Here is a 54,352-nt window from a genome sequence, read left to right on the forward strand (position 1 = left end):
GATCTTCGCGACGGCGAGGGGCTCGACCGTGCCGTCCACCTTCACCAGGATGCCGCGGTCGGCGCCCATGGCCAGGGCGGTGCGGATCGTTTCCTGTGCCTGCTGCGGGCCGATCGAGACCGCGATGATCTCGGTCGCCTTGCCCTTTTCCTTCAGCCGGATCGCCTCCTCGACCGCGATCTCGTCGAACGGGTTCATCGACATTTTCACGTTGGCGAGCTCGACGCCCGAACCGTCCGCTTTCACGCGAACCTTCACGTTGTAGTCGATGACCCGCTTGACGGGCACGAGAACCTTCATCGAGAGGCGTCCCTTGGTTGCCGATGGTGCTGCGCGATGGCTCGCCCGAGCGGGCGTCGCGGCCTCAAAGCATGGAGGCGGCGGACGGTAAAGTCGGGTCGTGACGATTGCAACGCGATTGGGGCCACCTCAGCGGTTCTGCCCTGGAACCCAGAGCACGTCGCGCGCGCCGCGGTCGTTATGGAAGCGCGCCGCCACGAACAGGAGATCGGAGAGGCGGTTGAGGTAGCGGATCACCTCGGGAGCGACCTTCTCCTCGGGCTTCTCGGCCAGGGCGACGGCGAGACGCTCGGCCCGGCGGCAGACCGTGCGGGCGAGATGGAGATGCGCCGAAACGGGCGTTCCTCCGGGGAGGACGAAGGAGCGGAGCGGCGCGAGGTCCGCATTCATCGCGTCGATCTCGCCTTCGAGCCGATCGACCTGCGAATCGAGGATGCGCAGGTCCTCGCGCTTGCGTGGCTCGTCGCGGGGCGGCGTCGCGAGATCTGCGCCGAGATCGAAGAGGTCGTTCTGGATGCGGGCGAGCAGGGCGTCGGCGTCCGGGTCCGACGACGTGTGGAGGCGGACGAGGCCGAGCGTCGCGTTCAGCTCGTCCACGGTGCCGTAGCATTCGATGCGCAGGTCGCTCTTGCGGCGGCGTTCGCCGCCCACGAGCTGCGTGCCGCCGCCGTCTCCGGCCTTCGTGTAGATGCGGTTGAGGGCGACCATGCTCAGCTCTGGGTCTTCAGCCAGATCGCGATCATGATGATCACGATCGCGACGAATTGCAGCAGCACGCGCATCCGCATCAATTGCTGCGACCGCGCGGGGGATCCGCCCCGCATCATGTTGATCAGGCCGAGCAGGAGGACGACCGCCACGACCAGGACCGCGGCTATCACGATGGCATTCGACATGAGGCGGTCTTAGAGCATTTTCGGCGAGGTGTAGCGGGGTCGCGACGAATAATGCGACCGGCATGGGAGGGTTCGCGTTGGGCAGGGCCTGCGACACAGGCAGGCAAGCGCCATCGCCCGCGCCGTCCGGTGGGTGATCCGATCCGTGATTCAAAGAGCCGAGGGGACCCGAAACGCCGGGGACTCGATCAGATTGTTGTTTGGAGAGCCGTCCGGCGTCTCGGGTTCGGCGATTTCAGTCCGGGCCGGCCACTCGTCACGGGATCGGAGACGATCCTGCGGTTTGGCCTCCACTCCCCTTGCGGAGAGGATTCGACCAGGGACCGCAGGGCATCTCCGCCCGATCTAGCCGCACTAGCGGCGCCCGGACCGTAGTATCCGGAGGGCGGCATTCGACCCGGCCTCCCGAGCGCGGGGCCGCGAACCCCGCCCGCAGGCGCCGATCCCGTCCCGCGAACCTGACGCCTCATGAGCGCGCCCCTCGTGGACGAGACGGACGGCATATAGGCTTATGTTCCTAGGTCTGTCAAGAATTATCTGCGCCAACCCGCCGTCCCGCGCGTCCCCTCTCCCCTTGCGGGAGAGGGCGGACTCGGGCGGCAGCCCGAGCCGGGTGAGGGGTGGACCTATCCGCAGATGGCACCACGCATCCCGTCATTGCGAGCGCAGCGAAGCAACCCAGCCCATCCGTCGCGCGCCGGCCCTGGATTGCGTCGTCGGCTCCGCCTCCTCGCAAAGACGGCCGGGAGGTTTCCCTCTCCCGGATGGGAGAAGGTCGAGCGGCCGAAGGCCGCCGGGGTGAGGGAAGGCCGGCGCAGCAAAGGCTTTGCGGGCTCCGCACCCGGCGCCCTGCCCTCACCCTGTCCCTCTCCTAGACGGGAGAGGGAACGCTGGGGCGACCGTCCCCGCGCTCGATAAGGTCTACGACGCGGCAACGCTCCGGAGCACGCACGCCGCCGACGCCGCCTTCCCTCTCCCGAGGGGAGAGGGCGGACTCGGGCGTCAGCCCGAGCCTGGTGAGGGAGGCACCCCTCCCCCGGCACCACGCATCAGGTCATTGCGAGCGCAGCGAAGCAACCCAGCGCCTCCGCAGGGCAGACGGCCCCTGCTTGCTTCCTCGGCCTCGCCTCCTCGCCATCACCGGGCAGGCGGGCTGCGACCCTTCCGCCTCAGAACGGCTCGGCCGTGAAGAGCCGGCTCGGGCGGACGAATTCGTCCTGCGCGGCGACGGTGAGGATCTCCCACGATCCCGCCTCGCTGGTCCGCCGCAGCAGGCCCCAGACCGAGGCGGCAGCCCGTTCGAGGGCGAGGCGGCAGGATCCGGTCTCGAGGATATGCACCAGGAAGAGGGCTGCGATGGCATCGCCCGCGCCGTTCACCGAGAGATCGAGGCGCGGCGTGCGCACCCGCCACGATCCCTCGTCGTCGGCGGCGGCGAGATCGACCGCGTCGGCGGGGACCTCTTCCGTGACGAGCGAGGTGACGAGCACGATCCGCGGTCCCGTCCTGCGCAAGGCGGCGATGGCGGCCTTCGCGTCGGCCGTGGTCGCGATGGTGCGCTCCGTCAGGAGGGACAGCTCGAACTGGTTCGGCGTCACGATGTCGGCGGCCGGCACGGCGTGGTCCCGGATGAAGTCCGGCACGCCCGGCCGGACGAAGACGCCCCGGCCGACATCGCCGATCACCGGGTCGCAGCACCACAGCGCCCGCGGATTGGCCGCCCGCACCCGCGCGGCGGCCGACAGGATCGCCTGGCCGATATCGGCCGAGCCCATATAGCCGGAGAGCACGCCGTCGCAGCGCGCCAGGACCCCGCGCGCCGCGATGCCGTCCATGAGTTCCTCGATCGCCTGGCCGTCGAAGACGCGCCCCGTCCAGTCGCCGTAGCCCGTATGGTTCGAGAACTGCACGGTGTGGATCGGCCAGACCTCGTGGCCGAGGCGCTGCATCGGGAAGGTGGCCGATGCGTTCCCGACATGACCGTAGGCGACGTGGCTCTGGATGGAGAGGATGTTCACGCGAGGCTCCGGAACGGAGGCTGGAGGGAGGGCGGGAGGAGGCGGGCGTGTCCCGCTAAGGCGTGGTGAGGGGCGTCTCGGCGTTCCACAACCCCGCGATGACCGTCTTGTAGTCCGAGATGTCGAGGCGACCGGGGACGGTGGCGGACAGCTCGTAATCGCCGAGTTCGCGCCGCACGGCCGTCGTCGAGAGGGGCGCTTCCGGCTGGTCGGGCCAGCGGGCGCGGGCCGGTAGGGTTTCGAGCTCCGACGCGGAGATCGCGCCGGGATTGGGTTCCGGGATCGGCTCGACCGCGGGCCGCAGCACGACCGTGCCCCAGGGCTCAGGGCTCGCCCCGGCGTCCTCGGTCCGGCCGTCGGAATCCGGCATGTGGACGTTCCCGTCCGGGCGTGGGCTCCGCCGCGCGGCGAGGCGGTCGGCATGGGCGCGGGCGGCCGGAACGGCTGCGGCGAGCTGCTCGACGACGACGGAGGCCAGCGCCGCGGGATCGGTCGGAGCGTTGCGTCCGACGCGAAGCTGATGGTGTCCGTAGAGACGGTAGGGCACGCGGCAATCGTCGAGGACGACCGTGATGAGGGGGCGTTCGAGGGCGCCCTTCCAATAGCGCCATTCGGCCTTCACCTCCGGCGACAGGACGGATTCGCGCGACAGCATCACCATCATCGCGTCGCTCGCGACCATGGCGTCCTCGAGCTGGTCGTCCCAGTCGAGCCCGGGCACGAGCTGGTCGTCCCAGCGCACCTCGACCCGGCCGCTCTCCTCCAGCGCCTGCACGAGGCGGCCGACGAAGGGCTTGTCGGTCCGCGCATAGCTGACGAAGACCCGGCGCGCGCCCGGCGTCAGGCCCGAGAGGGCGGCCCGGAGCTCCTCGATCGCGTCCCGGTTCGTGGGGAAGCGCGAGCGCGGATCGACGCTCAGCATCCTGCCGACGACGTCGTCGACCGTCGGCGGCAGGTCGCTATTGGCGAAATGGCAGGGCAGGAAGGTCTTGTGGTGCAGGAGGTTGATCGCCGTGCAGCTCGTCCGCGGATCGCTGTCCGGTCCGATGGGCGGGAAGGGGAGCTGCCCGGTCAGCAACTGATACACCGTCACGCCGAGCGCGAACTGGTCGAAGCTGCGGCGGACGGCGGGGGTCCGCAGGTCCGGATCGACGTCGCCGAGGAACAGTTCGGGCGCGATATACGGATGGCTGCCGACGATTCCGGTCCAGTCGCCGGCATCGTCGATCTCCGTCGCGACGCCGAAATCGCAGATCGAGGCGTCGTCCTGGCCGAGCAGGATGTTGGCGGGCTTGATGTCGCGATGGACGACCCCGCTCGCGACGCAATGGTCGAGCGCATCGGCGACATGGGTGAAGACGGTGAGGAAGCGCGAGCGGCGCAGGGCCGGATCGCGGCGCAGCTCGTCGACGAGGTTCGAGCGGTAGCGCGGCATGACGAAGGCGACATGCGCGCCGACCTCGAAGAAATCGTAGAGCGTGACGATGCCGGGATGGCTCATCCGGGCGAGGAAACGCGCCTCGCGGATCAGCGAGGAGCGCAGCGCGACCGACAGGTCGCCCGCATCGGTCCGCGCGACCTTGATCGCGACGTCGCGCCCGAGCAGCATGTCGTGGGCGGGGAAGATCGTCGCCTGCCCGCCGAGCCTCGCCTCGCCGTCGCGCCGGTAGCGGCCTGCGATGATCTGGTCAGCCATTCTCTCTCTTCAACGCATTCCGCAGGGCGGGTCCATAGGATCCTGTCCGGTTTCGTCGCCCGATCCCGCGCGATGGTTCACGCGGGATTCCAGGCGGGATTCCCGGCGGGCGCGAATCCGGCTATCGTTCGGCCCGGCGCCGCCCGCGCCTCCCCCCTCCATCGGGAAAGCTCGCGCAGGGTCCGCCATCGTCGAACCAACCGTTCGAGCGCGCGCATGAGGAGGGGTTGCAGCATCCGCTCGCATCGGGAGGTTTGAGATGAGGGCGTCCGATTCCATTCGGCATCTGAAACGCAAGGCGCGGCTGCTGTCGCGGCGGGACGGCATTGCGCTCCACGCGGCGCTCGACGCCGTCGCCGCCGGCGAGGGTTTCGCGCGCTGGAGCCTGCTGGCCGCGAAGGCCCCCTCGGCCGCCGCCGAGATCTATGCGAGGCTCCGGCCGGGCGACCTGCTCCTGATCGGTGCGCGGCCGGGCCAGGGCAAGACGCTGATGGCGCTCCGGCTCGCCGTCGAGGCCATGGCCCGCGGCCGGCGGAGCGTCGTCTTCACGCTCGAGGACACGGAGAGGGACATCGCCGGCCGCTTCGCGGCGCTCGGAATCGAGCCCGGTCGGTTCGGCGGCCTGTTCGCGTCCGATTGCTCCGATGCGATCTGCGCCGATCATATCGTCGGGGCGCTCGACACGGCCGCCCCGGGCACCTTCGCCGTGGTCGATTACCTGCAGCTCCTGGATCAGCGACGGGACAAGGCCGATCTCGGCACGCAGATCCGGACGCTGAAGGCCTTCGCCCGGCGCAGAGAGGTGGTGATGGCCGTCACCGCGCAGATCGACCGCCGCTACGACCCGCTTCGGAAAAGGCTTCCGGATATCGAGGACGTGCGGCTGCCCAATCCGCTGGACCTCGCGCTGTTCGACAAGGCCTGTTTCCTCGGCGGCGGCGGGTTGCGGTGTCGTGAGCTGAACTGACGCAGGCGACCGGCGGGATGGCGGACGGGGCTTGACCCCGCTCCGCCGATCATGGACCGGCGTGGCTCCCGATCGTGCCGGCGCCGCCGGCCAGCCCTGGCAGATCCATGACGCTCGACCAATTCGCGCAGCCCGTGCTCGATTTCGTGCGCGCCAATCAGGCCTGGGCGCCCGCCATCGTCGGGTTGCTGGCTTTCGGGGAATCGCTCGCCATCGTCTCGATCCTGATCCCCGCCACCGTCCTCATGGTCGGGATCGGCGCGCTGATCGGCGGGGCCGGGCTCGAATTCTGGCCGATCCTGATCGGCGCCGTGATCGGTGCCTTCCTCGGCGATTGGGTCAGCTACGAGGTGGCGCGCTATTTCGGGCCGTCGATCCAGCATTCCTGGCCGCTGAACAAGCGGCCGGACCTGATGGCGAAAACCGAGGCGTTCATGGCGAAATACGGCGCCTGGGGCGTCTTCTTCGGCCGCTTCTCGGGTCCCCTGCGGGCGCTGGTTCCGCTCTTCGCGGGCATCTTCGAGATGCCGCGCGGGCTGTTCCAGTTCGCCAATCTCACCTCGGCGATCGTCTGGGCGGCGGGTCTGCTCGGGCCGGGCGCCGGCCTGTTCACCTGGATGAAGATGCACTGACGCGGCGGGGACGCGTCAGGATTCGTCCTCGCGCCGGGCGAGCGGGTCGCGGCCTTCGAGCCTGTCGCGATAGATCGTCGCCTGGACGAGCATCAGCAGCGTCACCGGCGTCGTGACCGTGACGAACAGCCCGATCAGCAGCTCGTGGACGAAGGGGCGCGTCCGGGTCAGCGAGAAGAAGGCGATCGAGGCGAGGAGGATGCTCGCGGTGCCGAGCGTCGAGCCGAGGGTCGGCGCGTGGACCCGCTCGTAGAAGCTGCGGAAGCGCACGAGGCCGATCGATCCGATCAGGGCGAGCCCCGACCCCAGCACGACGAGGATCGCGACGAGGATCTCGGCCCAGGCGGGAAGCGTCTGGAGGCCGTTCATTCGATCACCTCCCCCCGCATCAGGAACTTCGCCATGGCGACGGTGGCCACGAAGCCGAGGAGGCTGATGGCGAGCGCGGTCTCGAAATAGAGCGTCGAGCCCGAGCCGATGCCGAAGACGAGCAGCAGCAGCATCGCGTTGACGTAGAGGGCGTCCATCGCCAGCACGCGGTCCTGCGCCCGCGGCCCCTTGAGGATGCGGAAGGCCGCGCAGGCCATGGCGAGCGCGATGAGGATCTGACCGATCAGCAGCGCCCAGCCGAGGACGGATCCGTTCATTCGAAGATCTCCATCAGCAGCCCCTCGTATCGCCCCTTGATGATGGCGGCCCAGTCCTCGTCCTCCCCGATGTTGAGGACGTGGATGACGACCGTGCCGTCGCCCGGATCGTAGCTGACCCAGGCGGTTCCCGGCGCGGCGGTGATCACGCAGGCGAGGGTCGCGAGCCCCAGGGGAGCGCGCAGTTTCAGCGGGATCGGCACGAAGCCGGGGCGGCGCCCCTCGGGCCGCAGGATGAGCCGCGCGACGTTGATGTTCGAGCGCACGATGTCGACGATGACGAGCCCGGCCAGCCGGAGAACGGCGCCTGGGCGGCGCATGCGCGGCGGCGGGACGTCGAGCCGCCGCAGGAGAAGCGGTCCGACGAAGCCGAACAGGGCCCCGAGCAGGAGCTGCCCGGGGGAGACGCTCTGGTTCAGCAGCAGCCAGATCGCGATCAGGGTCGCCGAGGCCAGCGGGGAGGGAAGCCAGCGGGTCATCGGGAGCCTCCCTCGCGAGGCGGAGCGGGGGGCGGGACGGGCTCGGCAAGGACCGCGCCCGAATAGGCCTTCGACCCGCGCAGATCCGCCGCCGTCGCCTGCATGAAGCGCATCGCCGGCTCCGCCTTGACCGTCAGCACCACGCAGAGGAACAGCAGCGCCGCGATGGGCGCGAGCTCGACGATCCGCACATGCGGCACCTCGCGCTCGATCGGTCCCCAGAAGGAGCGCATCCCGCCGCGCACCACGGCGAACAGGGTGACGAACCCCGACAGAAGCAGCACCACGAGGAGGAGCCAGGCATCCGGCGACACCCCGGCCTCGCCGCGGCCGATCGCGGCCGCGAGGATGGCGAATTTCGCAACGAATCCGGAGAGCGGCGGCAGGCCGGCGAGCAGTACGCCGCACAGGACGAAGGCGACGCCGAGCACGGCGAGGATGGCGGGAACCGCGATGCCGCTATCGCCGTCCTCGCCCGGCTCCTCCTCGCCTTCGAGGCCATAGGCTTCGAGCGTGACCGCGAGGACGTCGTCGACGCGTGTCCGGCCGCGTTCGACGAGCTCGATGAGGAGGAAGAAGGCCGAGATCGCGAGCGTCGAACTCACGAGGTAGAAGAGGGCCGGCCCGACGAGGGCCGGATCGCCCGCGCCGATGACGGCGAGCAGCGTGCCCGACGAGATCACGACCGCATAGCCGGCGAGCTTGCCGAGTTCCTGGGAGGCGAGGAGGCCGAGCATGGCGAAGACGATGGTCGCGGCGCCGCCGGCCGTCAGCCAGCCTGCGCCGAACATCACCGAGCCCTCGGTTTCGGGGCCGGTCAGGATCGAGCCGAGACGCAGGACGGCATAGATGCCGACCTTCGTCATGATGGCGAACAGGGCGGCGACCGGGGCGCCCGCCGCGGCATAGGTGCCGGGCAGCCAGAAGCCGAGCGGCCACATCGCGGCCTTCACGAGGAACACCACCCCGAGAATGCTGGCGCCCGCCTCGAGCAGGGCCCGGTCGCGCGGGCCCAGTTCGGCGACCCGCACGGCGAGATCGGCCATGTTGAGCGTGCCGGCGCTGCCGTAGATCAGGCTCGCGCCGATCAGGAAGATCAGCGAGGCGACGAGGTTGATGGCGATGTAGTGCAGGCCCGCCCTGACCCGCGCATAGCCCGATCCGTAGAGGGCGAGGCCGTAGGAGGCCGCCAGCAGCACCTCGAAGAAGACGAAGAGATTGAAGACGTCCCCCGTCAGGAAGGCGCCGTTCAGTCCCATCAGCAGGAACTGGAAGAACGGATGGAAATAGGGTCCGACGCCATGCCAGCGCGCCAGCGAGAACACGAGCGCGGCGCAGGCCAGGGTCGCCGTCAGGACGAGCATGAGGCTCGAAAGCCTGTCCGAGACGAGGACGATGCCGAACTGCGCCGGCCAGTCGCCCAGCCGGTAGGTCCTGATCGCGGTGCCGGGTTCGCCGCTCGCCGCCGTCGCGGCGAGGGTGATCGCGATGGCGAGCAGCGCGAAGGTCGAGATCAGGTTGATGGCCGCGAGCGCGTTCCGGCTGCGGCCGTCGAGCATGAGCATCAGCCCTGCCGCGACGGTCGGCAGGACGATGGGCGCGATGACGAGGTGGTCGGCGAAGGTCATGAGCCGCCTTCCCGGCCGTCGACATGGTCGGTGCGGGTGAGCCCGCGCGCCGCGAGGATCACGACGAGGAACAGCGCCGTCATCGCGAAGCCGATCACGATCGCGGTGAGGACGAGGGCCTGCGGCGTCGGGTCGGCATAGGCCGAGACGTCGGGCGTGTCCGGGTTCAGGACCGGCGGCGCGCCGACGCGCAGACGGCCCATGCCGAAGATGAACAGGTTCACCGCGTAGGAGACGAGGGAGAGGCCGATAATGACCTGGAAGGTCCGCGGGCGGAGCAGGAGCCAGATCCCTGACCCCGCCAGCACGCCGATGGCGAGGGCGACGACGAGTTCCATCAGCGGCTCCCCTCGGTGGGCGGAGCCGCGGCGGCGTCCGAGGATACGCGCTGCACGCGGAGGGCTTGGTGGGCGAGGGCGATCAGGATGAGCACCGTGGCCCCGACCACGACCGAGAACACGCCGAGATCGAAGAACAGGGCGCTCGCCATCGGCACCTTCCCGAGGATCGGAATATCGGCATAGGCGAAGGCGGAGGTGAGGAAGGGCCGCCCGAAGAACCAGGCGCCCGCGCCGGTGGCCGCGGCCGCGAGGAGGCCGAAGCCCATCCAGCGCGCCGGCAGCACCCGCAGGCGCGCCTCGGCCCAGCGCGTGCCGCCCGCCATGTATTGCAGGATGAAGGCGATCGCGAGGGTGAGGCCCGCGACGAAACCTCCGCCCGGAAGGTCGTGCCCGCGCATGAACAGGAAGGCGGCCGTCATCGCGATGACGGGGAACAGAAGCCGCATGATCAGGCCCGGGACGATCATGTAATGGGCGGAGAGCGGGTCCTTGCCGCCCGTGTAGCGATCGGCGTCGAAGCGGTTCTGGAAGCTCTTCTGCGCGGGCAGTTCGATGCTGTCGCGGGCCGGGCGGAAGCGGCGCAGCAGCGAAAAGACCGTGATCGAGGCGATCGCGAGCACGGCGATCTCGCCGAAGGTGTCGAAGCCGCGGAAATCGACGAGGATCACGTTGACGACGTTGCGGCCGCCGCCTTCGGTATAGGCGCGCTCCAGGAAGTTGCTGGCGATGCTGTTCCCGATCGGCCAGGTCAGCACCGTGTAGGAGAGCGCGGCGAGCCCCGCTCCGCCGGCCACGGCGATGAGAAGGTCGCGGACGCGGCGGAGCCGCGCCTTCGGCGTCATGTCGGGATCGAGCCCCTCGATGCGCTTCGGCAGCCAGCGCAGGCCGAGCAGGATCAGCACCGTCGTCACGATCTCGACGAGGAGCTGGGTGAGGGCGAGGTCCGGCGCAGACAGCCAGGCGAAGGTGATGCAGGTCGCGAGCCCGGCCCCGCCGGTGAGGATCAGCGAGACCAGGCGATGATACTTCGCCTGGTAGGCCGCCGCGACCGCGCAGATTCCACCGACGAGCCAGACCAGCACGAAGGCGGGATCGGCGCTCGAAGGCCAGGTGAAATCGAGCGAGCCCGGCCGGGAGAACAGCGACCAGAGGGCCGCCGCGATCGTCACGCAGACGAGGAGGCGCATCTGGGGCTGGAGCCGGGTGGTGCCGGCATTCTGCTCGAGCTCGCGCGCCCAGCGCCAGGACAGGAAGACGAGCGCCCGCTCGAAGAGCCGCTTGCCCTTCAGCGCGCCGAGGATCGGCACGCCCTCGACATCGCCGGACAGATAGCGCTGGAGGGCGAAGTAGAGCGCGACGCCGCCGATCATCGCGACGCCGCTCATGAAGAGCGCCGGGGTGAAGCCGTGCCAGACGGCGAGGCTGTAGGTCGGCGTCTGCGGGCCGAGCGTGGCATGGACCGCCATGGCGAGGAAGTTGCCGATCGTCGGTCCGGGCAGGATCCCGACCAGGAGGCAGATCAGGACGAGAAGCGCGACCGGGAGCAGCATCCAGAGCACCGGGTCGTGCGGCTGCCGCGGCAGGTCCTTGGCGGGCGGCCCGAAGAAGACCTGGTGGATCAGGCGCAGCGAATAGGCGACGCTGAACACGCCCGCGATCGTCGCGATGTAGGGCAGCGCCTTGTCGAGGACCGTGTCGACATGCGACTCGATCGTCTCGGCGAAGAACATCTCCTTCGACAGGAAGCCGTTGAGGAGCGGCACGCCGGCCATCGCCGCCGCGGCGACGGTCGCGAGCAGCGCCGTGATCGGCATCGCCCGATAGAGCCCGCCTAATCGGCGCACGTCGCGGGTCCCCGCCTCGTGATCGATGATCCCCGCGGCCATGAACAGCGATGCCTTGAAGGTCGCGTGGTTCATGATGTGGAAGATGGCGGCCACCGCCGCGAGCGGGCTGCCGAGCCCGAGAAGCAGCGTGATCAGGCCGAGATGGCTGATCGTCGAATAGGCGAGGAGGCCCTTCAGGTCCTGCTGGAACAGCGCCATGAAAGCGCCGATGAGCAGGGTCGCGACGCCGATCGGCGCGAAGATCCAGAACCAGTATTCATGGCCGGCCATGGCGGGCCAGAACCGCGCCAGCAGGAAGACGCCGGCCTTCACCATGGTGGCCGAATGGAGATAGGCCGAGACGGGCGTCGGGGCGACCATGGCCCGCGGCAGCCAGAAGTGGAACGGGAACTGCGCGCTCTTCGTCAGCACCCCGAGCGCGAACAGGATGAGCATCGTCAGATAGAGCGGGTGGGAGACGATGCGGGGACCCGACGTCAGCACCGTCTCGAGGTCGAAGCTGCCGACGATGCGCCCGAGGAGCAGCATGGCGGCGAGGAGGCAGAGACCGCCGGCGGCGGTGACGGTGAGTGCGACGCGGGCACCGTCCCGGGCGGTCTGGTTGTGGTTCCAGTAGGAGATCAGGAGGAACGAGAAGATGCTCGTCAGCTCCCAGAAGACGACGAGCTGGATGAGGTTGCCCGACACGACGATGCCGAGCATCGCGCCCATGAAGGCGAGCAGAAAGGCGAAGAAGCGCGGGGCCGGGTCGGCCGGCGACATGTAGTAGCGCGCGTAGAGGACGACGAGGAAGCCGATCCCGCCGATCAGGACGACGAAGCTCCAGGCGAGCCCGTCGAGCCGCAGGATGAAGTTGAGCCCGAATTCCGGAAGCCACGCATACTCCGCGCGGACGACGTTGCCGGCCGCAAGGACCGGACGAAAGCTGATGGCGATCGCCACGACCCCGACAGAGACGAGGCCTGCCAGCCAAGCCTCGGCATTGCGGGCATTGGTCGGAAGGAGGGCTGCGATGAAGCTTCCGAGGAAAGGCAGCGCGATGATGGAGATCAGGAACAGGGCATCATCAGGCATATTCGACGGAAAAGCCTCGCGGGAGCGGCACGGGAATGAAATGCGGCGCAGCCATTATGGGTGACAGGGGGCGCCCAAGGCAATGCCGAAAGACGGCCGCGGGACGGTCGTCTTGCCGCAATTGCGCGCCCGCCGGGGCGCATTTCGCGTCAGCGCCGGGTCAGCGCAGATCGACGGTCGCGGTCTGGTCGCGGTATTCCTTCTTGGGGTCGGCCCCGAGCAGCATCCGGATCCCGGCCACGATGCTCGACGCATCCTGCCAGATCTCGGCCTTCTCCGGATCGAGGCGAAGCAGGACGAGTTTCGGATCGTCCTTGCCGCCTTCGTACCAGGCCGCGACGTAGCGGTTCCAGAGACGGTCGATCGTGGCGCGGTCCTGATCGCGGGAGAGGGTGCCGTGCAGGGTCGCGAAGAGATCGTGGCCTTTCGACGTGAAGGTCGCGATCGCCCGGTCGTCGCCGCCGAGCTTGCGGGCGATGCCGTTCTCCGTCGAGGTGAAGAACCAGATCGGCCCCGTGTCGCCCTCGACCTGCGCCGTCATCGGCCGGGCATGACCGTCCTCGACGCCATCGAGGCCGAGCATCACGGTCATATCGGACCGGAGGGCCTTCCAGAACGCGGCTTCAAGCTCCTGCGGGCTCGGCATGGTGGTCTCCCAAAGGAAGGTGAACCGCCCGGCTGGGGAGTGGTTTCCGTCCGAAGGATGACGATACGCGGTGATCCGACGCGGAGCGCCGGCCGGGCGGCGCTGGCGTCACCGGCGATCCCGTGCTCAAAAGCGGCCGGCCGAGCGGGATTCGGTCGCGACGTCCGGAACCATGCTGCGACGCCTCTACGACTGGGTGCTGAACCTCTCGGCCCGTCCCTCCGCGCCCTGGGCACTCGGTGCCGTCTCGTTCAGCGAGAGTTCGTTCTTTCCGGTGCCGCCGGACGTGATGCTGGTGCCGATGGCGCTCGCACGCCCGGAGCGGGCCTGGTTCTATGCCGCGCTCTGCACGATCACCTCGGTCGCGGGAGGCCTCGCCGGCTACGCCATCGGCGCGCTGCTTTATGATTCCGTCGGGCTCTGGCTCTTCCGCGTCTACGGGCTCGAATCCAAGGCGGAGGAGTTCCGCGCGGCCTATGCCGCCTGGGGGCATTGGATCATCCTGCTGAAGGGGCTGACGCCGATCCCCTACAAGCTCGTCACCATCACCTCGGGCTTCGCCAGCTACGACCTGTTCTGGTTCACGGTGCTCTCCCTCATCACCCGCGGCGCACGGTTCGGTCTGATCGCAGCGATGATCGGGCGCTACGGGCCGCAGATCCGCGCGATCATGGACAAGCACCTGACGCTGATCTTCGTGATCCTCGTCGTCATCGTGATCGCAGGCTTCGCGAGCCTGAAGTTCCTGGGCTGAAGGCGGCGGGATGGCGATCTCGACCCGGGCCGTCGCCCTCGCGATCGCGATCGCCGCTGCGGCGACCGTCGGCGGGGCGCTCCTGTCGGAGCATGTCGGCGGGCTCGTGCCGTGTCAGCTCTGTCTGTGGCAGCGCTGGCCCTATTATGCCGGCATCCCGCTCGCCGTCCTGACGGCGGTGGCGCCCGATCCGCGTCTGCGCCGCGCGGGCCTCGGTCTTCTGGCGCTCGTCTTCCTCGCAAGCGCGGGGCTCGGCGCCTATCACGCCGGCGCCGAATGGAGCTTCTGGCCCGGGCCGAGTTCATGCGGCGGGGGCACGGCCGTCTCGGGCACGGTCGACGACCTGCTCAAGGGCCTCGAGACGACGCGCGTCGTCAGTTGCTCCGAAGCGGCGTGGCGCCTGTGGGGAGGGCTGTCCCTCGCCGGCCTCAACGCGGTCGCATCGCTCGTCCTCGCCGCCGGCGCAGGTTGGGGCGCCGCGAAGGCGCGATAGGCTCGCGCCCGGCGAAGGCCGGGCCGCCCGCGATCTTCTTACTTCCCCGGCGTCTGGCCCGTCCGTCCGGCCTGGCCCGACGAGGTTCCTTCACCCGAGGTGGGATTGCCGCCGCCGGCCTGAGCCAGGGCCGCCGCCGACGTGGCGATGAGAGCGACCGCGCTGACGGCCGCGATGATCGATTTGCGCATGGGATGCTCCTGGTGTCGGCGGGCCAACGCCGGCTCATCCCGTTTGTGCCGGGCCGAAATCGAACGCTCGCCGCCGCAACAATGGCGCGCGCCGCGTGCCTGCGGCTTGATGGTTCGTGGTGGCCGGGTGCGGCCGGGATGGAACCTTCCCCGCATCCGGGGCGTCAACACTGAACGGACGCAGCCTCGCCCGGCTGCAGCGCCGCGATGCCGGCGGCGAGGCAGGAGACAAGGAGAAGCATGGCCGATCCCGAGGTGGTTCCCTATTGCGGCCAGGCTCCCCTCCCATCCACCATCTGGTCGAGTTGGAATCTCGATCCGGCGCTTCTCGCGGTCCTCGTGGCCGCGGCTCTTGCCGTCCTGGCGCTGCGACCTGGGCAGGCGCGAGCGGCGTGGGGCCTCGGCATCGCAGCACTCGCGCTCGCCTTCGTCTCGCCTCTCTGCGCGCTCGGCTCCGCCCTGTTTTCGGCGCGCTCGTTCAATCACCTCGTCATCCTCGGGATCGCCGCGCCGTTCCTGGCGCAGGCGCTTCCCGCTCCCCGCGGCTCCCGCATCGCGCTGCCGCTCGCAGCCTCGACGATCGTCCTGTGGGCGTGGCATTGGCCCGCCGCCTATGCGGCCGCCTATGAGAGCACGGCGGTCTATTGGGCCCTCCAGATCGCGCTGCTCGCGAGCTTCGTCTGGTTCTGGCGCGTCGTCCTGGCTCCGGCGACCTCCCCCGTCGCCGCGCTGCTGGCCATCGGCGCCGGGGCGGGACAGATGGGGCTGCTCGGCGCGCTGCTGACCTTCGCCCCCCGCGCCCTCTACGAGGTGCACGGGCTGGCCTCGCTGCCCTGGGGGCTCGACCCCTTGAGCGACCAGCAGCTCGGCGGCCTCCTGATGTGGGTCCCGGCCTTCTTCCTGTACGGCGCCTTCGCTCTGCGGACGGGGCGCCGGCTCGCCGAGGCCGCCGCGTGATCGCGGCCCTGAAATTCACCCATATCGCCGGCCTCTCGCTCTGGTGCGCGGGCCTGCTGATGCTGCCGATCCTCCTCGCGCGGGCCGACAACCCGATCCGGGCCGGGGAAGGTGCCCGGATGCGCGTCTTCGCGCATTTCGCCTACAATTTCTGCGTCAGTCCGGCCGCGGTGATCGCGACCTTCGCCGGCGGCGCCTTGCTCTTCGCCCGATGGGTCTTCGAGCCCTGGATGTTCGTCAAGCTCGCGCTGATCGGCCTCCTCGTGATCCTGCACACCTATCTCGGCCATTGCGTCGCGCGGCTCAGCGAGGAGGGCTATGCCCGCCCCGCCATCCCGCCCGCGATCCTGCTGCTCGCCGGGCTCGCCGTGATGACCGCGATCCTGTTCGCGGTCCTGTTCAAGCCGCCTCTGGATGCCGGGCTGATGCCCGATTGGCTGCGCACGCCCCTCGGCCGTCAGCTCGCCGTGCCGCCCGTGCCGAGCCGATAGTCGAAGACGAGTTTGCCGCCGTGCCAGCCCGTCAGACCCGTGAAGCCGACGCAGAGCGCCGAGAGCAGGATGCCGAAGGGCAGCACCGCCGCCTCGTAGCCGCCGAGCCGCAGCCCGAAATTCGCGCCGAGCATGCTGAGCAGAGACATCGCGATCACGAAATGCGTCCAGCTCGGCGGGCGCGAGCGGATGCCCGGCACGAGCAGGAGTTCGACCGTTCCGGTCAGCCCCGCGAGGAGCCCCATCAGGAAGCCCGCTCCGATCGCCCAGAGGGCGACGCGGGCCCAGAAGGGGTCCCCCGTCCACCAGTAGAACAGGTCCGCGCCGAAGGTGCAGACCGTCAGCGCGATCGGGAAGGCGACCAGCATGGCATGGATGGGATGTCCGGCGACGGCGATGCGGGTGTCGGTGTCGCTGAAGACCTCCTCGGCATGAAGCGCGTCGAGATCCGCATCGCCGGTCCGCGGCTTCTCGCGGCCGCTCATCGGCTGGCCCCGGCGGCAATTGCGGCGGGGCTCGCGGCGGGTCTCGGCGGCTGCGCCGGCCCGCTCTCGACGCTCGATCCGGCCGGCCCGGCCGCGCGCAGCATCTCGGTCCTGATGCTCGTCCTGCTGGTCCTGGCGGCTCTGTCCTTCGTCGTCATCTTCGGCTTGTTCCTCCTCGCGCTGCGCCGCCGGCGGAGCCGGGCGGTGTCGCAGCGCCTGTTCCTCGTCGGCGGCGGCCTCGTCTTCCCGCTCGTCCTGCTGAGCGTCGCGACCATCTACGGGGTCGTGCTCGGCGAGCGGATCATCGGCGCCCGCGAACGTCCCGCCCTCTCGATCGAGGCCCGCGCCGAACGCTGGCACTGGCAGTTTACCCGCGAAGGCCAAGGAGGTTCCGTGACGCGGCGCGACATCCTGGACGTTCCGGCCGGCCGCACCGTCGAGATCGTGGTCACGAGCGCCGACGTGATCCACAGCTTCTGGGTGCCGCGCCTCGCCGGCAAGATCGATGCGATCCCGGGCATGCGCAACCGCATCCTGATCCGCGCCGACGTGCCGGGCCGCTACGGCGGGGTCTGCGCCGAGTTCTGCGGCACCGGCCACGCGGAGATGGGCTTCACGCTCGTCGCCCATGATCCCGAGGCCTGGGCAGACCTCGAGAGGGGGGCTGCGCGATGACGGCGCTGAAGCTGCACAACGCGCTCGAGACGATCTGGGGCCGGCCGCGCGGATGGCGGGGCGTCCTGACGAACGTCAATCACAGCGATCTCGGCCTTCGCTTCATGATCGCCGCCTCCGTCTATTTCGCGATCGGCGGCGTGCTCGCCATGCTGATCCGCGCCCAGCTCTCGACGCCGCGCGCGGCCTTCGTCGGGCCGGAGATCTACAACCAGCTCTTCACCATGCATGGCAGCCTGATGATGTTCATGTTCGCCATCCCCTTCTTCGAGGGGCTGGCCATGTACATGCTGCCGAAGCTGCTCGGTTCGCGCGACCTCGCCTTCCCGCGCCTCTCCGCCTTCGGCTGGTGGTGCTATCTCTTCGGCGGCTTCATCCTCCTCGGCGCGATGGCCCTCGGCCTCGCGCCGGATGGCGGGTGGTTCATGTACACGCCGCTCGCCTCGAAGACGTATACGCCCGGCATCAACGCCGATGTCTGGCTGCTCGGCATCACCTTCGTCGAGATCTCGGCCGTCTGCGCGGCGATCGAGCTCACCGTCAGCGTGCTCAAGCTGCGGGCGCCGGGCATGTCGCTGATGCGCATGCCGATCTTCGCCTGGTACATCCTCGTCACGGCCGGGATGATGGTGGTCGGCTTCCCGCCGCTGATCCTCGCCTCGACCCTGCTCGAGATCGAGCGGGCCTTCGGCTGGCCCTTCTTCGACCCGGAGCGCGGCGGGCACCCGCTGCTCTGGCAGCACCTGTTCTGGCTCTTCGGCCACCCCGAGGTCTACATCATCTTCCTGCCGGCCGCCGGCATCGTCTCGACGGTGCTGCCCGTGATGGTCCGCCATTCCCTGATCGGCTACGGCTGGATCGTCGGCTCGATCCTGGTGCTGGGCTTCTTCAGCTTCGGCCTGTGGGTCCACCACATGTTCGCGACCGGCATCCCGCACCTGGCGCTGGCCTTCTTCTCCGCCGCCTCGGCGCTCGTCGCGGTGCCGACGGTCGTGCAGATCTTCGGCTGGCTCGCAACGATGTGGGCCGGCCGGCCGATGCTGTGGCTGCCGATGCTCTATATCGGCGGCTTCTTCTTCATCTTCCTGCTCGGCGGACTGACCGGGGTCATGCTGGCCATGGTCCCGCTGAACTGGCAGGTCCACGACACCGCCTTCGTCACGGCGCATCTGCACTACGTGCTCATCGGCGGCTTCATGTTTCCGATGATGGCAGGGATCTATTACTGGCTGCCGCGGCTGACGGGGCGCCGGTCCCACCCGCTGCTCGGACGGCTCGGCTTCTGGCTCGTCTTCGCCGGCTTCAACGTCACCTTCCTCGTGATGCACCTCACGGGCCTCCTCGGCATGCCGCGGCGGGTCTATACCTACCAGCCCGGCCTCGGCTGGGACTGGCCGAACCTCGTCTCCTCGATGGGCTCCTTCGTCATGGCGATCGGCTTCGCGGTCGTCGTGATCGATCTCGGCCTCGCGGTGCTGTTCGGGCGGCGCTCCTCGCGCAATCCCTGGCGCGCCGCGACGCTGGAATGGGCGCTGCCCATGCCCGTCCCGAGCTACAACCTCGCGAGCCTGCCGCATGTCGAGACGCGCGAACCGCTTGACCGGGGCCACGCGCTCGCACGCTCGCTCGCGGCCGGGGAGGGCTATCTCGGCCGCGACCGCGAGGGTCTGCGCGAGACGACCGGCGTCGAGATGGTCTCGGGGCGGCTGACCGAGGTGGTGGTGCTGCCGGGCAATTCCTGGCTGCCGATCGCGACCGCGGCCGCGACGGGCTGCTTCTTCCTCGCGCTTCTCGTCGGGCTCTACTGGCTGGCGCCGGTCGCCCTCGTCGTCGTCGCGGCGCTGGCCTGGCGCTGGGCCGCCGCGCTCGGAAGCGACACGGATCGCGGACCTCTCGATGCGGGGCGCGGCGCGGTGGCTCCGCCCCATCACGAGGCGGAGGAGGCGCCGGGATGGTGGGGCAGCGTCTTCACGCTGACGGCGGATGCGACCTTCCTCATGTCGCTCCTGTTCGGCTACGCCTTCCTCGCGACCGTCGCCCCGGGCTGGCCGCCACCCGAGATGGCCCGACCCTCCTTCGCCGCCGCCGGCATCGTCCTCCTCGCCGTGCTCGCCGCGTTCCTCGCCGAACGCGAGGGCCTCGCCGCATCGCGCGCCGCGGCGACGGCGCGCGCGCGCGCCGGCTACGGGCTTGCGGCGACGGCACTCGGCGCCGCCGTGCTCGCGCTGCTCGCCTTCGGCTGGCTCGGCCTGCCCGCCCCGTCGGGCCATGCCTATGGCGCCGTGGTCTGGGTCCTTCTCGGCTATGGTGTCGTCCATGGGTCGATCGCGATGCTCATGCTCGCCTTCGTCCGCCATCGCCTCGCCGCGGGATACGTCTCGCCCGCCCGGATGCTCGAGCCGCGCGTGGTGCGGCTGTGGCTGCGCTACACGCTCGCTGCGATGCTCCTCGTGCTCGCGGCGATCGGCCTGCCCGGAGCCGCGTCATGGCGCTGGTGATGCGATCCCTCGCCGGGCTCACGCTGTGGGCCGCAGGCTTCTCGCTCCTGTACGGGCTGCACGGTCTCGGCTGCGGTCTCGGCTGGACCCGCGAGATCCTCGGGCCGCTGACGGTGCTCAACGGAGCCCTGATCGCGCTGTGGCTGATCCTGCTCGGCCTCGCCCTCTGGCTGGCCCTCTCCTCGCACCGGGCACGCCCGGACTCCGATCCGCGCGGGCTGGCGCGTCTCGCCCTCGTCGGAACCTGGGCCGGCTTCGTCGGCCTCCTCCTCACGGGCGCGCCTGTGCTCCTGCCGGCGCATTGCCTTTGATGCGTCGGATCGAAGAATCAATACCGGCAAGCGCCGCTCAAAGATATCGTCAGGAGAAATCGCTCTTCGCTGAAGTAATGATCGGAGTATCCGAGAGGATGTCGGCCGGAAGCTGCGCATCGCAGATCCGGCCCCGTCCTGAATTCGGAACGTCTGCTGGCCCGCGACAGATCGGCCGGGACAGGAACCCCGGGATCGATCCTTCCATTGTCCCTCAAATCAAGGGAGGGGATCGCCCATGGCTCGCCGAGCCCGCTATACGCCGTATGACCAGCCGACCGGCGGCTGGGGCTCCGTCAAATCGCTCGTCAAACACGCGACGCGCCAGAAGGCCGTCGCGAGCGCTCCGGGCTTGATGAGGCATCACAACAAACCGGGCGGCTACATGTGCACGAGCTGCGCCTGGGCCAAGCCGGGCAAGCCGCATCTCGCCGAGTTCTGCGAGAACGGCGCGAAGGCGACGTTCTGGGAGCGGACCGCGAAGCGCACGACGCCGGACTTCTTTGCGAGGCATACGGTCTCCGACCTGCTCGGCTGGTCCGATTACGACCTCGAGAACGAAGGTCGGCTCACGCATCCGATGCGTTACGACGCGGCCAGCGACCGATATGTCGAGGTGTCCTGGCAGGATGCCTTCGCCGAGATCGGGGCCAAGCTTCGGACCTACGAGCCGAAGGACACCGTGTTCTACGCCTCGGGCCGAGCCTCGCTCGAGACCTCCTACATGTACCAGCTCTTCGCGCGGCTCTACGGCCACAACAACCTGCCGGACAGCTCGAACATGTGCCACGAGACGACCTCGGTGGCCTTGCCGCAGAGCATCGGCACGCCCGTGGGCACGGTGCTGCTCGAGGATTTCGAGAAGGCGGACTGCATCGTCTCCTTCGGCCAGAATGTCGGCACGAATGCGCCTCGGCTGCTGCATCAGCTCCAGGAGGTGCGCGAGCGCGACGCGCCGATCGTCGTGTTCAACCCGCTCCGCGAGCGCGGCTGGGAGGAATTCGCCAATCCGCAGCGCGTCACTCAGATGCTCGCCAACGCGCCGACGCAGATCGCCACCCAATATTACCAGCTCCGCGCGGGCGGAGACATCGCCGCCATGATGGGGATGGCGAAGGTTCTGCTGGCCTCGGACGACGCGGCGAAGGCGGACGGCGGACGGCGCATCCTCGACGAGGCCTTCATCGCCGAGCATTGCCACGGTTTCGCGGAGTTCGAGGCGGCGGTCCGCGCCGCGGACTGGGACGAGATCCTCGCGGCGTCGGGATTGCAGAGAGCCGAGATCGAGGCTGCCGCCGCCACCTTCGGCAAGGCCGAGCGCATCATCGCCATCTACGGCATGGGCCTGACCCAGCACCGGCTGGGCGTCGACAGCGTGCAGATGCTGGTCAACCTCATGCTGATGCGCGGCCAGATCGGGGTGCCCGGCGCCGGCCTCTGCCCGGTGCGGGGACATTCGAACGTGCAGGGCCAGCGCACGGTCGGCATCGCCGAGAAGGTCGAACTCGTGCCGCTCGACCAGATGGCCGAGCAGTTCGGTTTCGAGCCGCCGCGCGAGGACGGCATGGCCACGGTCGAGGCCTGCGAGGCGATCGTCGCCGGCCGGGTGCGCGCCTTCATCGGCCTCGGCGGCAATTTCGTCCGCGCCATCCCAGAGCGCGAGCTGATGGAGGAGAAATGGCGGGGGATCGATCTCTCCGTCCAGATCGCGACCAAGCTCAACCGATCGCATCTCGTCGTCGGTGCGGCGAGCTATCTCCTGCCGACGCTGGTGAGATCGGAGATCGACACCCAGGAGAGCGGCCCGCAGATCGTGACGATGGAGGATTCGACGACCTGCATCCACGCCTCGCGCGGCACCTGGACGCCGGCGGCCGAGACGCTTCTGTCGGAGCCGCGCATCGTCGCCGAACTGGCCAAGGCGACGCTGCCGGCCAATCCGAAGGTGCCGTGGGACGCCTGGGTGGCCGATTACGCGATGATCCGCGACGCGATCGAGGCCTCCTACCCGGACGATTTCCGCGATTTCAACCAGCGCCTCGACACGCCCGGCGGCTTCCCGCGGCCGATCGCGGCGCGCGAGCGCCGCTGGGAGACGGAGACCGGCCGGGCCAATTTCAAGGTGCCGAAAGCCCTGTCGGCGAGCTTCGACGACGGCACCGATCCGGACGTGCTGCGCTTGATCACGCTGCGGTCGAACGATCAGTTCAACACCACCGTCTACGGCTACGCGGACCGCCTGCGCGGCATCCACGATTCCCGCATGATCGTGATGATGAACCGGCAGGACCGGGTCCGTTTCGGCATCGCGGAGAAGGGCACCGCCCGCCTCACCACGGCCGTCGATGACGGCATCCTGCGCAGCATGGGCGGCTTCGAGGTGATCGATTACGACATCCCCGCCGGGACCTGCGCGGCCTATTACCCGGAATGCAACGCGCTCATTCCCCTCTGGCACTTCGCCGAGGAGAGCAAGACGCCGGCCGCGAAATCGGTCCCCGTGCGCGTCGGGGCCGATTGAGGCGGAGGTCTCGATGGCCCACCCGCTCTCCGCGCCGGAACCGGCCGATCTCCGGGAGGAGGTGTTCGCGGCGCTGGCCGACAAGGCGGCGCTGCCCGCCTCTGCGATGATCGTGCTCGGCCTGCTCGCCGGCGTCTATATCGGGATCGGGGGCATCCTCGCGACGGTCGCGCTCGCCGGGGCCGAGGCCATGCCCTACGGGGCGGGCCAGGTCCTGGCGGGGCTCGTCTTCTCGGTCGGGCTCGGGCTTGTGATCGTCGCCGGGGCGGAGCTCTTCACCGGCAACACCATGATGACGGCCGTGGTCGCGGATGGCCGGATCGGCGCGGCCCAGGCGCTGAAGGCCCTCGGGATCGTCTATCTCGCCAATCTCGCCGGAGCGGTGCTCCTCGCGCTGCTGGTCCTCGGCGCCGGATTGCACGAGGCCGGCGACGGCGCGGTCGGCCGCGCGGCGGTCGAACTCGGCCAGGCCAAGGTCGGCAATCCGTTCGCCGCGATGCTGGCGAGCGGCATCCTCGCCAACATGCTCGTCTGCCTCGCGGTCTGGATGGCCTATGCCGGGCGGACGCTCACGCAGAAGCTGGCGGGTCTCACCCTTCCCGTCGCCGCCTTCGTCGCCGCAGGGTTCGAGCATTCCGTGGCGAACATGTATCTCTTGCCCTACGCGCTGATGGTGCAGGGGAGCGTGGGCGGGGCAGGAGACGCGGTCTCTCTCGCCGGCATCGCGGGCAATCTCGTCCCGGCGACGCTCGGGAACATCCTCGGCGGCTCCCTCGTCGGGTTCGCCTACGCGACATCGACGGATGAGGCGGGGGAGAAGACCCGGACCTCCGCGGGGCGCTGAGACCCGTCGCGGAGCGGACCATCATCGCCTGACGAGGTCGTCTTGCGGTCCGTCCATATTCGGGATAATTTCTCGCATATGGACGGACGGTTCACGGATGAGCGGCTCGCCGCCCGCCTTCGCGGCCTGCGGGCCGAGCGCGCCTGGTCTCTCGACGAACTGGCCCGCGCGAGCGGGGTCAGCCGGGCGACGCTGTCGCGCCTCGAACATGCCGAGGTCAGCCCGACCGCGAGCGTCCTCAACCGTCTCTGCGCGGCCTTCGGCCTCTCCATGTCGCGGCTGATGGCACTGGTCGAGGAGGCGGGGACACCCTTGGTCCGGCGCGATCAGCAGCCGCTCTGGTCCGATGCCGAAGCGGGGTTCGAACGGCTATCGGTCTCGCCGCCCGGATCCGGCCTCGCGGCCGAGGTCGTCGAAGGCCGGCTCCGGGCCGGCGCGCGCATTGCCTATGAGCGGACGCCGCGGCCGGGGCTCGAGCACCATCTCGTCATGCTCGAGGGCAGCCTCGCCGTGACGATCGAGGGCGAGACCCATCGGCTCGGCGCCGGCGATTGTCTGCGCTACCGCCTGTTCGGGCCGAGCGTCTTCGAGACGCCGGCCGGTGCCGGCGCCCGCTATCTCCTCTTTTTGGTGTGAGCGCGATGCGGATCGATCGTCTGGCCCCCGGCGACCTCGAGCGCGATGGTCCGGCGCTGGCCGATCTCCTCCATGCCTGCGTCCATGCCGGCGCGAGCGTCGGCTATGTCCTGCCCTTCGGCCGCGACGATGCCATGCGCTTCTGGCGCGAGGCGGTGCTGCCGGCCGTGCGGGCCGGGACCCGGATCCTCCTCGTCCTGCGGGACGCAGAGGAGATCGCGGGCACCGTCCAGCTCGACATCGACACGCCCCCGAACCAGCCGCATCGGGCGGAGGCGCGAAAGCTCCTCGTCCATCCCCGCCATCGCCGCCGCGGCGTCGCGCGGGCCCTGATGGCCGAGCTCGAAACGGCCGCGCGCGAGCGGGGGCGCAGCCTCGTCACGCTCGATACCCGCACCGGCGATGCGGCCGAGCCGCTCTACGCCTCGCTCGGCTACAGCATCTGCGGGACGATCCCGGGCTATTGCCGCGACCCCATTGCCGATGCCTGGGACGCGACGACGATCATGTACAAGACGCTGTAGCGGCGATGCCGGGCCGGCGCGCGAGAGCCGCCCGGCCTTGCGGATACGGCGCCAGGAAACGGATGGCGCGTCGGGCGGGCGCGCGGAATCTACGGTCCTTCTCCGGCTCCGGGATCCGTCATGCCGCCTTCCGCCACCGCCCTGCCGCTCGCGTTCAGACGTGTCGGCTGGTCCAACCTGTTCGCGCAATTCTCCGAGCAGATCGCTCTTGCCGCCGCTCCCCTCGCGGCCGTCCTGCTGCTGGCGGCGGGACCGGCGGAAACCGGCTGGCTCCAGACCGCCCAGACCTTGCCCTTCCTGCTTCTGGCCATCCCGGTCGGGCTCGCGGTCGACCGCGCCTCGCGCCGGATGCTCATGATCGGATCGGAGGCCCTGCGCGCCCTCTCGCTGGGGATCACCGTCATCCTCCTCGCCGCGCAGGCGATGACGCTTCCCGCGCTCGCGCTGCTTGGCTTCGCCGGGGCGATCGGGACGGTCTGCTACAGCATCGCGGCCCCGGCGCTCGTGCCGAGCCTCGTTCCCCGCGATCGCCTCGGCGCGGCCAACAGGGTCCTGGAACTCGCCCGCAGCGCCGCCTATGCCGGAGGGCCCGCGCTCGGCGGGGCCATCGTCGGATGGACCGGGGCGCCGGTCGCCTATGTTCTCGCGACGATCCTGTCGATCCTCGCGGCCCTGCTGCTCGCGGGCCTGCCCCAAGAGAGGCCGAGGGAGGCGTCCCCGCGCGATCTCCTCGCCGATCTGCGGGACGGCATGCGCTTCATCGCGCGCCACGACCTGCTCCGGCCGATCCTCGTCACGGCCATCTTTTTCAACACCGCGTGGTTCGTCCTCCAGGCGGTCTATGCCGCCTATGCGGTGCAGAGTCTGGGGCTCGGCGCCGCCGAGGTCGGCCTGACGCTCGGCATCTACGGGATCGGCATGATCGCCGGAGCCTGGGCCGCCCCGGCCTTCGGACGGCGGCTGCCGCTGGGGGCCGTCATCGTTCTCGGTCCGCTGAGCGGCTTCGTGGCGTCCTGCGTCATGCTGCTCACGCTGCGCGTCCCCTCGATCCACCTCGTCGGGCTGAGCTTCTTCCTGTTCGGCGCGGGGCCGATGCTGTGGTCCATCACCACGATGACGGTCAGGCAGGCCGTGACGCCCGCCGGCATGCTCGGGCGCGTCTCCGCCCTGATTGTGACCGCCACCTTCGGCGCACGCCCGATCGGCGCGGCGATCGGCGCGCTCACGGCGGCGCGCTTCGGCGTCGGCGCCTGCCTGTTCGTCGCGGCGGGCGGATTCCTGATCCAGCTACTCGTGATCCTCGCCTCGCAGGTGCCCAAGCTGCGCGAACTGCCGGCCGCATGACAAAGCGCGAAGGCGGGTCGAGGAGCCACAGGCGACCCCGCGAAAGGCTTGAGCCTTCACTCCATCGGACCCAATCACGAAGGGGCCCCGGCGTCGACTTCGGAGAGAGGCCCAAGACCCGGGTGGGACGGTCTGCTTCCGAGCCGTCTGAGACGTGCGAATTGTCCGCTTTCGGGCAGGTGGTTTGGTGGGAGATGCTCAAAGAGGTGGCCGTTGCCGGCCTGAACCTTTCAGGCGACCGAAGTCACCCGGTGCACCTTTCGGGCGACTACTGATGAACCGACGCTTTGAACTACGTCGAAAGCCCTCGCCTCAGCGAAATCGCTATTGGTTGGTAGTCAGGACCGAATCGTGAGTGTGCAGCCGTTAGACTACTTCTTGAGTAGAAGGAGAAAGGCAGGATTCCAGAAGTAAACGCAGATCGCTCGCGACCTCGTGGTCAGCCGTGATGCGGTAGGTGTTTAAAAGCCGATCGTCGTATCCGGCGTCCTTCACGACCACCTTGAGTGCGGCAAGTAGCTTCTTGCCTTTCACGGTGTCCGGATTCGCCCCGCCCGCCGTGTTCCATAAATCCTGAGAGTTGGGAGAGCCGCCGTCGGGGTAGAGTTCGCGATTTATCAGCTTGCGCTTGTTAAAGAACGTGTCCCGTGCTTGGCTGACCTTACCGGCGGCAGCGCATCGCCAGTTCTCCGCCGTCGTAACCGGCACCTCATAGAGAGCCGCGAGATGCCCGACGGTGCAGAAATAGGCCTCAACGTCGCAGCCGGTGGTCACCCATGGAAAAACGCCGTCGGTACTGAACCTATCCGACCACATGGTAGCCTCTTCTGAAGACATGAAGTCGCCGTCTCGGTGTATAACCGCCTTGATCTTGAGATGCCCATCCACGATCAGCCCGCTTAGAAGCTTGTCCTTCGGTAGGTTCTCTATGCCGAAGCACCGGCACACAGCGAGTTGTCGTGAAAGCGCCGGCCACTGGCGCAAGATCGCCCTAAGCGGCGTGTCGTCCTCGTCCTCGACGAAGAACAGCGCCGACTTGTCGAGACCACCCCAACCGAGTAGCCGGCGGATCGCCTCGCCATCGTCGGTCTGAACCCGGCCCTCGTTCATCCACACGAGCTTCGCAGCGGGGCTTGCGCCGCGCGTGATGTGCGGACTGTGCGTCGTAAGGATGATCTGGGTATCAGTCTCCGCGGCAGCTAGTTCGAGCGTCTCGATCAGACGTTCCTGTTTGTCCGGGTGTAGATGCGCGTCCGGCTCGTCAATCAGCATGATTTTCGGCTCGAACAGGATCAAGTATGCGAAGATCTGAATGACCTGCAGCAGACCCGTTGCGGCCGTCTCCAATGGCCGGTGCTGACTGTCCAAACCTGGCGATGAGTAGGTCGCAGAGATGTGGTAGTCCTCGCGCTCGTCGAAGGACACGTCGACGCGGATGTTTGGATGCACTGTGCCGACGTATTCGTTGAGCCGCCTGAGCCGCTCAACTCCTTCCGCCTCGTCCGTCTCGTTCAAACGACGGCTGCGGAGATTAAGGAGAATGTTCCTCATGACGCCCCCAGCGTCTCCGCTAGCCGCCTGACGTCGGAGCGAAGGCTGCGCCAGAATACTCTCCCGCTCCGACAATCCAGCGAGACCCGGGATGTAGGCGGTGATGAACTGGTAACGCTGCTTATAGGGCGTCACGGTTGCGCCGCCCTCCATGTAAGCCGTGATGCCTCCGCGATTCCGCGCGGCCCGAATCTTCACGCTGGCCTGAGCGCGCTCCTCGCCGACCGGGACATGCGCGAAGACGACTTCGACCGGCGTCGATGTCGCGTCCGTCTTTAGCTCGCTCTTGTGCGCAGTGCGCAGCGGCTCACTCGACGGGACGTAATCCAGCCTCTCGAACGAAATCATCTCCTTCGTGTTCTTGGGGGCGATGTAGCTGGCCGAGCGCGCCGCCCAGTGGACGGCCTGCAGGACCGACGACTTGCCGGACCCGTTAGGCCCAACGAGGATCGTCACCTGACCCAACGGAATATTCGCTTCCCGGGTAGCTTTGAAGTTGCGGACCGTAACCGATTCTAGGCGAGTCCAGAGGCGGGCGCGGCGAGAGCGGGTATCCGTGACCGCGAGGGCTGTCTGACCATTCGCAAGTGCCGCCTCGTGCTCGAGATCCGGCACGTCGCTCACGTACGCAACCGAACTCGCGATGTCGCCGGCCGCCTTGAGCTCCTGTACCTCAGTGTGGTTCGCGTCTCGAACCTCGTCCTTCCCATTCATAGGTTCGATCGCGTGTACGAGCGCGACGGCCTCAGCTTCCTTATCGTCCAAGCCAGCACTCCCAAGCGTTGACCAGATTTATGACCTGTCCCGCGCGCTGCCAACCGGAAACCGGGCGTCACACCGGGTTTAGGCATCGACCTGAGGTTGTTGGAGCCACGCCGATCCGGCGAAATGCTGTCGATTGCCCCATCGATGCGGATGCCGAGTTGCGTCCCCATAATCTTGATTGAGGGGCAGCATCCGGGAACCAGGGCGTGCGCCGACCGACCGAGATGGACGCGAAGCCAAACGGCTGATTCGGCGGCAGACCGTATAACTCTGCAAACAACCCATCACCGACGTTCACAGCCCCTTGACGTCCATCACCCCATAGAGAAGGCCCGCCGGGATGCGACGGGCCTTCGGAACGTACGGCGCCCGCCCCGCGGGGCGGGCGATCTCGCGACGCCTACATCTCCACTTCGTTGCCCGAATAGTCGATCTTGCCGTCGGCGCCCTTCCGCCAGACATACATGACGTAGTCCGGACGGGTGATGTCGCCCTTCTTGTCGAAGGAGAGGTCGCCGATCACGGTCTTGAAGACCTTGCCCGAATGGATCGCCGCGGCGACCTTCTTCGAATCCAGCGACTTCGCCTGCTCGGCGGCCTGTTTCAGGACCTGGAAGGAGGCGTAGCTGTAGAGCGTGTAGGCCTCCGGATCGATGTTCTTCGCCTTGAACTTGGCGACCACGTCCTTGGCGTCCGGGTTCTTGCGGGCGTCCGGGCCGAAGGTCATGTAGGTGCCCTCGGCGCCGGGCCCCGCGATCTGGACGTATTCCTTGTCGGTGATGCCGTCGCCGGACATCAGCGGCGCGTTCAGGCCCTGGTCGCGCATCTGGCGGACGATCAGGCCGGCTTCGGTGTGCAGGCCGCCGAAATAGACGAGGTCGACATTGGCCTGCTTGAGCTTGGAGACGAGGGCGGAGAAGTCCTTCTCGCCCGTGTTGACGCCCTCGTAGAGGACTTCCTTCAGGCCCTTGGCGTTCATCGTCTTCTGGGTCTCGTCCGCGAGCCCCTTGCCGTACGGCGTCTTGTCGTGGATGACCGCGATCTTCTTGCCCTTGAACTTCGAGGCGAGGAAGTTCCCGGCGACGCTGCCCTGCTGGTCGTCGCGCCCGCACATGCGGAACGTGTTCCACATCTTGCGCTCGGTGTAGCGCGGGTTGGTCGAGGCCGGGCTGAGCTGGATGATGTTGGATTCCTGGTAGATTTCCGAGGTCGGGATCGAGACGCCCGAGTTGAAGTGTCCGACGACCCATTTCACGCCCTCGGACGCGAATTTGTTGGCGAGGGAGACGCCGGTCTTCGGATCGCCCGCATCGTCGCCGACCGTCAGGACGATCTTCTGGCCGAGGATGCCGCCGGCGGCATTGATGTCCGCCACCGCCTGTTCCGCGCCGTTCTTGAGCTGGGCGCCGAAGGCCGCGTTGTTGCCCGTGAGGGGACCTGCGACCGCCACCTTGAGCTGAGCCTGGGCGGGCGCCGCCACCGCGAGCCCGAGACCGAGCGCGAGCCCGGCCAGAATCCTCTTGGTCATCGTCTCTTCTCCTCCGGAATGGTGGGCCACTCGTCTCGATCCGACTGCAAGGGTCGGACCAGCGGCATCTCGGCCGTCCTGCGGCATTGTGCCGAAATCGCAGCGGATGTCACCGGCCCTCGTGGAGGCCGCCCCGCCCCGTCTCGCGCCACGAGAGCGGCCCCGTCCGCTCGATCATCCAGCGATATTGCCGCGCCATCTGGCCGGTCCGCGTGTAGCGGTGGCCGAGGAGGCAGATGGCCAGCACCACCACGAGATCGACGAGGTAATAGCGGACCGAGAGGAAGCTCCCCTCGAAGAGCGCGAAGTGGATGAAGCGCACCGCCACCGTCAGCGGCAGCGCCGCCAGCGCCGCCTGCCAGGCCGGCCGCCAGGCGAGCGCGATGCCGCGCCCCGTCATCCAGGCCGTCCAGCCGCCGATGACGACCGTCACCCCGACCCAGAGCCAGGCGGAGGATTCTTCGTAGAGGATGCCTTGCATCGTTCACATCCTGCTGAGCGTAAGCCGACCTATCGATCCTGCGCGCCGTGGAAGACGTTCAGGAGGACGATCTCGGCTCGGGTCCAGTCCACCCGGTAGACGATAATGTAGGGCAGTCCGCTCACGACCCATTCGCGCGTCCCGTCCCTTTCGCCTGGCCGCCCGATCTCCGGTTGATCCACCAGCCGCATCGCGGAACTCCTGATCCGGCCGACGACGCGTTGTGCGGCACGCGGGTTGTCCACCGAGATGTAGCGTCTGATGCCGACGAGGTCGCGCTCGGCGGAACTCGTTGCGCGGATCCTCAAGCACCGAGCCTGCGCCACATCTCTTCGGTTTGCTCGACCGTCAGAAGCTCCACGGAACCGTCGAGCAGACCCTCCTCGGTGCGCTTGACCTCCTCGATCTGCTCCGGCGTCAGCCGCATCTGGGGCCGCCTCGCCTCGACGATTGACATGATCACCGCGGCCGCATCGTCCTGGTCACGGGGCGGAAGGCCTCGGAGCTGCGAGATCGCTTCGTCGAGCCGTCGGGTCATGGATCCCTCATAGCACGCGGCTGTCCGGCGTTCATCAATGCGCCCCGCCCTCGAGATAGGCCGCCTTGACGTCGGGATTGGCGAGGAGTTCGGCGCCCGTGCCCGACATCGTGATCTGGCCGGTCACCATGACGTAGCCGCGATGGGCGAGTTTGAGCGCGTGGTAGGCGTTCTGCTCGACGAGGAAGACGGTCATCCCCTCGCGCCGGTTGAGATCGGCCACGACCGCGAAGATCTGCTTGGCGATGAGCGGGGCGAGGCCGAGCGAAGGCTCGTCGAGGAGGAGAAGGCGCGGCCGCGCCATCAGCGCGCGGGCGATGGCCAGCATCTGCTGCTCGCCGCCCGACATCGTGCCGCCGCGCTGGTGAAGGCGCTCCTTCAGCCGCGGGAAGATCGCGAGCATGCGCTCGAGGTCCTCCCGGAAATGGGCCGCGCCGTCGAGTTCGGCGCCCATCTGCAGGTTCTCGTAGACGGTCATGCGCGGGAAGATGCGCCGCCCCTCCGGCGACTGGGCGATGCGCAGCCGCGCGATCTCGTGCGTCGGCAGCGCGGTGATGTCGCGCCCGTCGAAGGCGATCGACCCGCGCCGGGCGCGCGGATTGCCGAAGATCGTCATCATCAGGGTAGACTTGCCGGCCCCGTTGGAGCCGATCAGCGTCACGATCTCACCCTGGTTCACCTCGAGATCGACGCCCTTCAGCGCGACGATGGCGCCATAGGCCGCCTCGACGCCCCGGATCGAGAGAAGTGCCGTCACGAGCGCGCCTCCGCCCGGGCCACCTCGGCGACCTCCGCCTCCACCGCCTCGACCTCCTCGTCCTCGACGCCGAGATAGGCGGCGATCACCTTCGGATCGTTCCGGATCTCCTCCGGCAGGCCGTCCGCGATCTTCACGCCGTAATCGAGCACGACGACGTGATCGGAGATCTGCATGACGACCGACATGTCGTGCTCGATGAGCAGGATCGACGTCCTGTCGCGATCGCGGATCGAGAGCAGGAGATCGTTCAGTTCGAGCGACTCACGCGGATTGAGACCCGCCGCCGGCTCGTCGAGGCAGAGGAGCACGGGATCGGTGCACATGGCGCGGGCGATCTCGAGCCGGCGCTGGTCGCCGTAGGGCAGTTCGCCCGCCGGATCGTCCGCCCGGTCGATCAGGCCGGTGCGCTCGAGCCAGGCGGCGGCCTTGTCGATCGCCGCGCGTTCCGCCGCCTTGTAGCTGGGCGCGCCGACGAGGCCGAGCACGGTGTAGCCCGAGGCGGCCATCAGCGGGTTGTGCTGGGCCACCATGAGGTTCTCGAGCACGGTCATGCCCGAGAAGAGGCGGATGTTCTGGAAGGTGCGCGCGACCTTCGCCTTCCAGGTGATGTCGTGACCCGGCAGGCGTTCGAGGAGATGCGTCGGCCCCGCCGGGGGGCGCAGCGTCAGCATGCCCTCGGTCGGGCGGTAGAAGCCGGTGATGCAGTTGAACACCGTCGTCTTGCCGGCCCCGTTCGGGCCGATCAGCGCGGTGATGTCGCCGCGGCCGCAGGCGAAGGAGAAGTCGGAGACCGCGGTGAGGCCCCCGAAACGCATGGTCAGATGCTCGACCGTGAGCACGGGATCGTCGAGACGGCGCATCAGCCGTGCCCCTCCTTCACGAGGGTGCCGGAGATCGCCTTGCGCTCCTTGAGGATCACCGAGGGCTCGCGCACCGAGATCAGCCCGCGCGGCCGCCAGATCATCATCAGCACCATGGCGAGGCCGAAGAGGATGAGGCGCAGCTCGGTTGGATCGAAGCCGACTTCCTTGAAGATGTGGAGATTGCGCAGGAGCTCCGGCGCCGCGGTCATGAAGATCGCCGCGATCGCGACGCCGATCTGCGACCCCATCCCGCCGAGCACGACGATGGCGAGCACGATCGCCGATTCGAGGAAGGTGAAGCTCTCCGGCGAGATGAAGCCTTGGCGCACGGCGAAGAAGGAGCCGGCGAAGCCGCCGAACATCGCCCCGATGGCGAAGGCGGTGAGCTTCGTGATCGTCGTGTTGATGCCGAGCGAGCGGCAGGCGATCTCGTCCTCGCGCAAGGCCTCCCAGGCGCGGCCGACCGGAAGGCGCCGCAGCCGGACCGTCACGGCATTCGTGACGAGGGCGAGCACCAGGATGAGATAATAGAGGAACAGGATGCGGTGCATCGGCGTGAAGGTGAGGCCGAACAGCGCCGCGAAGCCGTCCTCGTCCGCGGTGAACGGGATGCCGAAGAAGGTGACGCGCGGGATCGAGGAGATGCCCGCGCCGCCGCCCGTGACGTCGACCCAGTTGATGAGGACGAGGCGGATGATCTCGCCGAAGGCGAGGGTGACGATGGCGAGGTAGTCGCCCCGCAGCCGCAGCACGGGGAAGCCGAGCAGGATGCCCCAGAAGGCGGCGAGGATGCCGGCGAGCGGCAGGCAGATCCAGAACGAGAGCCCGAAAGTCGTCGAGAGCAGCGCGTAGGAATAGGCGCCGACCGCATAGAAGGCGACGTAGCCGAGATCGAGCAGGCCCGCGAGGCCGACGACGATGTTCAGGCCCCAGCCCAGCATGACGTAGGTCAGGACGAGGATGCCGAGATCGATCCAGTAGCGCGCCTCGTTCAGTCCGCCGAGCGAGCCCGCCATGATGGCCGGGAAGAAGACGGCGAGGCCGAGAAAGGCGAATTTCAGCAGCGTTCCGAGCGTCACCCGGGATCGGGCGGCGGGATCGGCGACGGTCCGGACGGCATCCTTCTCGGACCGGGCCCGGCTCCGCTGTGTCGCCTCGACGAGGCCCGGCACGGCGGGAACGACCACGCCCTGGATGAGGATGATCGCGAAGATGACGCCGATCCAGATGAGCCAGACATTGTGCGGCATGAACGAGAGGGCGACGCCGGGCAGGACCAGGCCGGCGATCGGGGGCGTCAGGGCCGCGACGAGGCCATGCGTCAGCCAGAGGAGGAGGCCGATCCCGACGATCGTGCCGATCCGCATCGGCAGCGACGGGCCGCCGAGACGCTCCGGCCGGCGCAGGCGGATCGCGCGGGCGAAGGCGACGACGAAGACGATCGCCGTCATCAGCGCGACCGCGTGGGGCCTGAGCGTGAGGGCGAGGCCGTAGGACCCCTGGTCCGTCCGCAGGGCGACGATCGGGATCGTCAGCCCGAACATGATTAGCGCCGCGAAACCTGCGCTCCGCAGCGCCGTGCGCAGGTCGGCGGCGGGAGGCGCGCCGGCCAGGGCTCCGGCTTGCGGGGCGAGGACCTGCGTCGCCATCAGACCTTCTCGACTTCCGGCCGCCCGAGGATGCCGGAGGGCATGAAGGTCAGGACGATGGCGAGGATGCAGAAGGAGGCGACGTCCTTGTACTCGATCGGGAAGACCGCCGACCACATCGTCTCGACGAGGCCGATGATGAGCCCGCCGAGCACCGCGCCGGGGAGCGAGCCGATCCCGCCGAGGACGGCCGCGGTGAAGGCCTTGACGCCCGGAATGAAGCCGTCGGCGAAGTTCACGACGCCGTAATAGAGGAGGTACATCGTGCCCGCGACGGCGGCGAGGGCCGCGCCGAGCACGAAGGTGAGGGCGATCGTCCGGTCGACGTCGATGCCGACGAGGGCCGCCATCTTGCGGTCCTGCTCGCAGGCGCGCTGGGCGCGGCCGAGCGAGGTCTTCTTAACGACGTACCAGAAGCCAGTGAGCAGCGTCGCCGTCACAAGCATGATGATGAGCTGCTTGTAGGACAGCGCGACGAGGTATCCGTTGCGCTCGAAGAGCGGGATGACCTCCTGCATCATCGGCGGGGTCGGCTTGTTGCGCGCGCCCTGGGCGAGCTGGACGAAGTTCGACAGGAAGATCGACACGCCGATGGCCGAGATCAGCGGCGCGAGGCGGAACGACCCGCGCAGCGGCCGATAGGCCAGCCGCTCGAGGCTCCAGCCCCAGAGCGAGGTCAGCACCATGCCGACCAGCATCGCGATGAAGAGGGCGAGGGCGACCGAGCCGATGCCGAGGATCGTCGTGAGGACGAGGAAGCCGATCAGCGCGATGAAGGCCGAGAGCATGAAGACGTCGCCATGGGCGAAGTTCACCATCCCGATGATGCCGAAGACCATCGTGTAGCCGATGGCGATGAGCCCGTAGATGGACCCCAATGTCAGCCCGTTGATGAGCTGCTGAACGAAGACCTCGATTCCCATTCGGCCTCTTGATCGTCCCGTTCCATTCACATCCGCGATGGATCGCGTCAGCGATGGTGATCATGCACGGAATGCGAAGCGGTGCCAGCGCCCTTCGTCGGCGGTGGATACCGCCTACGAGCGCCCGCAAAGGTCGGGCCAGCCCCGGGCCGCTCAGGCGGAGCGCGCCTGCAGGCTACCGCACGCCCTAGGCAGGCGTCCGCCGCGATGGCATGAGTTGGGAGAGTTCCAAAGCAAGACTTCCGAAGGATGACGCCATGGCGATGACGATGAACGGGAGCGTGACGCTGCCCGTCGACCGGCAGACGGTCTGGGCCGGCCTGAACGATCCGGAGATCCTGAAGCGGTCGATCCCCGGCTGCCAGGAGATGACGCGGACCGAGGACGACGGCTTCGCGGCGAGCGCGAAGGTCAAGATCGGCCCCGTCTCCGCGACCTTCAAGGGCAACGTGAAGCTCACCGATATCGACCCGCCGAACGGCTACACCATCTCCGGCGAAGGCCAGGGCGGGATCGCGGGCTTCGCGAAGGGCGGCGCCAAGGTCTCGCTCGCCGATGCCGAGGGCGGCGGCACGGTTCTCAACTACGATGTCGAGGCCAATGTCGGCGGCAAGATCGCCCAGCTCGGCGGCCGGCTGATCAACGGCGTCGCCAAGAAATACGCCGACGAGTTCTTCGCCAATTTCGCCAAGGCCCTGACCGGCGAGGGGGCGAGCGCGGCCTGATACCCGTCGATCCGGACGAAACCGGACGGCACTCTCGCCGGCCGGCTCCTGTTTTCTGAGCGAGGTCATCGCGATCGCTTCCTCCTCGCCTCGCCCCGTCTGGCAGCCCCTGACCGAGGCGGATCTGCCTCGGCTCGACGCCATCGCGCGCTCGGCCCATCCGGACCTGCCCGAGCGTGTGAGCGTGCTCGCGGAGAAGGCGGGGCTGTGCCCCGAGGCCTGCCGGAAGCTCGTCCGCGGCGAGGAGATGATCGGCTACGCGCTGGCGCATCCCTGGCGCCTCTTCGACATCCCGAGGCTCGATTCGTATCTTCTCGCCCTCCCGCCGGATCCCGACTGCCTCTACCTGCACGACATCGCGGTCCTGCCCGAGGGGAGGGGCAGCGGCGCGGCGGGCCGATATGTCGATCATCTGCGCGCCACGGCGCGGTCTCGGGGGCTGGCCTCGCTCGCCTGCGTGTCGGTCTACGGCACGAGCCGGCTCTGGCGGGCATTCGGCTTCGAGATCATCGTCGATCCGCGGCTCGAGGCGGCGCTTCGCGGCTACGACGAAAGCGCGACCTACATGGTGGCGCGGGTCGAGGAGAGCCCGTGATCCCGGCCGTGCTTCCGCCGGGCGCCGTGATCCGCAGCGCGGCGGCTCGAACCGGGTTCCGATAAGAGGGCGGGCTGTCGTCTCGGCGTTGAGCTGGCTGGGGCGGGAGGATTCGAACCTCCGTATGGCGGTACCAAAAACCGCTGCCTTACCACTTGGCGACGCCCCAACGGCGGCGCCCTCATAAGCTGGCGCGCGCGCCGGGGCAATGGCCCGGCCCGCACCTTCTCTCCGGCCGCCGTACCGTGCGCTCGCTCCGGCCGTGCCGGTCAGGCGACGCCTTCGTCGAGATCCTCCGCCGTGGGCGTCGCCGTCTCGAGGATGCGGTCGGCGAGGAGGCCGGCATTCTGGCGAATCGCCTGCTCGATCCGGTTGGCGATGTCGGGATTGTCGCGCAGCAGCGACTTCGCGTTCTCGCGCCCCTGGCCGAGCCGCTGGCTGTCGAAGGAGAACCAGGAGCCCGACTTCTCGACGATCCCGGCCTTGACGCCGAGATCGACGAGTTCGCCGGCCTTCGAGATGCCTTCGCCGAACATGATGTCGAACTCGACCTGCTTGAAGGGCGGCGCGACCTTGTTCTTGACGACCTTGACCCGCACGGCGTTGCCGATGGCCTCGTCGCGGTCCTTCAGCGTCGAGACGCGCCGGATGTCGAGGCGGACGGAGGCGTAGAACTTGAGCGCATTGCCGCCCGTCGTCGTCTCGGGCGAGCCGTACATCACGCCGATCTTCATGCGGATCTGGTTGATGAAGACCACCATCGCCTTCGAGCGGGAGATCGAGGCGGTGAGCTTGCGGAGCGCCTGGCTCATGAGGCGCGCCTGGGACCCGGGCTGGACGTCGCCCATCTCGCCCTCGATCTCGGCGCGCGGGGTGAGGGCCGCGACGGAATCCACGACGAGGACGTCGATCGCGCCCGAGCGCACCAGCGTGTCGCAGATCTCGAGCGCCTGCTCGCCGGTATCGGGCTGGGAGATCAGGAGGTCTTCGAGCTTCACCCCGAGCTTGCGGGCATAGACGGGATCGAGCGCGTGCTCGGCATCGACGAAGGCGCAGACGCCGCCCTTCTTCTGCGCCTCGGCGATCGTGTGCAGGGCGAGGGTGGTCTTGCCCGAGCTTTCCGGACCGTAGATCTCGATCACCCGCCCGCGCGGCAGGCCGCCGACCCCGAGCGCGATGTCGAGCCCGAGCGAGCCCGTCGAGACGGTCTCGATCTCGACCGCCTGCTGGTTCTTGCCGAGCCGCATGATCGAGCCCTTGCCGAAGGCTCGCTCGATCTGGGAAAGCGCTGCATCCAGCGCCTTGGTCTTGTCCATGGTGGGGCTTTCGATGAGACGCAGAGCTGACGACATGCGCAAGGCCCTTATGACAGCGGTGGAAGCCGGACTCAACGAGGAGCCGAGCCAGAATGTACACGGTTTGTTCTCATTGGCAACAGGCGTTGTCCGGTTTTTGGGAGCCGGCCGCGCTCGGAGCTCCGCCTGGCCTCGGTGGGGACCTCTCGCCGGGCCGCCCGGTCTCGGCAACGCTTTTCGCCGGGGGGCGTGGGCATCGTCCGATGGAAGTGGAGTACCGGGATGAGTGATCCGACCGTGTCCTGGCGCGTCGTCGCCGTCTGCGCCGTCGTCGTACTGGTCGGCCTTTCGGGGCTGTTCCGGGTTCTCGCCCTCAGCCGGACGTCGCTGTCGCTGCTCGCCATCCTCCGCCGCGAGCATACCCGCCGGACGTTCGAGCCGACGGATTTCGACGGTCGATGGGCCTGGCTGCTCTATCGGTCCGCGCTGTGGCTCATGCTGCCGGCGGCCGGCCTCGTCCTGCTGCTGTTCGCGACGCGCCCGAGCGGATGAGCCGGCCCGCGAGCGGCGCCCGCGCCTAGCGCGCGATCGCCGTCTTCACCGTCTCGACGAGCTGCTTCAGCGTGAACGGCTTTGGCAGGAAGGAGAACGCCTCGCCCTCGGGCAGGTGCTTCTCGAAGGCATCTTCCGCATAGCCCGAGACGAAGACGAAGCGGATGTCCGGATGGCGCTTGCGCAATTCGCCGAGCAGCGTCGGGCCGTCCATCTCGGGCATCATGACGTCGGAGACCACGAGGTCGACCGACGAGCCCCGCTCCTCGATGATCTCGATCGCCTCGAAGCCGGAGGCGGCCTCGAGCACCGTGTAGCCCCGCGCGGCGAGCGCCCGGCTGTTCACGGCCCGGACCGCGTCCTCGTCCTCGACGAGGAGGATCGTGCCCTGGCCGGTATGGTCGGCCGCGCGGGGCTTCGCCGCCGGCTTCTCGGCCGGAGGAGAGGCCGCGGCGGCGACCGGGGTCGTCCCGGTCCCGATCACGGCCGGCGCGGGCTCGGGGGCGGCCTCCGCCTCGGGCTCGTGGCGCGGCAGATAGATCGAGAAGGTCGTGCCCGCTCCCACCGCGGAATCGACATAGATGAAGCCGCCCGATTGCTTGACGATGCCGAACACCGTCGAGAGGCCGAGGCCGGTGCCCTTGCCGAGTTCCTTGGTCGTGAAGAAGGGCTCGAAGATCTTGTCCAGCACGTCGGGGGGGATGCCGGTGCCGGTATCGCCGACGGCGACCCGGACATAGTCGGCGGGCGGCAGGTCGGCGAGGTCGAGGCGCTTCGCCTCGGCGGCCTCCACATTGGCGGTCGTGATCGTGACGGTGCCGCCGTCCGGCATCGCGTCGCGCGCATTGACGGCGAGGTTGATGACGACCTGTTCGAGCTGGTTGACGTCGGCCTTGACGGGCCAGAGGTCGCGTCCCTGGCGAAGGTCGAGCTGCACGCGCTCGCCGAGGAGGCGCTTCAGGAGGAGCGAGAGGTCGGAGACGGCGTCGCCCAGCCGCACCACCTCGGGCCGCAGCGTCTGGCGGCGCGAGAAGGCGAGCAGCTGGCGGACGAGGCTCGCGGCCCGGTTCGCGTTCTGCTTGATCTGCATGATGTCCTGGAAGGACGGATCGGTCGGCCGATGCGCGGCGAGCAGAAGGTCGGAATAGCCGATGATGGCCTGAAGGACGTTGTTGAAGTCGTGCGCGACGCCGCCGGCGAGCTGGCCGACGGCCTGCATCTTCTGGGCCTGGGCGAATTGCTGCTCGAGCTGGCGCTGCTCGGTCGTGTCGAGGCCGTAGAGGATGACGGCCTCGCCGTCCTCGCCCGCATCGGATTTCTCGACCGGCGCGAGCCAGAGCCGGGCCTGGCGCCCGCCCTCGACGGTGAGGGCGGTGTCGAGCGGCGTCGTCTCGGCCTGGCCCGAGGCGGCGGCGCGCGCGGCCTCCTCGAAGCGCGGCCGGTCGGCCGGCGAGACGTAGTCCAGCACCGAAGGCGGCCCGCTCGCGCCCGTGCGCGAGGGGGCGCCGAACAGGCGCAGGAAGGAGGGGTTCGAGCGCAGGATGCGCGACTGCGCGTCGAGCGTCGCGATGGCGAGCGGGGTCGAGTTGAAGAAGCGCGCGAACCGGACTTCGGCCGCGCGCTGGCCTTCGCCGCCCGCATTCTCCCCGGCCGAGCGGTTGAGCACGAGGGTGCGCGAGGAGCCCGGCCGGCCGTCCTGGCCGAAGGCGATCCGGTGGTGCAGGCGCACCGGCAGGCTCTGCCCGCCGCGGCGGGCGAGGTCGAGATCGAGCGTCTCCGTGCGGGCCTCGCCGGGCCGCCCGTCCATCCGGGTCAGCATGGCGACGACGGAGGCCGGCATGATGTCGGCGAGCTTCAGGCCCCCGGGGCCGACCTTGGCGAGGTCGTGGTCGAGCCAGGCGGCGAGCGTCGCGTTCATGTAGACGACGTCCCCCTCGGGCGAGACCGAGAAGAAGCCGGCGGGGGCGTGGTCGAGATAGTCGATCGCGTGCTGGAGCTCCTGGAAGACGTTCTCCTGCCGCTCGCGCTCGTGGGTGACGTCGGCGACGCTCCAGATCGCCCCGCTGCGGGCGGCGCCGGTGGCGAGCGGCCTCACCCGGACGCGATACCAGCCGAAATCGCGCCCGCCATCGAGGGCCGGGGAGAGCCGCATCTCCTCGGCGGTCGAGCGTCCGTCCCGCGTCGCCTGGGCGAGGCGGTAGACGGCCTCGGAGACGTCCGGGCCGCCGCTGAACAGCCGTTCCGGCGGCCGCAGATCCGACAGGCCGTTCGCCCCCGACAGGGCGAGGTAGCGCTCGTTCGCATAGAGGATGCGCGCCGAATCCTCGACGACGAGGATGCCGTCCGGCGAGCCGTCGGCCACGGCCTTGGTGAGATCGTTGCGGGCGCTCGTCCCGCCGAGCCGGACGGCCCCGACGGCAAGCGCGAACAGGAAGAAGACGCCCGCCATGGCGAGCAGCGCCAGCACCGCGAGCAGCAGCGGCTGCGCCTGCTCGCTGGACAGGAAGGCGATGCCGCCGACCGCTGCGACGAGGAGGCCGGCCAGCGCCAGCAGCATGCCCAGCCGGCCGGGCCGATCAGACTTGTCGATCACCGAGGGTGCAGTGCCCCTGACATCAGCCATCCCGCTCACCGCTTACCCTCGACACAGCCCTACGACGCGCGCCGCTTCAGCCGCAAGACAAACCCGATCACCTCCGCCACCGCCTTGTAGTGGTCCACCGGTATCTCGTCGTCGATCTCGACCGTGGCGTGGAGCGCTCGGGCGAGCGGCGGGTTCTCGATCACGGCGACGCCGTGCTCGGCCGCGATCGCCCTGATTCGCAGGGCGAGGGCATCGACGCCCTTGGCCACGCAGACCGGCGCCGCCATCCCGCTCTCGTAGCGCAGGGCGACGGCGAAGTGGGTCGGGTTGGCGATCACGACCGTCGCCTTGGGCACCGCCTTGGCGACGCTCTGGCGCAGGCGCTGCTGCCGGAGCTGCCGGAGCTTGGCCTTGATCTCGGGATTGCCGTCCTGCTCCTTCATCTCGCGCTTGACCTCCTCGCGGGTCATGCGCTGGCGCTTCATCCAGCTGAAGCGCTGGAACAGGATGTCGGCGATCGTGATGATCGCGTGCAGGGCGAGGATGCCGCCGAGGAGCTTGAGCGCGAGCCCGAGGGAGACGGCGACGACGGCGGTCGGCTCCTGGCCGACGAGGCTCTCGAACCGGTCGCGTTCGCGCCACAGGACCCAGCCCGCGAGCGTGCCGACGAGCGCGATCTTGGCGATCCCCTTCACGAACTGGACGATGCCCTGGGCACCGAACATGCGCTTGAGGCCGGCGAGCGGCGAGAGGCGGCTGAGTTTCGGCGTCAGCTGCTCGGCCGAGAAGACCGGCCGGTGCTGGACGAGACCGGCGGCGAGGGCCGCGGCGATCACGATGCCGAGCGGCAGCGCGAGCGCGCGCAGGGCGACGAAGAGGCCGTTCGTGCCGGCCGCCTGGATGCCGGCCCCGTCGGAGGGCACGAGATGCGCCCCGGCGAGATAGGATTTGAGGTCGTGGGCGAGGCGCGGCCCGGTGCCGAAGACCGGCATCAGCATCAGGGCGAGGGTGAGCGCGCCGAGGCCGAGGAAGACCGAGACCTCCTGGCTCTTCGGCACGTCGCCGCGCTTATGCGCCTCCTGGAGCCGGTGCGGTGTCGGCTCCTCGGTCTTGTCTTCCCCTTCCTGTCCCTCGGCCATCAGACGCTCCCGAGGCCCTGGAGGAAGCGGCCGAGATCGGCGAGGTACACGCTCATCATCATGCCGAGGCAGGCGAGCAGGATCAGCATGCCGATGAGGACGCTGAGCGGCAGCGCCAGGAAGAAGACCTGCAGCTGCGGCATCAGGCGGGACAGGATGCCGAGCCCGAGATTGAACAGGAGCGCGAAGACGACGAACGGGGCCGCGATCTTGACCCCGAGGGCGAAGCCGCGCGCGACCGCGCCGATGGCGAGCCTCGCGACGTCGCCGCTATCGGGGATCCCGGCGGGGGGCAGAAGACTGTAGCTCTCGCGGATCGCGCCGATCGCGAGATGATGCAGGTCGGTCGCGAAGATCAGCGTCGCGCCGAGCAGCGACAGGAAATTGCCGATGACGGCCTCCTGCCCGCCGGCCGCGGGATCGACCGACATCGCGAAGGAGAGGCCGATCTGGGAGGCGACGACGTTGCCGGCCGTCTGCAGGGCGGCCATCACGGCGCGGGTCGCGAGACCGAGGACGAGCCCGACCGCGATCTCGCCGATCAGCAGCCCGACGATCGCCGCCGGCGCGAGCCCGGCGGGAAGGAGCGGGCGCAGGATCGGCATCATCATCAGGGTCAGGAACAGGGCGATGGCGAGCCGCAGCCTCGGCATCACGAAGCGCTCCCCCAGTCCCGGCATCAGCATGACGAGGATGCCGACCCGCGCGAAGGCGAGCATGAAGAGGGTCGTCAGCTCGGGGATGGCGAAGGTCATGGCCGAATCACGCTGCGCCAGATCACGATGTCTCGTGCGCAAAGTCGAGACGCCGGATCGGTTCTGCGCCGCCGCTATCCGCCCGAGACGATCCGGGCCGCGATCCGGCCCATATAGGCGCCGAGAGCATCCGCCATGAACGGCATGAACAGGAGCAGGCCCCCGAACACGGCCATGATCTTAGGCACGTAGATCAGCGTCTGTTCCTGGACCTGAGTCAGGGCCTGGACCAGCGACACGACGAGACCGACGACGAGCGCGATCAGCATGAGGGGCCCGGCGACCTTGAGGAAGGTCACGATCCCGTCTCGGGCGACGTCGAGGATGGCGGCACCGGTCATGGTCGCGATCTCCTGCTCAGACCTGCATCCGCATGATTTCCTCGTAGGCCGCGATCACGCGGTCGCGCACGGCGACGAGGCTCTGGAGGGCGGTCTCGCTTTCGGCGACGGCGGTCACGACCTCGACGAGGTTGGTCTTGCCGGAGGCCGCGGCGATCGCCTGGGCCTCCGCCTTGCGGCTCGCCCCGGCGGCACCGTCGAGGGCGCTCGCGACGAGCTGGCCGAAGCCCGGGGCCGCCGCGGCGGCCGCGCCCCCCTGGATCCCCGCCGCGAGGCCCTTGAGCGCTCCGGCCTTGGTGAGCTGCTGCGTCGCCGTATAGGCGCCGACTGCGAAACCCGTGGCTGTCATGGTCGGATCCGGTGGCTCGCCGTCAGGCGCGCAGGAGATCGAGGGTCCGGCTGATCATCCGCCGGGTCGCGGTCACGACGTTCACATTGGCCTCGTAGCTGCGCTGGGCCTCGCGCATGTCGACCTGCTCGATGAGCGAATTGACGTTCGGCAGCTTGACGTTGCCGAGCGTGTCGGCCGCCGGATGTCCGGGATCGAACTTGGTGCGGAAGGCCGAGGCGTCCGGGCGGACGCGACCGAGCCCGACGACGCTCGCCTCGAGGTCCCGGTCGAAGCTGCGCTCGAAACTCGGGATCTTGCGCCGGTAGGGGTCGGCGCCCGGCTTGCTGCCCGTGGAATCGGCATTCGCGATGTTCTCGGCGATGACTCTCATCCGGCCCGACTGGGCGCGGAGACCGGAGGCGGCCACGGCGATGGAGCGCATGAAATCCACGATCAGGCTCCCTTCACGCCGGCCGCGATGCGCAGCATGGCGAGGCTCTTCTGGTAGAGCGAGGTGGCAAGCTGGTACTCGGACTGGTTCTCGGCGACCTTCAGCATCTCTTCCTCGAGATTGACCGCGTTGCCGGACGGGCGGGTCTCGACGCGGCGGGCCGGCTTCGCATCCCCGCCTTGGCTGAGCGTTCCCGTCAGATGCATCGGATCGGTGAGCGCAACGGGCACCATCCCGCCCGCCGTCGCCCGGGACGAGGCCGACACGACCGGCTGGAACGGGGCGAGGTCCTTCGGCCGGAATCCGGGCATGTCCGCGTTCGAGACGTTCTCGGCCAGGAACTTCTGCCGCGTCTGGTGCCATTGCATGCGGTCGCGCAGCATCGTGACGATCGGAAGCGAAGTCATCGACATGGCCGAGAGGCCTCCGATCGGCGCCATGGTCGGCCCGAGCCGGCAAAACTTGCCGCACTTATGGTTAACGGAGCGTTAAGCGTCTGACCGCGAAGGCCTCGCCGCGGCCCCGCGGCCCAGGCGGCAGCGTCGCCGGCGACCGCCCCGACGATCCTGCGACCGGAGTGCGCGACACCCGCGGGGAAACGTGTTAACGCGTTGTCCCGCAAGGCCGGTCCCGCGAGCCGGGACGGGCCTCGCGTGCGAGCTTCCGTCGAGAGAGTCCCAGTCTTGCCCACCATTCCCGGCACCGAGAACCTCTCCCCGGCCGTCAAGTACGTGATCGCTTTCGCGATCATCTTCCTTCTGCTGGCGCTCTTCGCTCTGATCCTGCGGCGCCTCACCGGCGGGCGGAACTCCCTGTCGAGCGAGCGCGGTCGGGCCCGCCAGCCGCGGCTCGGCATCGTCGACGTCTACGATCTCGACCGCCAGCGCCAGCTCATTCTGCTGAGGCGGGACAATGTCGAGCACCTCCTGCTCGTCGGCGGACCGAACGACGTCGTCGTCGAGACGAATATCGTGCGCGTGCCCGGCGCGCGCCTGCCCGCGGCGCAGACCGCCGAATTCGCGGAGAACGGCGAGAAGCCGGGCCGCAACGGCGACGGCGCTCAGTCCCGACCCGTCATCGGGGGCATCCTCGGCCCCGCCGACATCCTGTCCTCCCCGGTCGCCGAGGCCGCGACGCCCGAGCCGGTTTTGAAGCCGACACGCGTTCAGCCATCGGCTCCCGTCCCGCCCCCGGTGCGGCCGTCCCCGGCCCGTCCGGCCGTCCGGCCGTCCGGCGCCGATGAACGGGACGTCGCGATCCCGGACATGACCCGTGAACTCGAGGCGACGCTGCGGCAGGCCCATCAGGCGCCGCCGGTGCCGCCGCCCGTTCAGCAGGCTGCGCCGTCCCCCGTTCAGGCTCCGGTCGTCCCGACGCCGGTGCAGCCGCCGCGCATGCCCGAGGCCCCGCGGCCTGCCCCGCCTGCGCCGCGCCCGGCCCCTCCGCTCCGCTCGGAACCCGTGCTCAGCCCGGAGCCGCCTGCCCGCCAGCAGCCTCCCCGGGAGGAGAATCCGCCGCGTCAGGACCCTCCGGTGCGCCGCGATCCGCCGATCCAGCCGGCTCCCCGCCCCGAGCCTTCGCCGCGCCAGGAGCCACCGGCTCCCCCCCCACCGGCACGCCCGGCCGTGGCGCCGAACCGACAGGAGCCGGTGATCGCGGAGCCGCCTCGTCCGGCACCTCCCCGTCAGGAGCCGCCCCGGGTGGAGGCGCCGCGTCAGGAGCCGCCCCGGGCAGAGCCGCCTCGTCCGGCAGCGCCTCGTCCGGAAGCGCCTCGTCCGGAAGCGCCTCGCCAGGAGCCGCCTCGCCAGGAGCCGCCTCGCCAGGAGCCGCCTCGCCAGGAGCCGCCTCGCCCAGAAGCGCCGCGCGCCGAGCCGCCCCGGCCGCCTGCGCCGCCCCCGGCCAAGCCCGAGAAGCAGGCGCCCGCCGCGGCTGCTCCTGCGAAGCCGGATCCGTTCTCGATCGAGGACATCGAGGCCGAGTTCGCCCGTCTGCTCGGCCGGCCGCTGGACAAGAAGGACTGATCCCGGCGAGCGGGCCTCCCGAACCCGGTCGGGCTTCGGGAGACGCGGCGCGAGGCTCGACGCTGCGGCGAAGGCCGTGGACAGGCGCCGCGGACGGCTTGCGATCGACATCGGGCCGAACGACGCTGCCGGCATCTTCCGAATCAGATCGTGACGATGCGCCCCTCCCGGTCCACGGCACGGCGCGCGACCGTCGGGGCGCTCGCCGCCTGCGGCTTCATTCTCGTGCCGGCCTCCGCCCTCGGTCAGAGCATCACGCTCGATCTCGGTCCCGGCGGCGGCTTGACCGAGCGCGTCTTCCAGCTCGTCGCGCTGATCACGGTCCTCGCCATCGCGCCCTCGGCCGTGGTGATGACGACCTCCTTCACGCGGATCGTCGTCGTCCTGTCGCTGCTGCGCTCGGCCATCGGCACGCAGACCGCGCCGCCCAACGCCGTCATCGTGAGCCTCGCCCTGTTCCTCACGGCCTTCGTGATGGCCCCGACCCTGCGCGAGGCCTATCAGGCCGGAATCGAGCCGCTGGTCGCGGGGCAGGTCACGCCGCAGGTCGCCTTCGAGCGCGGCACGGCGCCCCTGCGCAGCTTCATGCTCCGCCAGGTCCGCGAGAAGGACCTGCAGCTCTTCGTCGACATGTCGAAGGAGCCGCCTCCCGCGACGCCGGCGGCCGTGCCGCTCCAGGTGCTGGTGCCCGCCTTCATGATCTCGGAACTGCGCCGGGCCTTCGAGATCGGCTTCCTGCTCTTCGTGCCGTTCCTCATCATCGACCTCGTCGTCGCGTCGATCCTGATGTCGGTCGGCATGATGATGCTGCCGCCAGCAACGGTGTCGCTGCCGTTCAAGCTCATCTTCTTCGTGCTGGTGGACGGCTGGAGCCTCGTCGCCGGCTCGCTCGTCCAGAGTTTCGGCACGTGACGGGCCGGTGCGGCATCCGTCCGGCGGAGGACGGGCGATGAACTCCGATACGAGCGACGATCGCGACCTGCCGCTCGCCGAGCAGGTCTATCGCCGCCTGCGCCGCGAGATCGGCGCGGGCGAGCTGCGCTCGGGCCAGCGCCTCAGGGAGACGGAACTCGCCGAGCGGCTGAATGTCAGCCGCACGCCGATCCGGGAGGCGATCCGGCGCCTGGCCTCCGAAGGGCTGGTCGAGATGGCGGCCTCGCGCGGCATGGCGATCACGTCGCTGGACCGGCAGCAGGTGCGCGAACTCTACGACCTTCGCGCCTCGCTCGAGGGCACGGCGGCCGGCATGGCGGCCCAGCATGCTTCGGCAGCCGACATCGCCGCGATGTGGGATTTGCTGGAGGCGGGGCGGGACCTGTCCGAGCCCGAACAGGTCGCGCTTCTGAACCGTCGTTTCCACGAGGCCGTCCGCGACGCGGCCCGCAACCGCTATCTCGACCAGGCCTTGGCTCAGCTATCGAATTCGCTCGCCCTTCTGCCGGGAACCACCTTCGAGATCGCGGGCCGGCCGCAGGCGGCCCATGCGGAGCATTCCGCCGTGCTCGCGGCGATCGAGGCGCGCGACAGCGCCGAGGCCGAGGCTTTGGCGCGCCGCCATATCGTCCAGGCCGGGCAGACGCGCCTCAGGATGATGTTCGGCGCCGGCTGACGGCCGCCGATCAGCCGGCGAGCCGGGCCTTCACCAGCGCGCTCGCCTTGCCGAAATCCATGCGCCCGGCATATTCGCCCCGAAGGGCGGCGATCACCTTGCCCATGTCCTTCATGGAGGCGGCGCCCGTCGCGGCGACGGCCGTCTCGATCGCCGCCTTCACCTCGGCCTCGTCCATCTGCTTCGGCATGAAGCTCTCGATGATTGCGACCTCCTCCCGCTCGGAGGCCGCGAGCTCGGGCCGGTTGTTCTGATCGTAGATGGCGATCGATTCCTGGCGCTGCTTCAGCATCTTCTGGAGCAGGGACAGGATCTCGTCCTCGCCGAGCGGCTCCTTGCCCGTGCCGCGGGCCTCGATGTCGCGATCCTTCAGCGCGGCCTGGATCATGCGGATGGTCGAGAGGCGCGCCTTGTCGCCGCCCTTCATGGCGACCTTCAGCTCCTCGGTGAAGCGTGCGCGCAAAGCGGTTGTCATGGCCTGATCCTTCAAATGGCTTCGCCGTTCGTTGACGGGCGGCGGGCGCGCTCCTAGATAACCGGGCGCGCGGGATGCCGTCTTCGGCGGTGCGCGCGCTTAACCCGGATCATCGCGATGTCGCAACACCATACCCCCGGCGCCGAGGCGGCCGGCTGGGTCGAACCGCGCCCCACGGCGCTTCTCGTCCTCCAGGATGGCACGGTCATCGAGGGTGCCGGGATCGGCGCCGTCGGCGAGGCGGCGGGCGAGGTCTGCTTCAACACCGCCATGACGGGCTATCAGGAAATCCTGACCGATCCCTCCTATGCGGGGCAGATCATCACCTTCACCTTCCCGCATATCGGCAATGTCGGGACGAACGAGGAGGATGTCGAGACGGTCGAGATCGAGCACGCGCATGGCGCGCGGGCCGTCGTGCTGGCCGCCTCGATCACCGAGCCGGCGAACTGGCGCGCGACGCGCTCGCTCGATTCCTGGCTGCGGGCGCGGGGGCTGATCGGCATCACCGGCGTCGACACGCGTGCGCTGACGGCGCTCATCCGCGACAAGGGGATGCCGAACGCGGTCATCGCCCACGATCCGGCGGGATTGTTCGATCTCGACGCGCTCCGTGCGGAGGCCGCGGGCCTGCCCTCCATGGAGGGGCTCGATCTCGTTCCGATGGTCACGCGGGACGACCGGGGCGGCTGGACCGAGACGGTGTGGCAGCTCGGACGCGGCTATGGCCAGCAGGACGGCGCGAAGTTCCACGTCGTCGCGATCGATTTCGGCGTGAAGCGCAACATCCTCCGCCTTCTGACGGAAGCGGGCTGCCGGGTGACGGTGGTGCCCGCGACGACGAGCGCGGCGGAGATCCTGGCTCTTCAGCCCGACGGCATCTTCCTCTCGAACGGGCCGGGCGATCCGGCCGCGACCGGCGAATACGCCGTGCCGGTGATCCGCGAATTGCTGGAGACGAAGGTTCCGACCTTCGGCATCTGCCTCGGCCACCAGCTCCTCGGCCTCGCGCTCGGCGGCAAGACCGTGAAGATGCGCCAGGGCCATCACGGCGCGAACCATCCGGTGCGGGACAACACGACCGGCAAGGTCGAGATCGTCTCCATGAACCACGGTTTCGCCGTCGACCCGGCGAGCCTGCCGGACTACGCCGAGCAGACCCATGTCTCGCTTTTCGACGGCACGAATTGCGGCATCGCGCTCAAGGACCGGCCGGCCTTCTCGGTGCAGTACCATCCGGAGGCGTCGCCGGGCCCGCGCGACAGCCACTACCTGTTCGAGCGCTTCGTGCAGATGATGGAGCGCCACAACGCCACGGCGGCAAATTAGTTCCACTCGCGAACGAAAAGTCTCATTGCTGCCTCGCTCCCGCCTGCGTTAACGGATTTCTGGCGGCCACACGCGACTGTCGGATGGCAGTCGGGGCGAGCGGAGGTCCATCATGATTCGCGGAGCGGTTCGGCGGGAGACGACGCCAGACCAGTTCCGGCGACTGCACGGCCTGTTCATGCGGCATTTCGGCATGGCGGTCGGCTTCGCCTGGGCGTTCTCGATCATTGCGGCGACGCAGGCGCCCTGGACCCGCAACCTTCGGGGCCTCATCGACCCGACGGCGAGGCCGGAGAGCACGCTCGCCTTCCTCTTCGGTCTGCCTCTGCTCCTCGCCGTCGGCTGGTTCACCGCCCATATCGGCCAGGACTTGATGCGGCGCACGAGCATGCTGCGCCATCTCGTGCTCGAATTCGCAGTCGCCTTCGCGGCCGTCTTCGTCGTCTTCGCGCTGTCGATCCACCGGGCCGTCGCGGCCATCCTGGTCGGGCTGTGATCTCCCGCGGAGGCGCGGCCCGATGAGCTGGCGCGACTACTGGAACGCCGACACCCCGATCTACGTCAACGAGCGGCACAAGACGCTGCATTATGCCGGCGTCGCGCGGGACATCGCGGCGTACGTGACGGGGCCGGAGGCGGTCGTGCTCGATCACGGCTGCGGCGAGGCGCTCTCGGCCGACAGGGTCGCGGCGACCTGCGCGCGTCTCCTCCTCTGCGACGGCGCACCGCTCGTGCGCGACCGCCTTGCGACGCGCTTCGCCGCCGAGCCCAAGATCGAGGTGCTGGCGCCGGAGGATCTCGGCGCCCTGCCCGACCACTCGCTCGACCTCGTCGTCGTGAACTCGCTGCTGCAATATCTCTCGCCCGAGGAGTTCGACGACCTGCTCGGCCTCTGGCACTCGAAGCTGAAGGAGGACGGCCGCCTCGTCCTCGCCGACGTCATCCCGCACGAGACGGGTGCGCTCGACGACGTCGCAGCCCTGCTCCGCTTCGCCTGGAGCGGGGGCTTCCTGCGCGCGGCCCTGCTGGGGCTCGTCCGGACCGCCCTGTCCGATTATTCGAAGCTCCGCACCGAGCTCGGCCTCACCCATTACGGCGAGGACGAGATGCTGGCGCTGCTGCGCGACCGTGGCTTCGCGGGGCGGCGGGCGGAGCGCAACATGGGCCACAACCCGAAGCGCATGACCTTCGTCGCCGGCCCCGCCTGAGGGTCAGGTCTTCGGCAGGGGCACGGGAGTCGAGCGGCCGGGCTCGAACGTCGCGAGATCGAACGCGCCGTAATGCAGCTCGCCGCCGCGGCGCACGAAGTAGGACAAGGTCCTGCCGGCGCCGCTGCCGGCCTCCACGGTCACGAAGTGGTCGACCCCCTCCGCCAGCACGACCTGCCCCGAGCCGTCGGGCCTGGTGACGAGGATGCGCTGCAGGTCCCGATGGTCGAGGACGCCGTCGCCCGAGCTGTCGGCCGGCACATGGACGTAGAGGCGCGCGACCGGCCGGCTGTCCTCGCCCGGCTCCCGGCGGGCGATCGTCGTCTGATCGAGGATGCGGCCGGCATCGTCCGGAAGCAGCCGCCGGAGCGCGCCGTCGCGGCTGTCGAAGAACACGATGTTGCGCGTCTGCGCGCCCTGCTTCGGCCCCGAGGCGTATTTGGCGATGTCTCCAGGACGGCCGAGATAGAGCGGAGCGTAGAGGATCGGTCCGTCCGCGCGCGCGAAGCGGCCGACGTGGAGAACCTCCGGCGGGGCTTCCGCCGCACGCCCCGCCGGAACGGTGGCGGGCGTCGCGATGCCGCGGTCGGGGCCGCGAGAGGCGGTCCAGCCTCGCGAGAGATCCCTCGCGAGCTGCGATCCGACGAGGGCGCAGACGGCGAGGGCGACACCGAGGATGAGGAGGGCGTTCACGCGCCAGACGAGACGGAAGAAGACGTTGGAATCGGTCATGCCAGGGTCCGGATCGAAGGAGTCCTGTTCCATCCGAACTTGAAGGCCGATTTGTGTTTTAACGTATTGTTACAGTAAACGAAATGTAAATTTCATCGAGGTCACTGAATCGACAAATTCTCTGCAATGTATTGATGGCATCAAACGTCGTCGGCGACGGTTGGCGGGTGTGCCCCGGCACCGACGCGACGCCGCCGATCAAGCCAACTGTCATCGTCGTCGTCATGGCCGCGGGGTCGGCCGGTGGGGGACACAGGAGCCGTCGATGTATCTGGGACCTGTCGCGCTGGGCTCTCTCGCTATCGGCCTCTATTTGCTGGGCCGGCCCGAGGCGGCCCTGATCACGGCCGTGATGGCGAGCCTGCTCGTGGCGCCGCTGATCGATCAGTTCATTCCGTCCTCCGGCGAGGAATCGTAGCCCCGGCTGCGGGGTCGCCGATGGACGGTACTCCGCCCGAGGGGCGGTCTCGGCCCTTCGCACATCGCTCCCGCGCCGAGCCGATCGGACGACGATCGGGTTGCGCGGATCGCGGGGCGGGGTGTTCCGGCCCTGCCGGTCGGCGCTCGGGAGGGTGACGGGGAGCGGGACCGGACGGTGCCTCGTCCTGCCGCAGATGGTCGCCGTCGAGATCCCGCCGGCCCCTCGTGAAGAACAGGCCGCGACCGGCTCAGCCTTGCGGTCCGGTCCGGGCGACGGCGATCCCGCGCGATCCGCCCGGCACCAGGAAGGCGGTCAGACCGCCTCCTGCTGCCCCGTCCGCGACGCCTCGGCCGCAGCCCCGGTTTCGGAGCGGCGCTTCGTGCCGAAGAGGCGCAACACCACGACGAAGAACAGCGGCACGAACAGGATGGCGAGCACCGTGCCCGTGATCACGCCGCCGATGATGCCCGTGCCGATCGCCGTGCGGCCGCCCGATCCCGCTCCCGTCGAGATGGCGAGGGGAACGACGCCCAGGACGAAGGCGAGCGAGGTCATCAGGATCGGCCGCAAACGCTCCTTCGCCGCGTGCAGCACGGATTCGACCAGGCTCTCGCCCGCTTCGAAATGCTCCTTGGCGAATTCCACGATCAGGATCGCGTTCTTCGCCGACAGCCCGATCGTGGTGAGGAGGCCGACCTGGAAATACACGTCGTTCGACATGCCGCGCATGAGGGTGGCCGCGACGGCGCCCAGGACCCCCAGCGGCACGACGAGCATGACGGAGACGGGGATCGCCCAGCTCTCGTAGAGCGCCACGAGGCAGAGGAAGACGACGATCATCGAGATGCCGTAGAGCGCGAAGGCCTGCGCACCCGATGCGCGCTCCTCGTAGGAGAGGCCGCTCCAGGCGATCCCGATCCCGGCCGGAAGCGAGGCCGCGATGCGCTCCATCTCCGCCATCGCCTCGCCGGTCGTCCGGCCCGCGCCGGCATTGCCCAGGATCTCGACCGCGCCGATCCCGTTGAAGCGGCCGAGACGGGACGATCCCACATCCCAGCTCGCGGAGGAGAAGGTCGAGAACGGAACCATCGAACCGGAGCTGTTGCGCACGTACCAGCGCGACAAGTCCTCCGGTCGCATGCGGGCCTCGGCCATGCCCTGGATATAGACCCGCTTGATGCGGCCCCGATCGAGGAAGTCGCCGGAATAGGTGGCGCCGAAGGCGGCGGACAGCGTGCTGTTGACCTGCGCGATGGTCAGGCCGAGGGCGCTGACGCGCTCCCAGTCGATATCCAGCCGGAACTGAGGCTCCTGGCTGGGTTCGTTCGGCCGGACATTCGCGACGATCCGGCTTTCCGCGGCGGCCTGCAGCAACTGGTCGCGCGCGGCGAGGAGCGCCTCGCGTCCCTGGCGGCCGTTATCGAGCAGTTGCATGGAGAAGCCGGTCGCGTTGCCGAGCTCCCTGACGGCGGGCGGCACGAAGACGATGACCTGCGCGTCCGGGTAGCGCGCGAAACGCTCGGCCATGCGCTTCTGAAGGGCTGCCGCCGAATTCTCCTGTCCCGGCCGGAGGGACCAGTCCCTCAGCCGGATGAAGCTCTGTCCCGCATTCTGGCCCCGGCCGCTGAAGTTGAAGCCGACGATGCCGAGCGCGGAATCGACGACGGCCTTCTCGTCCTCGAGCGCGGATCTCATGACGTCGTCGAGCGCGCGCTGGGTGCGTTCGACCGTGGCCCCCGGCGGCGTGATCACCTGCGCATAGACGATGCCCTGGTCCTCGTCCGGAAGGAACGAGGTCGGCAAACGGGCGTACAGGACGCCCATGACGATGGTCAGGGCCGCGTAGATGAGCAGGAAGCGGGCCGGGCGGCTCGCGATGCGGCCGACGCCGCCGACATAGCCCCGCGTGACCTTGTCGAAGCTGCGGTTGAACCAGCCGAAGAAGCCCCGGCGCTCGCCGTGGCGGGGCCGCTTCAGGATGGTCGCGCACAAGGCGGGCGTGAAGATCAGCGCCACGAGCACCGACAGGGTCATGGCGGTGATGATCGTCAGCGAGAACTGCCGGTAGATCACGCCGGCCGAGCCGCCGAAGAAGAACATGGGAAGGAACACGGCGGAGAGGACGACGCCGATCCCGACCAGGGCTCCCGAGATCTGGTCCATCGACACCCGCGTCGCCTCGAGCGGCGAGAGGCCGTCCTGCTCCATGACCCGCTCGACGTTCTCGACGACCACGATCGCATCGTCGACCAGCAGGCCGATGGCGAGGACCATGGCGAACATCGTCAGCGTGTTGATCGAGTACCCGGCGATGGCGAGCACGGCGAAGGTCCCGAGCAGCACCACGGGGATGGCGAGGGTCGGGATCAGCGTCGCGCGGAAATTCTGGAGGAACAGGAACATGACGGCGAAGACGAGGATCATCGCCTCGATCAGCGCCTTGACCACCTCCTTGATCGACAGCTCGACGAACGGCGTCGTGTCCAGGGGGTATTCGACCTCGACGCCCGGCGGCAATGTCAGGCGCAGGCTCTCCACGGTCTCGCGGACCGCCTGCGACGTGCTGACGGCGTTGGCGCCCGGAGCGAGCTCGATCCCCATGGAGGCGGCGGGGCGGCCGTTATGCGTGTTGCTGAAGGCGTAGTTTTCGGCGCCGAGCCCGATCGTGGCGACGTCGCGGAGCCGGACCTGCGAGCCGTCCGGCCTCACCTTCAGCAGGATGGCTCCGAATTGCTCGGGCGTCTGGAGGTAGGACGGGCCGATCAGCGCTGCATTCAGCATCTGGCCCGGCACGGACGGGCGCATGCCGATCTCGCCGGAGGCGATCTGGACGTTC

General features: G+C 69.0%; 58 protein-coding genes and 1 tRNA gene (2 of these 59 cut by a window edge). 24 read left to right on the forward strand and 35 right to left on the reverse strand.

The features are described 5' to 3' along the window. From EV668_RS12005 to EV668_RS12025, 5 genes are all read right to left on the reverse strand, one after another. Positions 1–300: the 5' end (the start) of an electron transfer flavoprotein subunit beta/FixA family protein gene (locus EV668_RS12005; RefSeq protein ID WP_133770315.1), read on the reverse strand. Its footprint begins 450 nt before the window's first position; the window shows 300 of its 750 coding nt (coding positions 1–300); the start codon lies at positions 298–300; its stop codon lies off the left edge, out of view. A 129-nt stretch (positions 301–429) separates the two neighbouring features. Next, on the reverse strand, positions 430–1,008 hold the full coding sequence (locus EV668_RS12010; protein WP_133770317.1) for a cob(I)yrinic acid a,c-diamide adenosyltransferase: 579 nt from the start codon (positions 1,006–1,008) through the stop codon (positions 430–432). A gap of 2 nt (positions 1,009–1,010) precedes the next feature. After that, positions 1,011–1,196, reverse strand: a complete 186-nt coding sequence (locus EV668_RS12015; RefSeq protein WP_133770319.1) for a twin transmembrane helix small protein — start codon at positions 1,194–1,196, stop codon at positions 1,011–1,013. A gap of 1,169 nt (positions 1,197–2,365) precedes the next feature. Next, positions 2,366–3,214: a pyridoxal kinase PdxY gene (gene pdxY / locus EV668_RS12020; protein ID WP_133770321.1), complete on the reverse strand. Its 849-nt coding sequence runs from the start codon at positions 3,212–3,214 to the stop codon at positions 2,366–2,368. Between the two features lie 55 nt (positions 3,215–3,269). After that, the gene (locus EV668_RS12025) at positions 3,270–4,910 is read right to left on the reverse strand and encodes a protein kinase domain-containing protein (RefSeq protein WP_133770323.1); all 1,641 of its coding nucleotides are present in this window, start codon (positions 4,908–4,910) and stop codon (positions 3,270–3,272) included. 259 nt (positions 4,911–5,169) lie between these two features. On the opposite strand from EV668_RS12025, the gene EV668_RS12030 reads away from it, so the two are divergent. Both EV668_RS12030 and EV668_RS12035 read left to right on the forward strand, forming a co-directional pair. Continuing rightward, positions 5,170–5,877 carry a DNA helicase gene (locus EV668_RS12030; protein WP_133770325.1) on the forward strand — a complete coding sequence of 236 codons (708 nt, stop codon included), beginning with the start codon at positions 5,170–5,172 and terminating at the stop codon, positions 5,875–5,877. A 107-nt stretch (positions 5,878–5,984) separates the two neighbouring features. Beyond that, positions 5,985–6,509, forward strand: a complete 525-nt coding sequence (locus EV668_RS12035; protein WP_133770327.1) for a DedA family protein — start codon at positions 5,985–5,987, stop codon at positions 6,507–6,509. Between the two features lie 15 nt (positions 6,510–6,524). Here the strand turns inward: EV668_RS12035 and mnhG are convergent, their stop codons facing one another. The 7 genes from mnhG to EV668_RS12070 all read right to left on the reverse strand — a co-directional run bounded on the left by mnhG (position 6,525) and on the right by EV668_RS12070 (position 13,171). Next, complete coding sequence (gene mnhG / locus EV668_RS12040) at positions 6,525–6,878, reverse strand: monovalent cation/H(+) antiporter subunit G (protein WP_133770330.1); 354 nt, start codon at positions 6,876–6,878, stop codon at positions 6,525–6,527. After that, positions 6,875–7,156 carry a K+/H+ antiporter subunit F gene (locus EV668_RS12045; protein WP_133770332.1) on the reverse strand — a complete coding sequence of 94 codons (282 nt, stop codon included), beginning with the start codon at positions 7,154–7,156 and terminating at the stop codon, positions 6,875–6,877. Before EV668_RS12045 ends, mnhG begins: the two co-directional genes overlap by 4 nt. After that, complete coding sequence (locus tag EV668_RS12050; RefSeq protein WP_133770334.1) at positions 7,153–7,635, reverse strand: Na+/H+ antiporter subunit E; 483 nt, start codon at positions 7,633–7,635, stop codon at positions 7,153–7,155. The genes EV668_RS12045 and EV668_RS12050 overlap by 4 nt, the downstream gene beginning before the upstream one ends. After that, positions 7,632–9,263, reverse strand: coding sequence for a monovalent cation/H+ antiporter subunit D (locus EV668_RS12055; protein ID WP_133770336.1), 1,632 nt, complete (start codon positions 9,261–9,263; stop codon positions 7,632–7,634). The genes EV668_RS12050 and EV668_RS12055 overlap by 4 nt, the downstream gene beginning before the upstream one ends. Next, a complete protein-coding gene (locus EV668_RS12060; RefSeq protein ID WP_133770338.1) occupies positions 9,260–9,601 on the reverse strand; it encodes a Na+/H+ antiporter subunit C in 342 nt (113 codons plus the stop codon). The genes EV668_RS12055 and EV668_RS12060 overlap by 4 nt, the downstream gene beginning before the upstream one ends. Next, the gene (locus EV668_RS12065) at positions 9,601–12,525 is read right to left on the reverse strand and encodes a monovalent cation/H+ antiporter subunit A (RefSeq protein WP_133770340.1); all 2,925 of its coding nucleotides are present in this window, start codon (positions 12,523–12,525) and stop codon (positions 9,601–9,603) included. The genes EV668_RS12060 and EV668_RS12065 overlap by 1 nt, the downstream gene beginning before the upstream one ends. A 160-nt stretch (positions 12,526–12,685) precedes the next feature. Next, the gene (locus tag EV668_RS12070) at positions 12,686–13,171 is read right to left on the reverse strand and encodes a pyridoxamine 5'-phosphate oxidase family protein (protein ID WP_133770342.1); all 486 of its coding nucleotides are present in this window, start codon (positions 13,169–13,171) and stop codon (positions 12,686–12,688) included. Positions 13,172–13,343: 172 nt separating this feature from the next. On the opposite strand from EV668_RS12070, the gene EV668_RS12075 reads away from it, so the two are divergent. Together EV668_RS12075 and EV668_RS12080 are read left to right on the forward strand one after the other, a co-directional pair. After that, the gene (locus tag EV668_RS12075) at positions 13,344–13,925 is read left to right on the forward strand and encodes a YqaA family protein (RefSeq protein WP_133770344.1); all 582 of its coding nucleotides are present in this window, start codon (positions 13,344–13,346) and stop codon (positions 13,923–13,925) included. 10 nt (positions 13,926–13,935) lie between these two features. Next, a complete protein-coding gene (locus tag EV668_RS12080) occupies positions 13,936–14,418 on the forward strand; it encodes a disulfide bond formation protein B (RefSeq protein ID WP_133770346.1) in 483 nt (160 codons plus the stop codon). A gap of 38 nt (positions 14,419–14,456) precedes the next feature. Here EV668_RS12080 and EV668_RS24780 read toward each other — a convergent pair whose 3' ends face one another. Then, positions 14,457–14,609, reverse strand: a complete 153-nt coding sequence (locus tag EV668_RS24780; protein WP_166652440.1) for a hypothetical protein — start codon at positions 14,607–14,609, stop codon at positions 14,457–14,459. Between the two features lie 240 nt (positions 14,610–14,849). Here EV668_RS24780 and EV668_RS12085 point away from each other — a divergent pair, with 240 nt between their 5' ends. Then, a complete protein-coding gene (locus EV668_RS12085) occupies positions 14,850–15,566 on the forward strand; it encodes a cytochrome c oxidase assembly protein (RefSeq protein ID WP_133770348.1) in 717 nt (238 codons plus the stop codon). Further along, a complete protein-coding gene (locus EV668_RS24785; protein WP_166652441.1) occupies positions 15,563–16,057 on the forward strand; it encodes a CopD family protein in 495 nt (164 codons plus the stop codon). The genes EV668_RS12085 and EV668_RS24785 overlap by 4 nt, the downstream gene beginning before the upstream one ends. On the opposite strand, the gene EV668_RS12095 is transcribed toward EV668_RS24785, so the two are convergent. Then, on the reverse strand, positions 16,024–16,542 hold the full coding sequence (locus EV668_RS12095) for a DUF2231 domain-containing protein (protein WP_133770352.1): 519 nt from the start codon (positions 16,540–16,542) through the stop codon (positions 16,024–16,026). The two genes, EV668_RS24785 and EV668_RS12095, sit on opposite strands and share 34 nt — an antisense overlap. On the opposite strand from EV668_RS12095, the gene coxB reads away from it, so the two are divergent. The 8 genes from coxB (at position 16,489) to EV668_RS12135 (ending at position 25,895) form a co-directional block, all read left to right on the forward strand. Next, positions 16,489–17,217, forward strand: coding sequence for a cytochrome c oxidase subunit II (gene coxB, locus EV668_RS12100; protein WP_133770354.1), 729 nt, complete (start codon positions 16,489–16,491; stop codon positions 17,215–17,217). The genes EV668_RS12095 and coxB overlap by 54 nt on opposite strands. Then, a complete protein-coding gene (gene ctaD / locus EV668_RS12105; protein WP_133770357.1) occupies positions 17,214–19,715 on the forward strand; it encodes a cytochrome c oxidase subunit I in 2,502 nt (833 codons plus the stop codon). Before coxB ends, ctaD begins: the two co-directional genes overlap by 4 nt. Continuing rightward, positions 19,703–20,026, forward strand: coding sequence for a hypothetical protein (locus EV668_RS12110; protein WP_133770359.1), 324 nt, complete (start codon positions 19,703–19,705; stop codon positions 20,024–20,026). Before ctaD ends, EV668_RS12110 begins: the two co-directional genes overlap by 13 nt. A 238-nt stretch (positions 20,027–20,264) precedes the next feature. Continuing rightward, positions 20,265–22,547, forward strand: a complete 2,283-nt coding sequence (locus tag EV668_RS12115) for an FdhF/YdeP family oxidoreductase (RefSeq protein ID WP_133770361.1) — start codon at positions 20,265–20,267, stop codon at positions 22,545–22,547. A 13-nt stretch (positions 22,548–22,560) separates the two neighbouring features. Beyond that, entirely contained in the window at positions 22,561–23,391 is an 831-nt protein-coding gene (locus tag EV668_RS12120) for a formate/nitrite transporter family protein (protein ID WP_133770363.1), read from the forward strand. A gap of 78 nt (positions 23,392–23,469) precedes the next feature. After that, on the forward strand, positions 23,470–24,027 hold the full coding sequence (locus tag EV668_RS12125) for a helix-turn-helix domain-containing protein (RefSeq protein WP_133770365.1): 558 nt from the start codon (positions 23,470–23,472) through the stop codon (positions 24,025–24,027). A 5-nt stretch (positions 24,028–24,032) separates the two neighbouring features. After that, on the forward strand, positions 24,033–24,551 hold the full coding sequence (locus EV668_RS12130) for a GNAT family N-acetyltransferase (RefSeq protein ID WP_133770367.1): 519 nt from the start codon (positions 24,033–24,035) through the stop codon (positions 24,549–24,551). A 120-nt stretch (positions 24,552–24,671) separates the two neighbouring features. Then, positions 24,672–25,895, forward strand: a complete 1,224-nt coding sequence (locus EV668_RS12135; protein WP_133770369.1) for an MFS transporter — start codon at positions 24,672–24,674, stop codon at positions 25,893–25,895. 366 nt (positions 25,896–26,261) lie between these two features. Here EV668_RS12135 and EV668_RS12140 read toward each other — a convergent pair whose 3' ends face one another. The 9 genes from EV668_RS12140 to EV668_RS12180 all read right to left on the reverse strand — a co-directional run bounded on the left by EV668_RS12140 (position 26,262) and on the right by EV668_RS12180 (position 34,947). After that, entirely contained in the window at positions 26,262–28,211 is a 1,950-nt protein-coding gene (locus EV668_RS12140; RefSeq protein WP_208111527.1) for an ATP-dependent nuclease, read from the reverse strand. A gap of 400 nt (positions 28,212–28,611) precedes the next feature. Beyond that, positions 28,612–29,739 (reverse strand): branched-chain amino acid ABC transporter substrate-binding protein, encoded by a 1,128-nt coding sequence (locus EV668_RS12145; RefSeq protein ID WP_133770371.1) that lies wholly within the window; start codon positions 29,737–29,739, stop codon positions 28,612–28,614. Between the two features lie 109 nt (positions 29,740–29,848). Then, entirely contained in the window at positions 29,849–30,220 is a 372-nt protein-coding gene (locus EV668_RS12150; protein ID WP_133770373.1) for a DUF6867 family protein, read from the reverse strand. Between the two features lie 29 nt (positions 30,221–30,249). Further along, entirely contained in the window at positions 30,250–30,528 is a 279-nt protein-coding gene (locus EV668_RS12155) for a type II toxin-antitoxin system RelE/ParE family toxin (protein WP_133770375.1), read from the reverse strand. Beyond that, positions 30,525–30,758: a hypothetical protein gene (locus EV668_RS12160; protein ID WP_133770377.1), complete on the reverse strand. Its 234-nt coding sequence runs from the start codon at positions 30,756–30,758 to the stop codon at positions 30,525–30,527. Before EV668_RS12160 ends, EV668_RS12155 begins: the two co-directional genes overlap by 4 nt. Before the next feature lie 34 nt (positions 30,759–30,792). Then, a complete protein-coding gene (locus EV668_RS12165) occupies positions 30,793–31,515 on the reverse strand; it encodes an ABC transporter ATP-binding protein (protein WP_133770379.1) in 723 nt (240 codons plus the stop codon). Then, positions 31,512–32,378 (reverse strand): ABC transporter ATP-binding protein, encoded by an 867-nt coding sequence (locus EV668_RS12170; protein WP_133770381.1) that lies wholly within the window; start codon positions 32,376–32,378, stop codon positions 31,512–31,514. Before EV668_RS12170 ends, EV668_RS12165 begins: the two co-directional genes overlap by 4 nt. Then, the gene (gene livM, locus EV668_RS12175; protein ID WP_133770383.1) at positions 32,378–34,030 is read right to left on the reverse strand and encodes a high-affinity branched-chain amino acid ABC transporter permease LivM; all 1,653 of its coding nucleotides are present in this window, start codon (positions 34,028–34,030) and stop codon (positions 32,378–32,380) included. Before livM ends, EV668_RS12170 begins: the two co-directional genes overlap by 1 nt. Next, a complete protein-coding gene (locus EV668_RS12180; RefSeq protein ID WP_133771958.1) occupies positions 34,030–34,947 on the reverse strand; it encodes an ABC transporter permease subunit in 918 nt (305 codons plus the stop codon). Before EV668_RS12180 ends, livM begins: the two co-directional genes overlap by 1 nt. A 263-nt stretch (positions 34,948–35,210) precedes the next feature. Here EV668_RS12180 and EV668_RS12185 point away from each other — a divergent pair, with 263 nt between their 5' ends. Next, positions 35,211–35,678, forward strand: a complete 468-nt coding sequence (locus EV668_RS12185) for an SRPBCC family protein (RefSeq protein ID WP_133770385.1) — start codon at positions 35,211–35,213, stop codon at positions 35,676–35,678. Positions 35,679–35,856: 178 nt separating this feature from the next. Beyond that, the gene (locus EV668_RS12190) at positions 35,857–36,273 is read left to right on the forward strand and encodes a GNAT family N-acetyltransferase (RefSeq protein ID WP_342636830.1); all 417 of its coding nucleotides are present in this window, start codon (positions 35,857–35,859) and stop codon (positions 36,271–36,273) included. A 94-nt stretch (positions 36,274–36,367) separates the two neighbouring features. Here the strand turns inward: EV668_RS12190 and EV668_RS12195 are convergent. Both EV668_RS12195 and recA read right to left on the reverse strand, forming a co-directional pair. Then, positions 36,368–36,442 (reverse strand) — tRNA-Gln (locus tag EV668_RS12195). A 100-nt stretch (positions 36,443–36,542) separates the two neighbouring features. Then, positions 36,543–37,589, reverse strand: coding sequence for a recombinase RecA (gene recA / locus EV668_RS12200; protein ID WP_245513131.1), 1,047 nt, complete (start codon positions 37,587–37,589; stop codon positions 36,543–36,545). A 261-nt stretch (positions 37,590–37,850) separates the two neighbouring features. Between recA and EV668_RS12205 the strand changes: the two genes are divergently transcribed. Then, the gene (locus EV668_RS12205) at positions 37,851–38,120 is read left to right on the forward strand and encodes a hypothetical protein (RefSeq protein ID WP_133770391.1); all 270 of its coding nucleotides are present in this window, start codon (positions 37,851–37,853) and stop codon (positions 38,118–38,120) included. 25 nt (positions 38,121–38,145) lie between these two features. Here the strand turns inward: EV668_RS12205 and cckA are convergent, their stop codons facing one another. The 7 genes from cckA to flgB all read right to left on the reverse strand — a co-directional run bounded on the left by cckA (position 38,146) and on the right by flgB (position 44,134). Then, on the reverse strand, positions 38,146–40,743 hold the full coding sequence (cckA, locus tag EV668_RS12210) for a cell cycle histidine kinase CckA (protein WP_133770394.1): 2,598 nt from the start codon (positions 40,741–40,743) through the stop codon (positions 38,146–38,148). A 29-nt stretch (positions 40,744–40,772) separates the two neighbouring features. Then, positions 40,773–41,843 carry a flagellar biosynthesis protein FlhB gene (gene flhB, locus EV668_RS12215; RefSeq protein WP_133770396.1) on the reverse strand — a complete coding sequence of 357 codons (1,071 nt, stop codon included), beginning with the start codon at positions 41,841–41,843 and terminating at the stop codon, positions 40,773–40,775. Beyond that, entirely contained in the window at positions 41,843–42,598 is a 756-nt protein-coding gene (gene fliR, locus EV668_RS12220; protein ID WP_133770398.1) for a flagellar biosynthetic protein FliR, read from the reverse strand. The genes flhB and fliR overlap by 1 nt, the downstream gene beginning before the upstream one ends. 74 nt (positions 42,599–42,672) lie before the next feature. Beyond that, the gene (gene fliQ / locus EV668_RS12225; RefSeq protein ID WP_133770400.1) at positions 42,673–42,939 is read right to left on the reverse strand and encodes a flagellar biosynthesis protein FliQ; all 267 of its coding nucleotides are present in this window, start codon (positions 42,937–42,939) and stop codon (positions 42,673–42,675) included. 16 nt (positions 42,940–42,955) lie between these two features. Beyond that, positions 42,956–43,288 carry a flagellar hook-basal body complex protein FliE gene (gene fliE, locus EV668_RS12230; protein ID WP_133770402.1) on the reverse strand — a complete coding sequence of 111 codons (333 nt, stop codon included), beginning with the start codon at positions 43,286–43,288 and terminating at the stop codon, positions 42,956–42,958. 22 nt (positions 43,289–43,310) lie between these two features. Continuing rightward, a complete protein-coding gene (flgC, locus tag EV668_RS12235; RefSeq protein ID WP_133771960.1) occupies positions 43,311–43,712 on the reverse strand; it encodes a flagellar basal body rod protein FlgC in 402 nt (133 codons plus the stop codon). Positions 43,713–43,723: 11 nt separating this feature from the next. Continuing rightward, positions 43,724–44,134 carry a flagellar basal body rod protein FlgB gene (gene flgB / locus EV668_RS12240; protein WP_133770404.1) on the reverse strand — a complete coding sequence of 137 codons (411 nt, stop codon included), beginning with the start codon at positions 44,132–44,134 and terminating at the stop codon, positions 43,724–43,726. Between the two features lie 270 nt (positions 44,135–44,404). On the opposite strand from flgB, the gene EV668_RS12245 reads away from it, so the two are divergent. From EV668_RS12245 to EV668_RS12255, 3 genes are all read left to right on the forward strand, one after another. Continuing rightward, positions 44,405–45,742: a flagellar biosynthetic protein FliO gene (locus EV668_RS12245; protein WP_245513133.1), complete on the forward strand. Its 1,338-nt coding sequence runs from the start codon at positions 44,405–44,407 to the stop codon at positions 45,740–45,742. 156 nt (positions 45,743–45,898) lie between these two features. Beyond that, positions 45,899–46,654, forward strand: coding sequence for a flagellar type III secretion system pore protein FliP (gene fliP, locus EV668_RS12250; RefSeq protein WP_133771964.1), 756 nt, complete (start codon positions 45,899–45,901; stop codon positions 46,652–46,654). 37 nt (positions 46,655–46,691) lie between these two features. Continuing rightward, positions 46,692–47,351: a GntR family transcriptional regulator gene (locus EV668_RS12255; protein WP_133770406.1), complete on the forward strand. Its 660-nt coding sequence runs from the start codon at positions 46,692–46,694 to the stop codon at positions 47,349–47,351. 10 nt (positions 47,352–47,361) lie between these two features. Here the strand turns inward: EV668_RS12255 and EV668_RS12260 are convergent, their stop codons facing one another. Continuing rightward, positions 47,362–47,826: a GatB/YqeY domain-containing protein gene (locus EV668_RS12260; RefSeq protein WP_133770408.1), complete on the reverse strand. Its 465-nt coding sequence runs from the start codon at positions 47,824–47,826 to the stop codon at positions 47,362–47,364. A 117-nt stretch (positions 47,827–47,943) separates the two neighbouring features. On the opposite strand from EV668_RS12260, the gene carA reads away from it, so the two are divergent. The 3 genes from carA (at position 47,944) to EV668_RS12275 (ending at position 50,363) form a co-directional block, all read left to right on the forward strand. Then, positions 47,944–49,155: a glutamine-hydrolyzing carbamoyl-phosphate synthase small subunit gene (gene carA / locus EV668_RS12265; protein WP_133770409.1), complete on the forward strand. Its 1,212-nt coding sequence runs from the start codon at positions 47,944–47,946 to the stop codon at positions 49,153–49,155. A 112-nt stretch (positions 49,156–49,267) separates the two neighbouring features. Further along, complete coding sequence (locus tag EV668_RS12270) at positions 49,268–49,651, forward strand: hypothetical protein (protein WP_133770411.1); 384 nt, start codon at positions 49,268–49,270, stop codon at positions 49,649–49,651. A 22-nt stretch (positions 49,652–49,673) separates the two neighbouring features. After that, positions 49,674–50,363, forward strand: a complete 690-nt coding sequence (locus EV668_RS12275) for a class I SAM-dependent methyltransferase (protein ID WP_133770413.1) — start codon at positions 49,674–49,676, stop codon at positions 50,361–50,363. 3 nt (positions 50,364–50,366) lie between these two features. Here EV668_RS12275 and EV668_RS12280 read toward each other — a convergent pair whose 3' ends face one another. After that, positions 50,367–51,095, reverse strand: a complete 729-nt coding sequence (locus tag EV668_RS12280) for a hypothetical protein (protein ID WP_133770414.1) — start codon at positions 51,093–51,095, stop codon at positions 50,367–50,369. A gap of 265 nt (positions 51,096–51,360) precedes the next feature. On the opposite strand from EV668_RS12280, the gene EV668_RS24790 reads away from it, so the two are divergent. Continuing rightward, on the forward strand, positions 51,361–51,513 hold the full coding sequence (locus EV668_RS24790) for a hypothetical protein (protein ID WP_166652442.1): 153 nt from the start codon (positions 51,361–51,363) through the stop codon (positions 51,511–51,513). Positions 51,514–51,828: 315 nt separating this feature from the next. Here EV668_RS24790 and EV668_RS12285 read toward each other — a convergent pair whose 3' ends face one another. Beyond that, positions 51,829–54,352, reverse strand: the 3' portion of a protein-coding gene (locus tag EV668_RS12285) for an efflux RND transporter permease subunit (protein WP_133770416.1). 629 nt of this gene lie beyond the right edge of the window; only the last 2,524 of its 3,153 coding nucleotides appear in the window; its start codon lies beyond the right edge, outside the window — the gene reads right to left on this strand; its stop codon occupies positions 51,829–51,831.

The organism is Enterovirga rhinocerotis, assembly GCF_004363955.1.
GTDB classification, from domain to species: domain Bacteria; phylum Pseudomonadota; class Alphaproteobacteria; order Rhizobiales; family Beijerinckiaceae; genus Enterovirga; species Enterovirga rhinocerotis.

What these genes read in the sequence shown, in the direction of transcription:
- EV668_RS12010 (WP_133770317.1), bottom strand. Translation starts at nt 1,008, where the DNA reads ATGGTCGCCCTCAACCGCATCTACACGAAGGCCGGAGACGGCGGCGGC.
- EV668_RS12015 (WP_133770319.1), bottom strand. Translation starts at nt 1,196, where the DNA reads ATGTCGAATGCCATCGTGATAGCCGCGGTCCTGGTCGTGGCGGTCGTC.
- EV668_RS12025 (WP_133770323.1), bottom strand. Translation starts at nt 4,910, where the DNA reads ATGGCTGACCAGATCATCGCAGGCCGCTACCGGCGCGACGGCGAGGCG.
- EV668_RS12030 (WP_133770325.1), top strand. Translation starts at nt 5,170, where the DNA reads ATGAGGGCGTCCGATTCCATTCGGCATCTGAAACGCAAGGCGCGGCTG.
- EV668_RS12035 (WP_133770327.1), top strand. Translation starts at nt 5,985, where the DNA reads ATGACGCTCGACCAATTCGCGCAGCCCGTGCTCGATTTCGTGCGCGCC.
- mnhG (WP_133770330.1), bottom strand. Translation starts at nt 6,878, where the DNA reads ATGAACGGCCTCCAGACGCTTCCCGCCTGGGCCGAGATCCTCGTCGCG.
- EV668_RS12045 (WP_133770332.1), bottom strand. Translation starts at nt 7,156, where the DNA reads ATGAACGGATCCGTCCTCGGCTGGGCGCTGCTGATCGGTCAGATCCTC.
- EV668_RS12050 (WP_133770334.1), bottom strand. Translation starts at nt 7,635, where the DNA reads ATGACCCGCTGGCTTCCCTCCCCGCTGGCCTCGGCGACCCTGATCGCG.
- EV668_RS12055 (WP_133770336.1), bottom strand. Translation starts at nt 9,263, where the DNA reads ATGACCTTCGCCGACCACCTCGTCATCGCGCCCATCGTCCTGCCGACC.
- EV668_RS12060 (WP_133770338.1), bottom strand. Translation starts at nt 9,601, where the DNA reads ATGGAACTCGTCGTCGCCCTCGCCATCGGCGTGCTGGCGGGGTCAGGG.
- EV668_RS12065 (WP_133770340.1), bottom strand. Translation starts at nt 12,525, where the DNA reads ATGCCTGATGATGCCCTGTTCCTGATCTCCATCATCGCGCTGCCTTTC.
- EV668_RS12070 (WP_133770342.1), bottom strand. Translation starts at nt 13,171, where the DNA reads ATGCCGAGCCCGCAGGAGCTTGAAGCCGCGTTCTGGAAGGCCCTCCGG.
- EV668_RS12075 (WP_133770344.1), top strand. Translation starts at nt 13,344, where the DNA reads ATGCTGCGACGCCTCTACGACTGGGTGCTGAACCTCTCGGCCCGTCCC.
- EV668_RS12080 (WP_133770346.1), top strand. Translation starts at nt 13,936, where the DNA reads ATGGCGATCTCGACCCGGGCCGTCGCCCTCGCGATCGCGATCGCCGCT.
- EV668_RS24780 (WP_166652440.1), bottom strand. Translation starts at nt 14,609, where the DNA reads ATGCGCAAATCGATCATCGCGGCCGTCAGCGCGGTCGCTCTCATCGCC.
- EV668_RS12085 (WP_133770348.1), top strand. Translation starts at nt 14,850, where the DNA reads ATGGCCGATCCCGAGGTGGTTCCCTATTGCGGCCAGGCTCCCCTCCCA.
- coxB (WP_133770354.1), top strand. Translation starts at nt 16,489, where the DNA reads ATGAAGCGCGTCGAGATCCGCATCGCCGGTCCGCGGCTTCTCGCGGCC.
- EV668_RS12095 (WP_133770352.1), bottom strand. Translation starts at nt 16,542, where the DNA reads ATGAGCGGCCGCGAGAAGCCGCGGACCGGCGATGCGGATCTCGACGCG.
- ctaD (WP_133770357.1), top strand. Translation starts at nt 17,214, where the DNA reads ATGACGGCGCTGAAGCTGCACAACGCGCTCGAGACGATCTGGGGCCGG.
- EV668_RS12110 (WP_133770359.1), top strand. Translation starts at nt 19,703, where the DNA reads ATGGCGCTGGTGATGCGATCCCTCGCCGGGCTCACGCTGTGGGCCGCA.
- EV668_RS12115 (WP_133770361.1), top strand. Translation starts at nt 20,265, where the DNA reads ATGGCTCGCCGAGCCCGCTATACGCCGTATGACCAGCCGACCGGCGGC.
- EV668_RS12120 (WP_133770363.1), top strand. Translation starts at nt 22,561, where the DNA reads ATGGCCCACCCGCTCTCCGCGCCGGAACCGGCCGATCTCCGGGAGGAG.
- EV668_RS12125 (WP_133770365.1), top strand. Translation starts at nt 23,470, where the DNA reads ATGGACGGACGGTTCACGGATGAGCGGCTCGCCGCCCGCCTTCGCGGC.
- EV668_RS12130 (WP_133770367.1), top strand. Translation starts at nt 24,033, where the DNA reads ATGCGGATCGATCGTCTGGCCCCCGGCGACCTCGAGCGCGATGGTCCG.
- EV668_RS12135 (WP_133770369.1), top strand. Translation starts at nt 24,672, where the DNA reads ATGCCGCCTTCCGCCACCGCCCTGCCGCTCGCGTTCAGACGTGTCGGC.
- EV668_RS12145 (WP_133770371.1), bottom strand. Translation starts at nt 29,739, where the DNA reads ATGACCAAGAGGATTCTGGCCGGGCTCGCGCTCGGTCTCGGGCTCGCG.
- EV668_RS12150 (WP_133770373.1), bottom strand. Translation starts at nt 30,220, where the DNA reads ATGCAAGGCATCCTCTACGAAGAATCCTCCGCCTGGCTCTGGGTCGGG.
- EV668_RS12160 (WP_133770377.1), bottom strand. Translation starts at nt 30,758, where the DNA reads ATGACCCGACGGCTCGACGAAGCGATCTCGCAGCTCCGAGGCCTTCCG.
- EV668_RS12170 (WP_133770381.1), bottom strand. Translation starts at nt 32,378, where the DNA reads ATGCGCCGTCTCGACGATCCCGTGCTCACGGTCGAGCATCTGACCATG.
- livM (WP_133770383.1), bottom strand. Translation starts at nt 34,030, where the DNA reads ATGGCGACGCAGGTCCTCGCCCCGCAAGCCGGAGCCCTGGCCGGCGCG.
- EV668_RS12185 (WP_133770385.1), top strand. Translation starts at nt 35,211, where the DNA reads ATGGCGATGACGATGAACGGGAGCGTGACGCTGCCCGTCGACCGGCAG.
- recA (WP_245513131.1), bottom strand. Translation starts at nt 37,589, where the DNA reads ATGGACAAGACCAAGGCGCTGGATGCAGCGCTTTCCCAGATCGAGCGA.
- EV668_RS12205 (WP_133770391.1), top strand. Translation starts at nt 37,851, where the DNA reads ATGAGTGATCCGACCGTGTCCTGGCGCGTCGTCGCCGTCTGCGCCGTC.
- cckA (WP_133770394.1), bottom strand. Translation starts at nt 40,743, where the DNA reads ATGGCTGATGTCAGGGGCACTGCACCCTCGGTGATCGACAAGTCTGAT.
- flhB (WP_133770396.1), bottom strand. Translation starts at nt 41,843, where the DNA reads ATGGCCGAGGGACAGGAAGGGGAAGACAAGACCGAGGAGCCGACACCG.
- fliR (WP_133770398.1), bottom strand. Translation starts at nt 42,598, where the DNA reads ATGACCTTCGCCATCCCCGAGCTGACGACCCTCTTCATGCTCGCCTTC.
- fliQ (WP_133770400.1), bottom strand. Translation starts at nt 42,939, where the DNA reads ATGACCGGTGCCGCCATCCTCGACGTCGCCCGAGACGGGATCGTGACC.
- fliE (WP_133770402.1), bottom strand. Translation starts at nt 43,288, where the DNA reads ATGACAGCCACGGGTTTCGCAGTCGGCGCCTATACGGCGACGCAGCAG.
- flgC (WP_133771960.1), bottom strand. Translation starts at nt 43,712, where the DNA reads ATGCGCTCCATCGCCGTGGCCGCCTCCGGTCTCCGCGCCCAGTCGGGC.
- flgB (WP_133770404.1), bottom strand. Translation starts at nt 44,134, where the DNA reads ATGTCGATGACTTCGCTTCCGATCGTCACGATGCTGCGCGACCGCATG.
- fliP (WP_133771964.1), top strand. Translation starts at nt 45,899, where the DNA reads ATGCGCCCCTCCCGGTCCACGGCACGGCGCGCGACCGTCGGGGCGCTC.
- EV668_RS12255 (WP_133770406.1), top strand. Translation starts at nt 46,692, where the DNA reads ATGAACTCCGATACGAGCGACGATCGCGACCTGCCGCTCGCCGAGCAG.
- EV668_RS12260 (WP_133770408.1), bottom strand. Translation starts at nt 47,826, where the DNA reads ATGACAACCGCTTTGCGCGCACGCTTCACCGAGGAGCTGAAGGTCGCC.
- carA (WP_133770409.1), top strand. Translation starts at nt 47,944, where the DNA reads ATGTCGCAACACCATACCCCCGGCGCCGAGGCGGCCGGCTGGGTCGAA.
- EV668_RS12270 (WP_133770411.1), top strand. Translation starts at nt 49,268, where the DNA reads ATGATTCGCGGAGCGGTTCGGCGGGAGACGACGCCAGACCAGTTCCGG.
- EV668_RS12275 (WP_133770413.1), top strand. Translation starts at nt 49,674, where the DNA reads ATGAGCTGGCGCGACTACTGGAACGCCGACACCCCGATCTACGTCAAC.
- EV668_RS12280 (WP_133770414.1), bottom strand. Translation starts at nt 51,095, where the DNA reads ATGACCGATTCCAACGTCTTCTTCCGTCTCGTCTGGCGCGTGAACGCC.
- EV668_RS24790 (WP_166652442.1), top strand. Translation starts at nt 51,361, where the DNA reads ATGTATCTGGGACCTGTCGCGCTGGGCTCTCTCGCTATCGGCCTCTAT.